We start from the raw sequence: 57,246 nt of genomic DNA, 5'->3' as shown, positions 1-57,246 counted from the left end.
CGTCACCCGGCTCGATCAGACCGAAGAAACAGGCCGCTAGCCCTTCGGTTGCCCCGGTGCTGACCATGACCTCGGTCTGCCAATCCACATCAAGATCGTAGAACTGCTTGTTGTGATCGGCGACTGCTTGCCGCAGTTCCGGAACACCAAGCATCGGCGGATACTGGTTCGGCCGGTCGAACAGAAATTTCGACGCCTGCTGCAAAACCGCGTCCGGGCCATTGTCGTCGGGGAACCCCTGCCCGAGATTGATGGAGTCGTGCTCGATCGCCAGACGCGACATGACCTCGAATACGGTTGTTCCGAATGAGGACAAGAGGCTGTTTGCAGGCTTCATTGGCGCGACTCCGAAGCATTCCGTAATAAAGAGAGGAATGGCGCTTAGCCCAAGGTTGCGGCCAATGCAAGGCCCCCGCGACGGTGCTGCAACGCAACACGCATTGCACGCGACGAAACTGCCAATTGAGCGGCCCTTTCCACACCGCTATAAGGGCATCACCGAAATAAATAAATTCCCGATAAAATCGGAAGGAACAGGGTTATGACCAAGCTCGCGGAACGACTTAACCATCTAGGAACGGAAACCGCATTCTCCGTTCTGGCGCGAGCCAACAAACTGGCCGCCGAAGGCCGCAGCATCATCAATCTAGGCATTGGCCAGCCCGACTTCCGCACCCCGGACAACATCGTCGAAGCAGCGGTCAAGGCCCTGCATGACGGACATCACGGCTATACCCCGGCCAACGGCATTCCCGCCCTGCGCGAAGCGGTCGCCGCCAACCTGGAAAAGCGCCATGGCGTTGCCGTCGATCCGGGTCGGGTTCTGGTCGTCCCGGGCGGCAAGGTGACGATGTTCCTCGCCATGATGATCTTCGGCGAGCCCGGCGCGGAAATCATGTTCCCGGACCCCGGCTTTCCAATCTACCAATCCGCAATCGAGTTTTCCGGCGCGAAGGCTGTCTCCATCCAGTTGCGCGAGGAAAACGGTTTTGCCTTTTCGGCTGAGGAAGTTCTGGCCGGCATTACCGAGCGGACCCGGCTGATCATCGTCAACAGCCCGGCCAACCCGACCGGCGGCGTCGTGCCCCGGGCCGAGTTCGACAAACTGGTGGCCGGTCTGCAGGCCTGGCCGGATGTCGCCATCATGAGCGACGAGATTTACAGCGAGATGCTTTATGATGGCCGCGAGCATGTCAGCCTGCTGCAATATCCCGAAATCGCGGATCGCCTTATCCTGCTCGACGGTTGGTCCAAGACCTATGCCATGACCGGATGGCGCCTAGGTTACAGCGTCTGGCCGAAAGACATCTTCCCGCACGCCGAGAAGCTTTGTGTGAACATTCATTCCTGCGTCAACACGGCGGCTCAGTTCGCCGGCCTTGAAGCTCTGACCAGTCCCCAGGACGCCGTTTCGGAAATGCTCAAAGCCTTCGATGCCCGCCGAAAGGTGATCGTCAAGGAACTGAACGACGTTCCCGGATTCCGCTGCATCGAGCCCGGCGGCGCATTCTATGCCTTCCCGAATATCGAGGGCACAGGCATGAAAGCGCAGGCGCTGCAGGAAAAACTTCTGGAGGAAGCCGGCGTGGCAGTGATCGCCGGCACCAGCTTTGGCGGCTTCGGCGAAGGCTATCTCCGCTTCTCCTACGCCAATTCGACAGAAAACATCGTCGAGGCCATCGCCCGCATCAGAAAAAGCCTCGCATAGGCCGCACCGTGGAGGATCTGCCTCTTTTTTGCTGCCTATTTTTTAGTCAGGTGCGTGAAATTGGAGCATAAGAGCGCCTGAGCAGCCCCTAACAGGATCCCACCTTATTAATGATTTCAAAGGGTTACGATTTTTTCCCTAACTGGCATGCAGCATGCTCTTAGGGGGGCGTGACCCGAGGACCGGGACATCAACAAGAAGAGCAAGGCGCAATGAAAAAAATCGAAGCCATCATCAAGCCCTTCAAGCTGGACGAGGTAAAGGAAGCGCTACATGAGGTCGGGATCCAGGGGATCACCGTGACCGAAGCCAAGGGTTTCGGGCGCCAGAAAGGGCACACCGAACTCTATCGCGGGGCCGAGTACGTCGTCGATTTTCTCCCCAAGGTGAAAATCGAGGTCGTTATGGAGGACTCGCTGGTCGAGCGGGCAGTGGACGCCATACAGTCCGCAGCGCGAACCGGTCGTATCGGTGACGGGAAGATCTTCGTTTCTACTGTCGATGATGTAATCCGTATCCGAACCGGTGAATCCGGTGGCGATGCCCTCTAGGAACCGATAAACCCGCTCCTCCCGATGGGAGGACGTAAACCGTCCAGCCTGAACCGGCTGGACTAATGAATTCGTCGGGGCTGGACAGGAATCCGGAACCCCGTCAAACCCGGGACGCCCGGCCAGAAAGGCTTTCGGACAAACCGCCAACGGTTGCTCCGAACGCCCGGAGAGGCAACGACCCATCAAGTCAGGAAGGAAGACTATGTCTGATGTGAACGCCGTTTTGAGCATGATCAAGGAACACGACTGCAAGTTCGTTGATCTCCGTTTCACGGATCCGCGCGGCAAGATGCAGCACGTGACGCAGGCCATCGAGACAATCGATGCAGAAAGCCTCGTTGAAGGCTTCATGTTCGATGGCTCCTCCATCGCCGGCTGGAAAGCAATCAACGAATCCGACATGAGCCTCAAGCTGGATCTGTCCACGGCGCGCGTCGATCCGTTCTTCGCACAGCCGACCCTGATGATCCTCTGCGACGTTGTGGATCCGATCACCGGCCAGCCCTACGAGCGCGATCCGCGTTCTACGGCGAAAGCCGCACTTAACCACCTGAACAGCCTCGGTATAGGCGACACCGCGTTCTTCGGCCCGGAAGCCGAGTTCTTTGTGTTCGAGGACGTGAAGATCAAAACCGGCTCCAATATCGGCTACTACGAAGTCGATCACCCGGAAGGCCCTTACAACTCCGCCCGCTCCTATGAAGAAGGCAACATGGGTCACCGTCCGGGCGTCAAGGGCGGCTACTTCCCGGTTCCGCCGGTGGACAGCGAACAGGATCTGCGCAGCGAAATGCTCGCGGTCATGGGCGAAATGGGTGTGGATATCGAGAAGCACCACCATGAAGTCGCTCCGGCCCAGCACGAACTCGGCATGAAATTCGGCACGCTGATCGAGACCGCCGATGCCCTGCAGATGTACAAATACGTGGTGCATAACGTCGCCCATGCCTATGGCAAGACCGCGACCTTCATGCCGAAGCCAATCGCTGAAGACAACGGCTCGGGCATGCACGTTCACCAGTCGATCTGGAAAGACGGCAAGCCGCTCTTCGCCGGCAATGGTTATGCCGATCTCTCCGAAATGTGCCTCTACTATATCGGCGGCATCATCAAGCACGCGAAGGCCCTCAACGCCTTCACGAACCCGACGACCAACAGCTACAAGCGTCTGGTCCCGGGCTTTGAAGCACCGGTTCTGCTCGCATATTCCGCGCGCAACCGTTCCGCTTCCTGCCGTATCCCGTTCGTGAACAGCCCGAAGGGCAAGCGCGTCGAAGTTCGGTTCCCGGATCCTGCCGGCAACCCGTACCTGGCCTTCTCCGCCATGCTGATGGCCGGCCTTGACGGTATCCAGAACAAGATCCATCCGGGCGACCCGATGGACAAGGATCTGTACGACCTGCCGCCGGAAGAACTGGCCGACATCCCGACCGTTGCCGGCAGCCTGCGCGAAGCTCTGGAAAGCCTCGATGCGGACCGTTCGTTCCTGACCCAGGGTGATGTCTTCACCAACGATCAGATCGATGCCTACATCGAACTGAAAATGGATGAGGTCATCCGCTTCGAACAGACCCCGCATCCGGTCGAATTCGAGATGTACTACTCCGTCTAAGGCAACGGGCGGCCGGGCATCCCGGCCGCTTCGCCTTGGACGTCTTCAAGCCCTTTCGCCGGTGCGCTTTTATCCGGCGGAAGGCTTCCTCCCAAAACTCGGGCCGCCTCGTGTGGCCCGTTTTTTTGTGCGTCTTGTAAAGTGGAGCCCAGGCTCAGGCCACAGCGCGCGGCCTGACAAATGCGATGACAAGACCACTGACCGCTATCAGGCCGCCACCAGCAAGCAGGTGGAACCCAGGGGTTTCACCGAAAAACAGCAATCCGAAGAGGGCCGCATAAACCAGCGTGCTGTAATAGAACGGCGCGATAAAGCTGGCCTCGCCAATCGCTGCCGCCCTGATAAAAAGCAATTGCCCGCAGACCATCACCGAGCCCACTCCGATAAGATAGGGGAGTTGGGCTAGGTCTGGCATCTGGAAGACGGGAATGACGGCAACGCCCGATATCACTGCACCCGACAGATTATTGATGGCCAGGATGGTCAGGGGATTGTCGGACTGCGCGAGCAGACGGATCGTCACCACCTCCGCGCCAACCAGTACCGCGGACAAGAGTGCTACCAGAGCTCCCGTCTGAAGCACTCCGGCCCCAGGCTGATTCATGATCACCACGCCCGCAAGCCCGAGCGCAGCTCCGGCCCAACGGAGCGGCACCACCCGTTCACGCAAGAAGAGGATCGCGAAGATCATTGCGAAGATCGGGCTTGTCCAGGCAATCGCGATCGCGTCTGCCAATGGCATCATGCCAACAGCCGCGAAGGAGGCCGTAACGCCGGCTGCTCCAAAGACGATGCGCAATCCATGCTTCACCGGAATTTGCGTCCGGAACACGCCAATGCCGCGGTGTAGTATGAAAGGCAGAAGGGTCAGAAATCCGAATGCAAAGCGTGCGAAGGCGATTTGCAGCGGATGAAGATCAGGGCCGACTTCCAGGATCTGCACCCCCTTGGCACAGGCGTTGGCGCCTGCGAAAAAGGCGCAGGACACAATCACAAGAATAGCTGTCTTAAGCGCATTTCCCGCCGGCATTATCTGAGTCCAATCAGAATTTTTACCGGCGGATCATCGGCAGCGCGGGACCCTGCCGCAACCAACATTGTTACAGGTCAGCCGGCACAAAAATGTACAGACACGGAGTCGATCCGAAACTATGCAGACAAACGTGATTCCTCGATGAAATCGATGAGTGGTTGAAGGTCCATCACATGGTCATAGGTGCGCCGGCTCGCTAACTCCATAATGGCGAGACCTTCCTGTGCCGCCTGGGCATAGAGCTGCGTATCCCGCAGCGTGGCGACATTCGGAAAACCAAGATCTTCGAGAAAATGCTCCAGACGCTCGGCCGCCTTTGTCCGCAGCCGAACCCGGTTACCGACAAACGCGACCGCCCGCTTGTTCTTGCGAATTGGCTTCAGGTCCGCGAGCTGATCCATGAAACGCCTTGTCCCGTCCTCATCGAATGCCGACGGCAGGACTGGAATCACGATAACATCCGCGCGCTTCACCACATCCTTCACCACGTCGCGGCTCATCGCGGCAACACAGTCCACGACCAGAATATCTGTCTTTTTCCGTGGCTTGGCACCGTCCTCTTCGAGATCCACACCGCCGATCTTCGGCACTTCCGACGGACGCCGACGCAGCCAGCCCAATGAGCTCTGCTGCAAATCCAGATCTCCCAACGCCGTCTGCAAGCCGCGTCCCGCGTAATGCGCAGCCAGTGTCGTCGCCAATGTCGTCTTGCCGGCGCCGCCCTTGGTATTCGCTACCGCAATGGTAAACATTTCTTCTCCGTCTCGTTGCCGCGGCTCGCGCCCCGTATAGGTCCCTCGCAGGCAGACTCACGGCAATTCGACTTCGAGACTGCGCCCTCCCTCGCCATGCTGGCTGTCGCGCGCCCTCACAATTACCTTGCTGATGCCATCCGGTATGGAAACGCCGGACAGCGACCGGGTGAACGGCTGCTCATTGACATGCGGGTGATACAGCACACGTTCGCCAAGCAGCGTTCCATCCGGCGCCAGTACCGACCAGGCATTCGCATAGTGGTCCCAACCCGTATCGGCGTGACGCACGGTTACATGAAAGCTGTAAGAGCCGTCAGCAGCCCGTTCGACATCTACTTTCTCGATATCGGCCTGCCCGGCCGATGCGCCGCCAGCCTGGAGAAACAGAAGCCACGCGACAGCCATCAAAAAGCCGACACCCAGTCGTGTCCGAAGATCGTTCAGCACGCCAAACATGCGCACACAGTACGCCTCCAATAATCCGTTTGCAACCCACCTCAGAGGTTTTACAACTTCCGCTTCCTGCCGCTCTCGTCAAGCGCAACAAAGGTGAAATGGCCCTCTGTCACGAGAACTTCATCCCCCTGATAGGTTCCGGCGCGAATGACCCAGGCCTCGATCCGAAAGGTCAGAGATGTCGTGCCCTGCTTTTCCAAGCTGGCATAACAAGAAAGGACATCACCGACACGGACCGGTTTGTGAAAGGACATGGCTTCAACACCGACCGTCGCCACACGACTTTTTGCCCGCTGCGCTGCTGCCGTACCTCCGGCAATATCCATCTGGCTGAGCACCCAGCCGCCAAAGATATCGCCGCTGGGGTTCGTATCCGACGGCATCGCGATCGTCCGGACCTGCAAGGTCCCGACCGGCTGACGTGCAACTTCTGTCATAACCACTCCTGATTGCTTGGCGAGTGTTGCCTATATCTTGTAGTATTCGCCCGACAGACTACAGGATAAACCAATTTTCTGGCTTCTGAGGACGCACCCTATCCATGTCGGACCTGTTCCAAAGCAACGCCGCCCGCAGCGATGATGACTATTCCGCGAAGGATATCGAGGTCCTTGAGGGCCTGGAGCCAGTCCGTCGGCGTCCGGGAATGTATATTGGCGGCACCGACGAGCGTGCAATGCACCATCTCGTGGCCGAGGTTCTGGACAATTCCATGGACGAGGCCGTTGCGGGATTCGCGAGCCGGATCGAGATCGACCTGAGCGCGGACATGACGGTCACCATCCGGGATAACGGCCGCGGCATCCCCGTCGATCCGCATCCCAAGTTCAAGGACAAGTCCGCACTGGAAGTCATCCTGTCGACGCTGCATGCCGGCGGTAAATTCTCGGACAAGGTCTACAGCACATCCGGCGGCCTGCACGGCGTCGGTATTTCGGTGGTAAATGCACTGTCCGACGTGATGGAAGTCGAAGTCGCGCGGGACAAGCAGCTTTATGCTCAGCGCTTCAGCCGCGGCATCACCCAAGGGGCGCTTGAGTCCAGAGGACCGGTGCAGAACCGGCGCGGCACAACGGTACGCTTCCATCCGGACGAGGAAATCTTCGGCAAGGCCCGCTTCCGTCCGGCCATGCTTTACAGGCTGGCTCGATCCAAGGCCTACCTCTTCAAAGGCGTGGAGATCCGCTGGTCCTGCGATACAGCATTGATCGGCGAAGGAGACGGGACCCCGGCCGCGGCCACCCTGCACTATCCGGGCGGTCTCGCGGACTTCTTGAACAGCACGCTCGGCGACCGCGTACTGATCGGCGAGCCCTTTGCCGGCGACAAGGAAGAAGGCGCAACGCGCGAGCGCGTCGAATGGGCCGTGACCTGGCCGGACGACCGCGACGACGGTTTCATGAATGCCTATTGCAACACTATTCCGACACCCAGCGGCGGAACCCACGAGGCCGGCCTGCGGACCGCCTTGCTGCGCGGCATTCGGGCCTATGCGGAGATGGTTGGTGGCGCGAAAAAAGCCGCACAGATCACCGCAGAGGACGTCATGGGCGGCGCCTGCATCATGCTGTCGGTCTTTATCAGGGACCCGCAGTTCCAGGGCCAGACTAAGGAGCGACTGGTCAGTGCCCATGCCACGAAGCTCGTAGAGCAAACGGTCAAGGATCATTTCGACCACTGGCTTTCCGCAAGTCCGGAAACATCCAACCAGCTTCTCGAGAGGATTACCGAACGGGCCGATGACCGTCTGCGCCGGCGCCAGCAAAAGGAAGTCTCCCGCAAAACAGCCACCCGGAAACTCCGCCTTCCCGGCAAGCTCGCTGATTGCAGCAAGTCCGAACAGGAAAGCACCGAAATTTTCCTGGTCGAGGGCGACAGCGCCGGCGGCTCCGCCAAACAGGCCCGTAACCGTGCGACCCAGGCCATTCTGCCACTCCGCGGCAAGATCCTGAACGTGGCCAGTGCTTCGATCGAGAAATTGCGCGGCAATCAGGAACTGTCCGACATCTCGCTTGCCCTCGGCTGCGGCACGGGCGACCGCTATGACGAAGACCAGTTACGCTATGGCAAAGTCATCATCATGACGGATGCCGACGTTGACGGCGCCCACATTGCCTCGCTGCTGATGACCTATTTCTTCCGTGAAATGCCCAAGCTGGTCGAACAGGGTCATCTCTATCTCGCCTTGCCCCCGCTCTACCGGCTGACCCAGGGGACCAAATCGGTCTACGCGAGGGACGATGCCCATCGGGAGGAGCTGATCCGGACGGAAATGACTGGGCGGGCCAAAATAGAGGTCTCGCGCTTCAAAGGCCTTGGCGAGATGCCGCCGAAGCAGCTCAAGGAAACGACCATGGACCCTGAAAAGCGTATCCTGCTGCGGGTCTCCGTACCGCCGTCGCTCAAGGGCCTCGATCCTGAAAGTGCGGCTGCGGAGGCGCGCCGGGCTGTGGAACAGACCGTTGAAACTCTGATGGGACGGAAGCCGGAGCTTCGTTTCCAGTTCATTCAGGAAAACGCGAAATTCGTCACGGATATCGACGTCTGATCCCGGCGAAGGGAATCGACTTCAAAAATACCAGCCGCGAGTTTAGTTTCATATTTATTACGAAAGTATGGTACGGATACTACACACACCACCAAAACATGGCTGGTGCGCGCGAATTAGACGATCTCTTTGTTGACAGCGGCCACGCTACACATAATATCCGCTTCATCTTCGCGCCGAGCACCTTACAGACAATCTGTAAAATCTCAGCCAACGCGATAAAATAGGCGGTACCTTGACGTTTTCAGACCTTGGACTTAGCGACGCAGTTGTTTCTGCGGTAACCGATGCTGGTTACACAACACCCACTCCTATCCAGGAGCAGGCAATTCCCCATGTTCTCATGGGAAGAGACATTCTCGGCTGCGCACAAACCGGGACCGGTAAGACCGCGTCCTTTACCCTGCCGATGATTGACATCCTGGCGGCCGGACGAGCCAAAGCGCGGATGCCGCGCTCCCTGATCCTGTGCCCCACGCGCGAGCTTGCGGCTCAGGTCGCGGATAATTTCGTCAAGTACGGCAAATACAACCAACTCAACATGGCTCTTCTGATCGGCGGCGTTGCCTTTGCCGAACAAGAAAAGAAGCTTGATCGCGGCGTCGACGTTCTGATCGCGACCCCGGGCCGCCTGCTCGACCATTTCGAGCGCGGCCGGATCCTGATGACCGACGTCAAAGTGCTGGTGATCGACGAAGCTGACCGAATGCTCGATATGGGCTTTATCCCCGATGTCGAACGGATCGTTGGACTTCTGCCGCGTATCCGGCAAACGCTTTTCTTCTCCGCGACGCTTTCCAAGGTAATCCGCAAGCTGGCGGATGCGTTCCTGATCAATCCGCGCGAGATTACTGTTACAGCCGGCACTTCTGCTGCCGAGACGGTCAGCCAGTGGCGCGTAAATGTGAGTGCGAAAGACAAGCGCGACACGCTCCGCAATCTGATCGATAGCGAAAAACCAACCAACGCAATCATCTTCTGCAACCGCAAGCGCGACGTCGGCGTCGTTCACCGGTTCCTGAAAAAATCTGGTTACAACGCCGTTGAACTGCATGGCGACATGTCCCAGCCGGATCGCATGAAGACGCTACAGCGCTTCAAGGACGGCGATGCGGACCTGCTTTGTGCCAGCGACGTGGCCGCACGCGGACTGGACATTGCTGGCCTGAGCCACGTGTTCAATTTCGACGTGCCAACTCATGCAGAAGACTATGTGCATCGGATCGGGCGAACCGGACGTGCGGGCAAAGAAGGTCGCGCCTTCACGCTGACATCTCCCGAAGACGGCAAATACCTCCAGGCCATCGTTAAATTGATCGGCAAGGAAATCCCGCTTTTCAAGAACGAAGGGCAGCAGGCAGCCAAAGCGCCTGACGCCGACAAAGCGCCTGTCGCCGAGAAGGCCGTTGCCGGGAAGACTGTTGCCGAAAGCCCGGTCACCGGGACGACAGAAACTGTCGAAGCGGCAAGCCCTGACAGCGCCGAGAGCAGTGAAGAGAAACGCGGTGGCCGCAATAATAGCAACGGCCGGAAAAAGCCCCGTTCGCGCGGCGGACGGGACCGGGAGCGCGCCTACCCGGGCGAGCGGACACCAGGTCCGGGCAACGTCACTGAATTCCCGGCGCAGGAAGCTCGCGGTCGCAAGACACGCCGTGACCGGGATGACGACTCCGGCAACAACGAGAAGGTTGTTGGCCTTGGTGATCATGTTCCGGCATTCCTGCTGCGTAAGTAAGAAAGCCAACCACTCCGGCGGCGCCGCTTGATTTCGGCGCCCTTTTCGGAAACCATCGGGAGCTCATCGCTTCCAGATACCGGGTTCCCCGATGCAGACCATTTTTGTTCAGGTTAAATGCGAGCTCAGCGAAGCCTATAATGTCGCTGACGCCGCAATCATGGATTTCGAAGAAGTCTCGGAGGTGCATTCCACCTCCGGGCAATACGACCTCATGATGAAATGCTATCTGCCTGACGATACGGACATCGGCCGGTTCGTGACCGAAAAAATCCACAGCATAAAAGGCGTGAAGGACACCTTCACGATCATCACCTTCAAAGCTTTCGGGTAAAGATGATCAGGCGTTTTCAGACGCCTCATCAGACGATTCGGGTTCGTCAGATTCGGGCGTACCGAATATCGCGCCATCCGTTGCCGCAGTCTCGAACGACACCCCGTCGAGCCGTGCACCGCTGAAATTTGCGTTCGTACAAATTGCCTTGTCTAGATTGGCACCAGTCAGGGTAGACGGGAAACGGACCACGCGACGGTCGCCGCGGGTGCTCAGGATGTTCACAAAGCTCAGGTCCGCGTCGGCCATATTGACAGAGGCCAGGTCTGCATTCATCAGGATGACGCCCCGCATATCAGCGCCCCAGAAACTGGCTCCCGCGAGATTTGCTCCGGTGAAATCGGCCATCGTCAGAAACGATTTCCCGAGATTGCATTTCCCCAGGTTAGCCCCTGTGAATTTGGCAACACTCAGATCGGCATACTGAAAATCAATCCCTGACAAGTCTGCGCCTGAGAAATCAGCCTGCTCGCCCTCCTTGCCATCGGTCGCCAGCCATTTCATATGACGCTGGACCTTGACCTTGAGATCCTCCTTGAGGTCCCGGATGCCGAGGAACACCCGGCAGTTATCGAGACGCGCGCCCTTCATGTCGCAGACGGATACGTCTACGTTGCGCAGCACCGCTCCTTCGAGATCCGCTCCACGCAGGCTTGCTCCCTTCAGGTTTGTTCCTGCCATCACCGCGTTTTTCAGCCGCGCCAGTTCCAGGTTCGCCCCTTCAAGATCAGCGCCGGATAAATTGACAGCAACGAGCTCAGCTTCCGAAAGATTACTGTTGCGGAGGGATGCTCCTTCAAGATTGCTTTCGGTCATGTTGGCGCGTGAGAAGTTTGATTTATCGAGCACGGCATCCGACATGTCCACGCTCTGGGTCCGCTGCATTCCCGCATTGCGAATTTCACCCGGCCGCATGTCGGCTTCGCGGAAATCAGCGCCGCCCAGACGCGCACCGGTAAACTTGGTGCCGCGTAGGTCTGCCCGGAAAAAATTGCATCCCGCGAGGTTTGCCCGGCGCATGACGGCGCCGAACATATCCGCTCCGGAAAAATCACCCCGCACAAAAGCCGCACCGGTCAAGTCAGCGCCGGAGAGAAGCGCATTGTGTAACTTTGCGTTGGGCGCTTGCAAACCCTTCAGGCTTGCGTTTCTTAAATCCGCACGCTTGCATCCAGGCACGCCGTCGAGGAATCCTCGATGGAGCACTATAACTTCTTTAAGTGTCGCTTCATCCATCGAGAAAAATTCCCGCCCCCGGCCCGCAACAACTACATCAAAGGTTATTGAGCGGTTCTTTTCTTACCTTTTCAAGCACTAAAAGTTACAATAGCACTCTAATTTACATTGAATTGTATTGATTTCATGAGGATTTTAGCAGAGAAATGGTTAACGCATTGCTAACCGCCGCTTGAGTGGGATCGATGATCGGAAGGCAAAGCTCCTCTTCAAGCGAGCTCCGGTAGCGCGCCATGCCGGCGCAACCCAGTACGATCGCCTGAGCTCCGTCCATATCCCGCAATTTTTTTCCTGTCTCCAGAAGCCTCCCATAGGTGACGCTTTCATTTGAAAGCTCCACCACGCCCAACCCCAAGGCACGCTCCCCGGCGAGCCGGGATTCGAAGCCAAGCGTTCGAATATAGCGAAGATGCCTTGGGATAGATTTGTCGAGAATTGCAACAACGCCAAAGCGCTCCACCGTACTCAAGGCGCACAGCATTCCTGACTCGGCGATGCCATAAACCGGCTTGTCCGTCGCTTCCCGGCAGGCATGAATGCCGGGGTCGGAGTAACAGGCGATTACGAAAGCCGACGCACTGTTCGCTCGCCGGGCCACGATCTCTCTTGTCTGGACGGCGGCAAGATCGACGTCCGCCTGGCTCTCGATGCCCGGCGGACCGTCCGCGTTGGTCAGGCATTCGATCTCCGGCCCGCCCGGCAAGCGCAACGGGTCGAGCGCCGTACTCATCGCTTCTGTTACGGCTTCGGTGCTGTTCGGATTGATGACGACGATTGGTTTCGTCACATGCTTTCCCCTTATCCCAGTCCCTTGGTTACCAGTTCGGTGACATCCGGCGACAGGCCGGGTTGCCTCACGATTCTCTCAAGACATTCCCGCATCATCCGCTGACGCGTTTGGTCGTACTTCTTCCAGCGCGTCAAGGGAGCCACGAGCCGAGCGGCAATTTGCGGATTAAGACCGTCAAGCTTGATGATCTGATCGGCGAGGAAACTGTAGCCGGCGCCGTCCGGGGCATGGAAGCGCACCGGATTTCCTGATGCGAAAGCGCCGATGAGCGCTCTGACCCGGTTTGGCGTCCCAAGATCGAACTTTGGATGTTCCAGCAGTGCCTCAACCTCGGACAGAGTGTCAGGCAAGCTGCTGGTCGCCCGCAGGGTGAACCATTTGTCGAGCACCAGCGGTGTGTTTTCCCAACGGTCATGGAAATCGGCGAGAGCCGCCGTCCGTTCCGGACAATCCGTCCCATTCAGCGCCAGCAGGGCCGCCATGGAGTCCGTCATGGTCACAGCATTCGATGCCTGACGGGCACCTAGTGCCAGCGCATCCCCCTCTCCGCCAGCAACCAGATAGCCCAGCGCGAGCGCCTTAAGCGCACGCGAGCCCATTGCTTCAGTCGACATGTCATCCGGCGCATAGGCCTCGGCCAGACGCTCATAGAGCGCCTTGAAGACTTCGGCGTGCATCAGGCCGATTTCCTTCCGCGCAGCGCGGCGCACCCGGTGAATGGCGTCGGGGTCGGCCGGACGCATGGATTCAGCGAGCACGGACTCACCGGGCAGTGTCAGAAGTTCGGCGGCAAAGGCCGGCTCTATCGACGGGTCCCGCAGTATACCCGCAACAGCGTCATGGAACGCGGCCTCAAGAACGGTTTCCCGCCCGTCCACAGCCGCATCGAGCAGCATCCGGGTGAGATAACTTTGTCCGGCGTCCCAACGGGCAAAGGGATCACTGTCATGCTGGAAGAGAAAGCGTTCCCCGTCCCCGCCGAGGTTGCTCCGTAATTTCACCGGAGCGGAGAATCCACGCAACAGAGACGGGACTGGAGCTGTTTCGAAATTCTCGAATACGAACTCCTGTTCTTGTTCGGTGACAGGAAGAACCCGGCTTACCAGCACTTCTTCGACATTCTCCCCGCGTAGCTGCAACGGCATCTCCTTGCCCGCGCTATCGAGCAGCGCCATCGAGAGCGGGATCAGCATTGGTTTCTTGACTGGCTGCCCCGGCGTCGGCGGCACTGTTTGTCCGACCTTCAGAGTCGCGGTTTTCGCGGCCGCGTCGTGGCTCAGTGAGACCTCAAGCTCCGGCGTTCCCGACTGGCTGTACCAGAGCCTGAACTGTCCAAGATCAACACTGCTTGCATCTTCCATCGCGACGACGAAATCCTCGCAACGGACCGCCTGGCCGTCATGCCGTTTGAAATAGAGATCCATCCCTTGCCGGAACGCCTTGGCGCCCAGCAGATTGTAGATCATGCGAATGACCTCGGCGCCCTTCTCGTAGATCGTCACGGTGTAGAAATTATTGATCTCGGTATAGCTTTCCGGACGGATCGGATGGGCGGTCGGCCCGGAGTCCTCGGGGAACTGCGCCGCACGCAGCAGACGGGCGTCAGCAACACGCTTCACCCCTCGCGAATGCGTGTCGGAAGTGAATTCCTGGTCCCGGAATACCGTCAGGCCTTCCTTCAGGCTGAGCTGAAACCAATCCCTGCATGTCACGCGGTTACCGGTCCAGTTGTGGAAGTATTCGTGGGCCACGATACCCTCCAGCCGCTCGTAATCGGCATCCGTCGCAGTTTCCGGATCGGCCAGCACGAACTTGCTGTTGAAGATATTGAGCCCCTTGTTCTCCATCGCCCCCATGTTGAAGTGGCTAACGGCAACGATCATGAAGAGGTCGAGGTCGTATTCCAGACCGAACACCTCCTCGTCCCAGCGCATGGAGCGTTTCAGGCTGTCCATGGTGTGGGCACAAAGATGCTCGTTACCGTGCTCGACATAGACACGGAGCGCCACGTCCCGGCCAGAGGCCGTTTGGTAACTGTCGGAGACGCAGGCGAGATCACCGGCAACGGCTGCAAACAGGTAGGACGGCTTCGGGAACGGATCGTTCCAGACCGCGAAATGGCGCCCCTCGCCTGCTTCGCCAGTCTCGATCAGGTTTCCGTTGGACAGCAACACCGGAAACCGCGCTGCATCCGCTTCGAGCCGCGTTGTATAGATCGCCATCACGTCGGGCCGGTCCGGGAAGTAGGTAATGCGCCGGAAGCCTTCCGCCTCGCATTGGGTACAATACATGCCTTCAGACATGTAGAGGCCCTCCAGGGCCGTATTTTTCTCCGGCACAATCGCTGTCACCACCTCAAGCGAGAATGCATCAGGCACTCCGCTCAACGTCAGGCGGTCGCCTGAAATCCCATAACGGTCTTCTCCAACCGCCGCCCCGTTGAGGCTCAGGGAAACCAGCCGGAGATCCTGCCCGTCCAGCTCCAGAATGTCGGACGCCGGGCGCGCATCCGGATTGCGCCTCCCTTTAAGCGCAGCAGTGACAATTGTCTCTCCGTCACGGAGATCGAAATCGAGGTCGACCGTGTCGATGAAAAAAGTCGGCGGTGTATAGTCCGCCAGATTTTTCACTTTCGCTCGGGGGGCGTTTCCAACGCGTTCCATTTCAGCTCCGCAATTCGGTGTGTTCGGGTAAGTCGGGTCAGTTGGCCATCCAGCCGCCATCGACCATCAGGTTTTCGCCTGTAATGTAGGTGGCCTCATCGCTGGCAAGAAACAGAACCGCATTGGCGACATCGCGGGGTAGGCCAAGGCGTGGCCAAGGCGTGCGTGCATGGGAGTAGGCCAGGATCGCCGGATCGGTAGCCGGGCCACTCTTTCCGGTCAGGATCTTGCCCGGTGCCACGGCATTGCAGACAATCCCGTCCGCCGCATAGTCGCCCGCGATCTGCCTGGTCATGTAAACCACGGCGGCCTTGCCGGTCCCGTAAGCGAAATCGTTGGGCGAGCGAACCATGCCGTGCTGTGAGGAAATATTGACGATCCGGCCGCGCACCCCGTCCCGCTCGGGCTGGGTCAACATTTGCTGGATGGCCCGCTTGCAGCCGAAGAAGACGCCACGAGCGTTCACGCCCATGACCCGCTCCCAGTCATCTTCCGTCGTCTCAAGGATCGGCTTGCTGACCCCAATGGCCGCATTGTTCACAATGATGTCGAGCGCGCCGTACTTCTCGACCGCAAGTGAGACGGCCGCATCGACAGAGGACCAGTCCGCAACGTCCATCTTTGTGAACACGGCCTCTCCGCCCATTGCCTCGATCTCATCCAGCGTCTTCGCTCCGCCCTCTCGCGGCTCATCCGTTTGATCGGCGATCACGACCCGTGCGCCCTCTTCGGCAAACCGGAGCGCGATGGCTTTGCCGATGCCCGAGGCGGCACCGGTAATGAGCGCGGTTCTGTCTTTGAGGCGCATGATATCTCCGAGCTGTGGGCGTGCGCGGCAGGCGGGAGGAAGGATTGCGGCGCGCCTGTGTGACGACTAGGTTCGATAAACATAAATGGGGAGGGTGATTTGGCAATAAGCACGGCACTGACGGAGCGGCTCGGCATAGAGCATCCGGTACTCTGCGCCCCGATGGCCCGGGTTTCAGGCGGAAAGCTGGCGGCCGCAGTGTCCCAGGCAGGCGGCCTCGGCCTGATTGGCGGTGGTTATTGCGACCAGGAATGGATCGACACCGAACTCTCTGCTGCGGGCAATGCCAGAATCGGCATCGGCTTTATTACCTGGCGCCTAGAGCAGTTTCCCGATGTCCTCGACCGCGCGCTCGAGCGCGAACCCGCCGCCGTGATGCTTTCCTTCGGAGACGAAGGTCCTTTTGCCGGCAAAATCAAGACCGCTGGAGCGACGCTCATCGCCCAGGTGCAGAGCCTGGAACAGGCGAAGCGGGCTGCAGGTGCAGGCGCCGATATCGTCATTGCTCAAGGAGGCGAAGCAGGCGGCCATGGCGCCAACCGGGGCACCTTTTCCCTCGTCGCGGAAGTGGTCGATGCCCTGCCCAGAATCCCTGTCGTTGCCGCTGGTGGTATCGCCGATGGGCGCGGGCTGGCGGCCGCTCTGATGCTCGGCGCGAGTGGCGTCCTGCTCGGCACCCGCTTTGTCGCGACAGAAGAATCGCTGGCGCCCCTGGCTGCAAAGCAGGCAGTCGCCGCCGAAAGTGGCGATGTCACCGTGAAAGGCAGCACTTTTGACAAGGCCCGCGGCTTCAGTTGGCCCGCACCCTACGCGCTCCGCACGTTCCGGAACAGTTTCGCCGAGCGCTGGGAAGGCAAAGATCTGACGGAAACCGCCATTGTGGAATTTGAGGAGGCCGCGGCGATAGCCAATATGGACATTGCGCCGGTCGTCGCCGGCGAGGCCTCCGGCATTATCCGGGATATCCCGTCCGCCGCCGATCTGGTGCCCAGGATCGTGGCCGAGGCCGAACAAAAATTAAGGGGCGCCACAGCATTCTGCAGCACCCCTTAATTGATCGGTATTTGGAACCTGACGGTCAGGCCGCTTTGGTATCCCGCATGTTGGTGTAAGCCACCGCGCAATGCGTGGAACAATACGGCCGTCCGGGCGACACACCGTCACCGCAGAACTTGAAGTCCGGAGACTTCGGGTCGCCGATGGGCCAGGAGCATTTGTTCCGGTCCCATTCCTGCGCCGCAAGCGGCGATACTTTCCGCTTCTTCGGCTCGACCGGCTTGTTGGAACGGACAATCGGCGACTGCCGCTTCGGCAAACCCATGCGGTGGACCTTGCCCACCACGGCATTCCGCGAAACCCCGAGCTCATTTCCGATCTGCGTGATCGACAATCCGTCCGCCCAAAGCTGGGTAAGCTGGCTCAGACGATCCTCGGTCCATGCGCTGACTGCGCTATCAGCCATTGTGCCCTCCAAGTGTAACTTCCACTGTCGGCTGCCTCCCGGTTAACCGGGCGTGCACTGCATCTGAAAGACGCAATATGTTGTGCCGACGCAGGAGGAGCCTACTCCTTCTAGTGGATGCTGTACAAGGTGATTCGGAACGATCGAAACGATTCGCGCCGATTCAAGGACTTACGGAGGAACGTTCTCACTACACTCAAACAGATACCTGAACCGCGTCCGGTGCCTGCCCCATTTGCACCCGCGCACGGATGCGGTATGCAGATCATGGAGATATGCTTTTTACGTGACAGTTCGGCGGTCGACCCATGAAAACAGTCCCGAAGCGCGTTCTTGTAACCGGAGGTGCCGGCTTTGTCGGCTCCCACCTCTGCGAACGCCTGCTGGAGCGCGGCGACGACGTTCTCTGTGTCGATAATTTCTACACAGGCATGCGGCACAATGTGGCCCATCTGCTCGATCACGCGAATTTCGAACTGATGCGGCACGACATCACCTTCCCGCTCTATGTCGAGGTAGACGAGATCTACAATCTCGCCTGTCCGGCCTCACCTATCCACTATCAGCGCGACCCGGTACAGACCACCAAGACCAGCGTGATCGGCGCCATCAACGTGCTGGGATTGGCTAAACGGGTGAAGGCCAAGGTGCTGCAGGCCTCAACATCAGAAGTCTACGGCGACCCCACAGTGCATCCCCAGACCGAAGAATACTGGGGCAACGTGAACACCATCGGCATCCGGGCCTGCTATGACGAGGGCAAGCGCTGCGCCGAGACCCTGTTCTTCGACTATCTGCGCCAGCACAAGCTCCGCATCAAGGTCGCCCGGATCTTCAATACCTACGGCCCACGCATGCACCCGAATGACGGCCGGGTGGTATCCAACTTCGTGCTTTCAGCCCTGCGCGGCGAAGATTTGACGCTCTATGGCGACGGCAGCCAGACCCGGTCATTCTGCTATGTCGACGATCTGGTAGAGGGCCTGATCCGGCTTATGGACAGCGAGGATTCGTTGACCGGCCCAATCAATCTCGGCAATCCGTCAGAAATGACGGTGAAGGAATTGGCCGAAACGGTGACGGAGCTGGTCGGTGGCAAGAACGGGATTTCCTACCACCCGCTGCCCCAGGATGACCCGTTGCAGCGCCAGCCCGATATTACGAAGGCCAGAACACTGCTCGGCTGGGAGCCGAAAGTAGATCTCCGCTCAGGCCTTGAAAAGACGATCGCCTATTTCCGCGATTTCACCTGAGTCTTGTCGGTCTGGGGCTTTTCCGCGCGGCCGGACTGAAGGAGATCCATCAGCTTTTCCTCGAAAGGGAAAGGTAATGGAGGCTCAACGAGAGAGCCGGTCGCGGGAACCGCACGCTGATCCGACCAACGACGCAGTTCAGTAATCTCCTCGGCTCTTGTCACCGACAGAGGCCTTGTCGCCAGCACCGCCATTTCGAGGTGCTTTTGTTCCAGACGCGGCTCCCTGTCCAGTTCAACGGCTTCGGAAAACGCAGCGATCAGCGCTTCTCGAACAACAGCTTCGATTTCAGCACCGCTGAACCCGCCTTCGCCGGAAGACTCGTCCCGGCCCGTCAGTGCTGTCAGTTTTTCGAGGTCATAGCTGTCCGGATCGTGCCCCATCCTCTTCATGTGAATCTTGAAGATTTCCGTCCGTTCTTCCGCGTTGGGAAGATCAATAAAGAACACCTCGTCAAACCGCCCCTTGCGCAGGATCTCCGGCGGCAACAGGACTGTCTCGTTAGCAGTCGCGATAACGAAAACCGGAGCGGTCTTCTCCTGCAACCAGGTCAGGAAGGTGGCCAGGACCCGCAGGGACACACCGCTGTCCCCCACATGCCCCCGATTGCGCGGCAATCCCTTCTCGATTTCATCGATCCAGAGCACGCAGGGCGCTACAGCCTCGCAGATCGAAATCGCATGCCGGATATGCTGTTCCGAAGCACCGACAAGGGATGCATAGACCCGTCCCATGTCGAGCTTGATAAGTGGAATGCCCCAGGAGGTTGAGGTGCATTTCGCCGCGAGGGACTTGCCGCATCCGGGAACCCCGGTCAGCAAAACCCCTTTCGGTGCCGAAATGCCGAAGTCATGCCCTTTCTCACTTGAGGCAAGAGCACGTTTTCGCAGCCATTCCTTCAGGTTATCGAGACCGCCGACATCGTTCATCGACCAGTTCGTGGTATCGATATATTCGAGGATACCGCTCTTTTTCACGACATCCTGCTTGAGCCGGTAGATCCCCTGGATATCTTCTTTCGACAGTTTTCTGTCATCGACAAGGGCATCGGAAAGCGCGTTGCGAATTTCGTACATCGTCAGGCCGCTGGCGGCATTCACAACCGCTTCTTTCAGAAAGTCGATATCCTCTTCGACCTTGATAGCCGACGACGCTTCCAGGCGTTCCAGAATGTCGTCCACCCAGACCTTGATTTCCTCTTTGGTGGGTAACGGAAATTCGAGGTGCAGGATTTCCTTTTCGAGCTCCTGAGTCAGCTCTCCGTCGGCAGACACGAGCATAATGACGCCGTTTTTCGCAGAAAGCCGGCTTTGCAGCGCGAAGTCGCGGAGCCGTCGTCGGTGCGCCGGGTTATTCTGACGCTCAATCAGGTAGGGTGAAGCATCGAGCAGAACGAGAAACGTCTTGCGGCGTTCGGACCCTTTTTTCTCCCGATCATGATCAAGCTTCCTTTCAAGCACCTCAATCGCCGTCATCACATCCGCGTTTTGACCGGATTTAGGCAGAAATGGAGGCGTTTTCTCGGACCGCTTCAAAATTGTCCCGATCCGTTCCATGTGAATGCCACGGGTACAGGACCAGAAAATGACGTCGCATTTCTCGTTGATCGCGACCCGCTCGATACTGTCGATCACACGGTTTTCTTCGAATGAGCGGATCGCGATTATCGGATGAAGAGACGAAATGGCATGCGTCAGTGTTTGTTCGAAGTCTTTTTGTGTACTGATCTTCACTGCAGCCTTCTCCTCACTTGACGACATGCTCCCCCTGATCAGAAGAGGCATATCGCCAGTACTGAACGAAACGGTAAGATTACGAGGCTAACAGTCAAGAATACAGCCGCAATTGATTTATATCAGGCACTCAAGCCCGCTGGTTAAACCGCCGCCCAACAAGAGCGGCTGCGATATTCACCTTCTGGATATCGATGGCGCCACCGGCAATGCCCCAGCCCCAACCGTCGCGCAAACGCTGTTCCATGCCGTAGGACTTGGAATAGCCGTAAGCTCCCATGACCTGCAGGGCCGAGCCAGCAACATCGCGGACGATCTCGTTGGCGAAACATTTGGCGAGGCTTGAATCCAGCACGGACGGCAAGCCGTCCTCGGCGTTCTTGGCCGCACGGTAAATCAACAAGCGCGATGCTTCGACCCGCATGGCCATCTCGGCGAGCTTCATCTGCACCGCCTGGAACTCCACCAGCTCCTTGCCGAAGGCTTTGCGTTCCTGGGTATAGGAAAGCGCGGTTTCGAAGGCGGCCGATGCGATGCCGAGGCACATGGTGGCGTTGCCGCAGCGCTCCAGATCGAACGCTTCCATAAGCTGGCGGAAGCCTCCCGCCGGAACGATAACGTTCTCTTTCGGGATCTCGACATTGTCGAAGAAGATGTCCGCGCTCGGGATACCGCGGAAGCCCATCAGGCGTTCCCGCTCTCCGAAACTGACACCCTGCATTCCCTTCTCGACATAGACGGCGCCGATCCCCTTGGCGCCGGGCGCATCGGACATCTTGCAATAGGCCACATAAGCCTCCGCATGCCCGCCACCGGAGCACCAGCGTTTCTGACCGTTCAGGATCAGCTTGCCGCCCTCTTCCTTCACCCGTGTCTTCAGATCGGTCAGCGCCGATCCCGCATCCGGCTCCGACATGGCGACGGCGACGGTCAGCTCACCGGCGCAAACCTTGGGCAAGACCTGCTTTGCCAATTCCGAGGAGGCAAAGTGCTCGACCGCACGGCAGGGGCCGACGGAGGATTCGAAGATCGGAAAGGCAACGGCCGGAGAAACCTTGGCGAACTCCTCCAGAACGATCAACGCTTCCAGATTGCCGAGGCCGAGCCCGCCATATTCTTCCGCTACATTGATCCCGAGGAAGCCCATCTCCGCATAGCGCTTGATATGCTCACGGGACGGCGCTTCGTCCTTTTCCTCAAGCTCGCGGGCGACTTCCGTCATTTCCTGCGTCGCAAAGCTGCGCGCTGTCTCCTGCAATTCGCGCTGCTCGTCGGTCAGCTGGAAATCCATGAACGTTCCTCCGGATCATTTTTGTCTTTATCGTTTCAATTGAAATGAGTTTAGCCGCGATGAAAGCGGACGTAATCCTCAAGAGGTACACGTTCCGTAATAAGTGTATTCTCCGGTTGCGACCAATCCGCCTTGCCGAGAGCCATACCGGCAACAACCACGTCCTCTTCGCCAATCGGAACATGGTTCCGGATCACCTTGTGGAAGGTGGCGAAAGCGGCCTGCGGGCAGGTCTCCAACCCATGGCTGCGGGCCAGCACCATGACGTTCTGCATGAACATGCCGAAATCGAGCCAGCTGCCGATTTCCAGCCCCCGATTGATGGTGAAGATCAGGCCGACAGGCGCATCGAAGAAGGTGAAATTCCGGGCGTGCTGCGCTTTGGTCTTCTCGAAATCCCCCTTCTTGATATCCAGCAACCCATAAAGCGCCCAGCCGACCGCGCGGCGGCGCCCCTTGAAGGGCTCGAAGAATTCTTTCGGGTAATACTGATACTCGCCGTTATGCCCGCCTTCATGGTGTGCTTTCACCAGATCGGTGCACAGCGCGTCACGAGCGCCGCCGGTCACGACCTCGACCTTCCAGGGCTGCATGTTGGTTCCGCTCGGTGCCCGGCCGGCGAGGTAGAGGATGCGGGCAATGGTTTCCTGGGATACCGGGTCGGGCAAAAAGGCCCGGACGGAGCGGCGCTGCGAGATGGCCTCCTCGACAGGGTTCAGGTTTTCGTATCCGGTCTCTATGATCGGTGCGTCTGTCACGGTTCTTCTCGGGAAAATTGATCAAAATGGCTGGTGAACTTGCCGCCGGGCCCCTTGCGGGGCTCAGGGTGCTGGATCTGACATCGGTCCTGCTTGGACCATATGCGACGCAGATCATGGGCGACATGGGCGCCGATGTCATCAAGGTCGAGTCTCTCGATGGCGATGTCACCCGCAATGTGACGCCATTCAGGACGCCCGGTATGGGTGCGGTATTCATGAACGTGAACCGCAACAAGCGGTCGCTCAGCATCGATCTGAAGAATGCCGCCGCGCGGGACGCATTCCTCAAACTAGTGCCGGAAGCGGATGTGCTGGTCTGCTCGATCAGACCCGGCGCCATGCGCCGGCTCGGCCTCTCATACGAGGATCTGAAATCACTCAATCCGGGGCTGATCTATTGCGGCGCCTACGGCTTCAGCGAGAACGGCCCCTATGCCGGCCGCCCCGCCTATGACGACATTATCCAGGCCGCCTGCGGCCTTGCCGCGTTGCATGAGCGGGCGGACGGTGCCCCGGCTTACAGCCGCACCGTGCTGGCGGACAAGGTCACCGGCCTGATGTGCCTCTCCGCCATCACCATGGCGCTGGTAGCCCGAGGGCGGACAGGCAAGGGCCAGTTTGTCGAGGTGCCGATGTTCGAGAGCCTCGTCGCCTTCATGCATGTCGAGCATCTGCAAGGCGCGAGCTTCGAGCCGCCACGCGGCACGACCGGCTATGAAAGAGTGCTCGCCCCGCACCGCAAGCCGTATCGCTCCAGCGACGGCCATGTCGCCCTGCTGCCATACACGACCCGGCACTGGACCACCTATCTCGAAGCCATCGGACGCAGCGACATTTCTTCAGAGAGCTGGGTTACCGACCCAGCCGAACGATCCCGCAATATCGGCAGGCTCTATGAGATTGTCGCGGAAACCACGCCAACCCGCAGCTCGGCCGAATGGCTTGCCCTGTTCAGCGAGATCGACGTCCCGGCCATGCCCGTGCTCGGCACCGAAGCCCTGCTGCAGGACCCGCATCTGGACGAGATCGGCTTCTGGCCCCTGTTCGAGCATCCGAGCGAAGGGCCGATCCGCATGGTCGGCCAGCCGATCCGGTTCGAGGATACGCCCGCAAGCTACCGTCTCGGTGCCCCGCGTCTTGGCGAGCACAGTGCCGAAATCCTGAGCGAGGCCGGTATAGAGGCCGAGGGAATCGAAGCTTTGATCGCGGCCGGCGCCGTGAAACAGGAACATTGACCGGGTATCCATTCCCGGAAAGCACAAAATTGGTGCTCTCCCCGAGGCGCCCTGCCCTTTAATCACCCCCTGCCGCGTGTTATCTGAAAGACTTCACCGAGCAATGATCCGGACCTGTTCATGACCGCTTCGCTTCCTGCCTCCGTGGCTGACACACTTTCCCTGCTTGCCAAGGGCCAGTATGTCGCCGACACGCCGCTCGCCACCGCGTTGCATCTGGCGCTGCAACTGAAGCGGCCGCTTTTCCTTGAGGGCGAGGCCGGCGTCGGCAAAACGGAGATCGCGAAAGTCCTGTCGGAGACGCTGGGACGGAAGCTGATCCGGCTGCAATGCTACGAGGGTCTCGATGTGTCCTCGGCTGTCTATGAGTGGAACTATTCCCGGCAGATGCTGGAGATCCGCATGGCCGAGGCCGAGGGCGGCACCGACAGAAAAGCGCTGGCCGCCGATCTGTTCTCCGACGAATTCCTGATCAAGCGCCCGATCCTGCAAGCGCTGGAAAAATCAGAGGGTGGTGCCCCGGTGCTGCTGATCGACGAGCTGGATCGGACCGATGAGCCGTTCGAGGCTTTCCTGCTGGAAGTTCTGTCCGACTATCAGTTGACCATCCCGGAAATCGGACCGTTCAAGGCGGAAGAGCCGCCGATCGTCATCATCACCTCGAACCGGACCCGCGAAATCCATGACGCCCTGAAACGGCGTTGTTTCTATTACTGGGTCGATTACCCGAACGCCGAGCGCGAGCTGGAAATCCTGCGCAAGAAAGCGCCGGGTGCCCCGGAAGCCTTGAGCGCCCAGGTCGTCGCCTTCGTGCAAGAGCTGCGCAAGATGGACCTGTTCAAGCAGCCAGGCGTTGCCGAGACCATCGACTGGACCCATGCGCTGGTGCAGCTCGATTATCTGGCGCTCGATCCGGCCGCCATCGACAACACCCTCGGTGTGCTGCTGAAATACCAGGACGATATCCAGAAGATCCAGGGCAGCGAAGCCAACCGCATCCTGACGCAGGTCCGGAGCGAGCTGGCGATGGCCGGTTAAAACGGCCATGGCGCCGCTCGACGAAATCAGACCGCCGGGCGAGCTTCCGGCCCTCCCGGAACCGCCTGAAGGCGGCGGCGGCAAGCTTGTCGATAATATCCTGTTTTTCGCCCGCGTTCTCCGCGCGGCCGGACTGCCTGTCGGTCCCGGCAAGGTGCTCGACGCCATTGAGGCGGTGCGCACGGTCGGCATCACCGACCGGACAGTCTTCTATTGGGCGCTCCACGCGGTCTTCGTGAATCGGCGAGACCAGCGTGAGATCTTCGATCAGGCATTCCACATATTCTGGCGTAATCCGCGCATCCTCGAGAAGATGATGCAGATGGTGTTGCCGGAGATGAAACTGGCAACTGACGGCAGCGAAGACGAGGCAGAGCAGATCAGCCGCCGGGTCGCCGACGCGCTGAGCCAGCAGCAGGAAACCGGCACCGAGAGCAGTGCGCCGGAAGAGGACAACGAACAGGAAATCCAGCTCGATGCGGTAATGACCTATTCCGAGCAGGAACTGCTGCAGACCATGGACTTCGAGAAGATGAGCGCGGAGGAAATCCGCGCCGCGCATCGCGCCATCGAGAAAATGCACCTGCCATTGGCGGACATTCCGACCCGCCGCTTCTCACCGAGCCGCTACGGCGACAAGGTCGATCTGCGCGCAACCCTGCGCCAGGCGCTGCGCTCAGGCGGGGACAGCATTCCGCTGCAGCTCAAGAAACGCCGGACGCGGCCGCCACCGTTGGTCGTGCTATGCGACATTTCCGGCTCGATGACACGCTATTCGCGCATGCTGCTGCATTTCATGCATGCCGTGACCAACGATCGGGACCGGGTCCACACGTTCCTGTTCGGCACGCGCCTCACCAATGTCACCCGATATCTGCGACACAAGGACGTGGACGAGGCGCTGGACAAGATCAGCGGTGCGGTGGAGGATTGGTCCGGCGGTACCCGGATCGGGCATAGCCTTCAGGACTTCAACCGTGACTGGTCCCGCAGGGTTCTGACCCAGGGAGCGGTCGTCCTGCTCATTACCGACGGGCTCGACCGGGAAGCCGGCAAGGGCCTCGGTGCCGAAATGGAACGACTGCATAAGTCCTGTCGCAGGCTGATCTGGCTGAACCCGCTGTTGCGGTACGATGGCTTCGCCCCCAAATCAATGGGGGTGCGGGCCTTGTTGCCGCATGTTGACGAATTCCGGCCGGTACATTCGCTCGACAGCCTTGAGGATCTCGCTGAGCTGTTGGGAAAACCCGCCGGAATAAGACGGAGCGGCATGTCAGGCTGGCTCGGGAAACTGGCAGAGATCGAAGCGGCGGAGGTGGCATAGGGAGCCCCTCTCCTGCGAATGGACCTGGGACAGGTCCTTGATGGGAAGGAGACCGGCTATGGACAGATACGATCCTGGACAACAGGACGATATTCTTGGACGGATCGCCGAATGGCGGCGCGACGGGCGCCGTATCGCGGTCGCAACGGTTATCAAAACCTGGGGTAGCTCCCCGCGCCCGGTGGGCAGTCAGCTCGCCATCGACGATAGCGGGGCCATGATCGGCTCGGTTTCCGGCGGCTGCATCGAGGGCGCCGTGGTGCGCGAGGCCATGCAGTCCATCCAGGACGGCAAACCCCGAACACTGGATTTCGGCGTCAGCGACGAGCAGGCCTGGGATGTTGGGCTCGCCTGTGGCGGCGAGGTGAAAGTTTACGTGGAACGGATCGAAGGACAATAAGATGCAAGCCGAGCTGTTCGACGTCCTGATGGCGCACCGGGAGCAAAAGACGCCCGTCGCCATGGTCACGCGCCTGGAAGATGGTGCGCAGGCATTGGTTACGCCTTCCGGCACGGAGGGCGCGCTCGATCTCTCGAACGCGCAGATCGACGAAGCACGTACACGCATGCGGGACGACCGCAGCGGCATCAGCGCGGACGGCACGCATTTCACACATGTTCATAACCCGCCGCTCCGCATGATCATCGTCGGCGCTGTTCACATCAGCCAGCTGCTGGCGCCGATGGCCACGCTTTCCGGCTATGCTGTTTCCATCATCGACCCGCGCGCCTCCTTTGCCACCGAGGATCGGTTCCCTGACGTAGAGTTGAGCGACGACTGGCCGGACGAGGCTATGGAAGCCCTCAAGCCGGACAGCCGGACAGCCATCGTCACCCTGACCCACGATCCGAAGCTGGACGATCCGGCATTGCACGTCGCGCTGAAAAGCGACGCCTTCTACATCGCCTGCCTCGGCAGCAAGAGAACCCATGCGCGCCGCCTGGAACGGCTCCGCGAGGAAGGCTTCACCGATGCCGACTTCCAGCGCATCCATGGCCCAGCCGGCCTCCCCATCGGTGCCGTCTCCCCGGCGGAGATCGCGATTTCCGTGATGGCCGAGATGACCGCCGTGAAGCACGGAACCGAGCCTCTTCGAGCCGCGGCCTGAGGCACGCATGTATTTCGGCGAACTGCCGGTCGCAGAGGCCGAAGGTGCAATTCTCGCGCATAGCCGGCGGCTGGAAGGTCGGGCCCTCAAGAAGGGCCGCGTGTTGGATGCGGATGATCTTGCCGCACTGAATGCGGCCGGTATCGAACGGATCGTCTGCGCCCGTCTCGAAGAGAATGACATTCCCGAGGACAAAGCAGCGGATCTGCTGGCGAGCGCCTGTCGTGGCGCTCAGGTCCGTGTCGGTCCAGCCTTTACCGGGCGCGCGAACCTGTTCGCCGAAGCAGATGGCATTGTCCTGTACGATCCGGAACGCCTTGACGGCTTCAATCTGGTTGACGAAACCATCACGCTTGGCCTGGTGCAGCCCTATCAGGCCGTAACGCAGGGCCAGATGATCGGCACGCTGAAGATCATCCCCTTCGCCGTGCCTGAAAGCCCCGTTCAGATTGCCGAGGCTCTGGCGAGCCAGGGCACGCCGCTCCTGCGTGTTGCCCCGTTCCAGCCGCTCGACACGATCATGATTCAATCCCGGCTGCCAGGCACGAAGGAAAGCGTGCTCGACAGTACGCTCCGCGTCACCACGGACCGGCTGGACGCTCTCGGCTCCACATTGATCTCGGAAGCCCGCTGCGACCACGATCACGCATCTCTTACCGATGCACTGCGGCGCGCCGTTGCCGCGGACCCGAAGCTGATTCTGGTCTCCGGCGCTTCCGCCGTTGTCGATCGACGCGATGTCATTCCGAGCGCCATCGAGAGTATCGGTGGCACGATCCTGCATTTCGGCATGCCGGTCGATCCCGGCAACCTGATGCTGATCGGCCGAATTGGAAAGATTCCGGTGATCGGCATGCCCGGCTGCGCCCGTTCGCCGAAGCTGAACGGCTTTGACTGGGCCTTGCAGCGACTCTGCACCGGCCTCGACATTGAGCCTCGCGACATCATGCGTATGGGTGCCGGCGGACTCCTGAAGGATGTTCCACACCGTCCCCTGCCACGGGCCAGCGCCAAGCGAACCGATAAAGTGCCCGCCTCAAGAAAGCCGGCGGCGAGCCGCTCTGAAATCGCCGCCATTTTGCTGGCGGCCGGACAATCCTCCCGCATGGGCCCTACCAACAAGCTGCTCAGCACGCTGGACGGCAAACCTTTGGTCCGTTGGGTGGCGGAAGCCATTCTTGCATCAACGGCAGGCCGCCTCATTGTCGTGACGGGCCACGAGGCGGATAAGGTCAGCGCAGCCCTCTCGGATCTGGATGCGGAGTTCGTCCACAATCCGCAATACGCCCTCGGGATGAGCACCAGCGTCCGGGCCGGTTTTGCCGCGCTGCCAGACGGCACGGATGCCGCACTCGTCTGTCTCGGCGATATGCCGACCATCACGGCGCAGATGCTGGACGCCATCATCGCGGCCTATGATCCGGTCGAAGGGCGCGCCATCGTGGTTCCGGTGCATGGTGGCAAACGCGGTAATCCCATCCTGTGGGATCATCGATTCTTCGAGGAAATGCAGGAGCTGGACGGCGACAAGGGTGCACGCGGGCTACTTGCCGAGTTCGCTCATCTGGTTGCAGAAGTGGATGCGCCGGATAATGCGGTCCATCTCGATATCGACACCCCGGAAACGCTGGCCGATGCCGGCGGTACGCTTGAGAAGGCGGAGTAAGATGAGCGACGCGCTTTATCAGGCGGAAATCCTGCGGCTGGCGAAGGAAGGCCGGGGCAACCAGCGGCTTGACGATGCCGACGGCTCGGCGCGTGCCGATAATCCACTTTGCGGCGACCGGGTTACCGTCGATCTGAAAATGAGCGACGGGAAAGTATCCGAAGTCGGCCACCGGGTTCAGGGGTGCGCATTATGCGAGGCTTCGGCCGCCCTGATCAGGCTGAACGCTCCCGGTCGGAGCCTGAGCGAGCTGGAAACAGTCCGGCAACATTTCCTGGAGTATCTTGCCGGAACCCGGGAAGACGCTCTCGATTGGCCGGAGCTGGAGAGCTTTGCACCCGTCAGGGATTTCAAATCGCGGCACGACTGCGTGCGTCTGCCATTCGATGCGACGCTTAATGCTCTGAAAGACGCTCTGGAGAAAAAACCGGCCTTTTAGGCGATCGAGTGCTCTAAGCGAGAATGTCGAGGGTTTCGTCGAGGAGCTCGTCGCCTGTTCGTAGCACGGCGACATTTGCTTCAAGCTGACGCTGTGCCTGGATCAGGTTTACCGTTTCGTCGGCGATCGACACATTCGCAACCGATGATATGCCTTCGGCATTCGCGTCCGGAGCACTCGGGTCGTAGATCGGAAAAGATGCCGGGTCGACAAGCGAGGTCTGGGTCCGCACGCTGGCAGCACCGGCCGTAGTGGACTGAATCTCTGTCGGACGGAAGATCGTATCGCCTGTGGCATTGGTCTCGGGGATCGGCTGGCCCGGGCGCAGAACCTCATCCGCCGGCGCCGCGACGCTGGAGATATTCGCAAGATTGCTGGCTGCGTTACGGGTCTGGCTGCCCGCCGATAGGATGCCGCTCACCGCTGTGTTCAATGCACCTGAAATACTCATGCACTCACCAATAAACCATGTGTCTTAAAAAATAGTTTTCGGCGACATATATTACAAGCAGAACCCGGTCCAGTCCGCCGCGTGCGCCATCTGCCGTAACGTGTTATGTGAGAAGGATCATTCGGATGAACGAAGGGATCGCGCACCGGTATGGACAAATGCTACTTCCGTACTGGCTGGCACTCCGGCCTTCTGATTGCGTTGCTGGTGTCGTTTCTTGTCGCAGCCACCCCGGCCAGGGCCCAGACCATTCAGTGGTACATCGAGGTCCTGACGGATCCGATCACAAAGGCCCCCATTCTCGAAGCCCGTATCCTGTCGCGCCGCGGTTACCGCTTTCACTTTATGAAACGGGCCGATAATTCGCTCTGGGCCGAATTCATTATGCCGCGGCATGTCGAAAAGACGATCAGCCGAAAGCGGCTTCCGACCTATTGGATAGACGGAAACGACCCGGTAAATCTCGAATCCCTGAAAGAATTGGAGGTCGGCTTCAAGCCGACGCTATACGATATCAGCGAGAAGGGCGTTCAGTTCATTCTGTGGGGCGCCTTGAAACGAGGTCAGGTCCCACCTCCCCTGCGCAATTTCATGCTCGGAGAGACTCTGCATGTCCGCTATTGGACAGCGACCGGCGAGATGGAACAGGCCGAAATTCCACTGAAACGCGCGAACGAGGCCATCGCCCAGATGCTGAACCTCGCACCGCTCAACCGTGGCCCTGAGGTCACCCAGAAACGCCGTAGCGAGACGTTCGAAACTGTCGCCCGCCACTATCTCGATTTCTGCGAGGAACTCCGATTCGTCGGAAAAGACACGGATTACGGAACCTGCCGCAACCGCTTCGTCAGCTGCAGCGAGAGTCCGGATCAGTCTGAACAAAGCTTCAAAGATTGCCTGAACAAAGAAGAATAATTATTTGTTTATATTGAAATATCTAGCCTGGATGTAGTCGGCACTGGTGAGAAGTCAAACGGCGACAGACCTTCACGTTCGAAGAATGAAGAGCCGCTCTCCCGATCACTGTCCTCGTTCACTGCCGTAACTCCGAAGGCACTTCCGGAAGTCACCGAGAATGCCCCGTTGTCGTCAGCTTGATTCGTTCCTGCAAACGGTGACACCGTCTCCGGAGCGAATGGGCTGCCACTCACGCCAGAGGACTGACCAGCATTCTCCGTAGCACCTTGCCCGGTCAAACCGGGAGCAGCCACACCGGATGTGCTCCCAGAATCAGAGTTTGCAGATCCCGAAGCGTTTTCAGCTTCGCCACCCTGTTCTCCACCGCCATTGAGCTCCTCAAGAGCTTCTGTCACTTCCTGGGCCTTTTCCGCCCGGGCCTGCTGAATACCCTGGCTGGCCTGGGCCGCGATCGCCTGATCCGCCGCTGACGGCTCCGCCGGAGCAAGCGCAGCATTGCGGACCTGTTGCAGCTTACGGATCGTGGCGTCCGGGTCCCCGGCAACAGGACTGGTCTCAATTGGCACTTCACCGCCAACTGCATAGCGGCGCCCGTCCGGTCCGGCCTGATACGTATAGGAAATCGATCCGGCATACTGGCCACCGGCGGCTTTGTGCGCCTGCTCATGGCGGCGCACCTCGGCATCACGCTGCTTCAGATCGTCGACGGTCTCCTGCTCTTCTTCGGTCAGACCGTTTGCGCCCTCTTCCTCTTCCGACCCCGCTTCCTGCGCCTGCGCGTCTTCGGCATCGTCGGCAGTCGGGTCGGATGGTTCCGCAATCGCAGTGCGCCGTTCTGCCTCGCTATCGCTTTCTTCCTGAACCGCAGCGATACTCCGAGGCGCCAAAAGGCCATTCAGACCAAAGACTGAAATAGCCCCCTCGTCGTCACCGCCAGCCTGCTCGCCCTGGCCGAATGGCCTCAACACGGACGCGCCCGTCAGCCCTGCCGCCGTCGGCGCAGCTGTCCTGTCGAGCGTGTTCTGCTGATTGTCTTCATCGGTCTGCGGGGTCAAACCAGCAGCGGATATCGTGCTGTTTACCCGTATGATGAGATTGGTTTCGACGCCAGAGACCATTTTTATCCCTAGTTACCGGAAATTCTGTCCGGGCCAATTAGAAACTCCAAATTAAGTCTTTGAACCGATCCAGTCAACCAAGGCGACATCACAGTCTGGTGCTCTTTCGCACAAATCGAGAATTGTAACCCGCCGTATTTGCACTATTTATGCTCGGTTTCCGGGCTACATTGGGATCTTCCTCCCCGGCACCAGAATCAGAGCAGGTACCCAGTGACAGCCCAGCGCAAGGCTCCCCCAATTCTCGTGCTCATTATCGCGACAGCGACCGGGCCCCTTGCCCTGAATCTTTTTGTCCCCTCAATGCCTGGCCTCGTGAAGATTTTCGGGACCGATTATCATACCGTTCAATACACACTGACGCTGTATCTCGCGGGTATCGCCGTCGGCCAACTTCTGTACGGGCCGATTTCTGACCGGATCGGGCGCCGGCCGACCTTGCTGGCCGGGCTGGCGATATACACGCTCGCCAGTCTTCTCTGCGCCTTTGCGGGCTCCATCGAGTGGCTGATAACCGGCCGCGTCTTCCAGGCTCTTGGCGGGTGTGCCGGCATGGTCCTTGGGCGCGCCATCGTGCGGGACGTTTATGAGCGCGAGGAAGCAGCGCCGGTGATCGCCTTCATCACCATGGCCATGGCCGTTGCCCCCATGATCGGCCCGGCCATCGGAGGCTTTCTGGACAGCGCATTTGGCTGGTACGCAGGTTTTTATGTCGTCGCCACCATGGGTGGCGCGGCTCTGGCTTATGCCATACCGACATTGCATGAAACGCACCATGCCCGTGCAGAGCGGATCGATGTGCGCAGTCTTGCCCGCAGCTACGGCGCCCTGCTGACATCGCGCGCCTATCTCGGCTATACGCTGAACACGTCTTTCTCAATCGGCTGCTTCTTCGCCTTCCTGTCGTCCGCTCCCTACGTAACAATCGAGATCCTGAAGATCCCGCCGCATGTCTACGGATTCTTCTTCATTATCGTTTCACTGGCCTATATTTCCGGCAACTTCATCGCCACACGGATATCCCGGCGGCTCGGCATTGATCGCATGATCCTGCTTGGCTGTTGCTTCTCCATGGGTGGCGCAGTGGTTCTGACCGCGTTGTCGACACTCGGGTTTTTGTCGGCTTTGGCGATTTTCCTGCCTTTTGCCCTGGTTGCGTTCGGCAATGGCATGAGCCAACCCAATGCAATTGCCGGTGCTGTCAGCGTCAACCCGCTGATCGCTGGCGCGGCGTCTGGCCTGATGGGTTTCTTGCAGATGGTGTTCGGCGGCATCGCAACCGTTACCGTCGGCTACTTCCAGAACGATACGGACTTCATCGCGCTCGCGGTGACGGTCATGGTCGGAGCGTGCTGCGCCCTGGCAAGCCTCACCCTCGTCCGGAACCAGGCGCCTCTGGAACAGGAAGCGGCCGCCGAATGAGCGAACGGCCGGAACTGGATCCGGGCGCGCACGCCCTGATCAGCCGGGCATCGGAACTCTTCTCCGCCGCTCCGGGTAATCCGCAATCCCCATTCCGCTATCCCGTCTTGGCGACAATCGGGCGAGACGGCAGCCCCAACGGCCGTATCCTGGTGCTCCGGACGGCAGATCCCATGGCCTGGCAAGTGACACTGCACTCGGATAGCCGGGCGGAGAAAGTCTCCGAACTGGCAGGAAACGACGCCGCCATGCTGGTCTTTTATGACCATGAGGCGAGTTTGCAATTACGGCTCAAAGGGGCAATAGACAGAAGCACCGACAGTGCGGTCCGCGAAGCCATCTGGGCGGAACTTCCGGCAAGTAACCGGCCGAACTACCGGGCCAGCCTGCCGACAGGATCCCCGATCAGCGCGGCCGGTGACGGCATCGACCCGGCCGCCGCTCAATCCGGTTACGAGAATTTCGACGTTCTTACCTTTTCGGCCAAAACAGTCGATATCCTGCAACTCTCACGTAACGGCAACCGGCGGTACCGCCTCGACGTCGCGCTCGGGACCGGGAGCTGGCTCGTGCCCTGAGCATCGCGCACCGTTACTTCTCGAACATGCTGACTTTCAGATCTTCGGACGGGCCCAGCCAGATCACATGCTGGGTATGATCCGCCAGCTCGTCCCCGGTCTCTGCGTGCACAAAGACGGTCAGGTCTCCACGATTGAGAGACAGCCAGGGAATGATCTCCCCGAACTGCTCCGGTTTGAACGCGACCTGATAACTGTATCGCGGATGCGGACCGACAGGCTTCTCGTGGAACCGGCCCATCTCTATATCGAACTGCCGCTCAATCGCCTCGCGGAGTGTGCGAGCCGACTCCGCGCTCTCAGCGCCGAAATAAACATGGGCATGGTACCCAAGGATATCGGATGTGTTTTTGGGCATTCGGGGTCCTTTCCCGTATCCAATCACGAGCCAACGGCACGATGATAGAGCATGCGAGCCGCGTATCGCACTTCGTCAAACTTAGCTTATGGTTAACGGACTTTGACGGAACCTGTTCTTTCTGGTGCACTTACCGTGCAGCGCAATAGCGTGAGCATGGGAGACACATCATGGCCCTTAGAAAAACTGAGATCTGCGACTTCGGCTGGACGGCGCCGGACTTCCGGCTGAAGGGCATTGATGGTGCGGAACACAGCCTTGCGGATCTTCGCGGCCCGAACGGCACGCTCATCATGTTTATCTGCAATCACTGCCCCTATGTGAAGGCAATCGCGGGCAAAATTGCGCGGGATGCTGCGGAACTTGCCTCTCTTGGCATTGCCTCGGTTGCCATCATGTCGAACGACACGGAGGCCTATCCGGCGGATTCCTTCGACAACATGATCAGGTTCGCCGCCACGCATGAATTCAGCTTTCCCTATTTGATCGACGAGACCCAGCAGGTCGCGCGCGCCTACGACGCAGTGTGCACGCCGGAATTCTTCGGCTTCGATTCGGGTCTCGGATTGCAATATCACGGGCGTCTTGACGAAAGCAGAGCTTCACCGATTGAAGGTGCACGGCGTGATCTGTTCGAGGCCATGAAGCTGGTGGCGGAGACCGGTCACGGCCCGAAAGAGCAGATCGCCAGCATGGGCTGCTCAATCAAGTGGAAAGCGGACGCCTGAAATGCAGGAGCCTGCTGTGAGCAGCCTGACGCTGCCGCCATCCCTGACATCTGAGGGCATGGATTTTGTCGCGTATTGGCATTCCCTGCGCGAAGGCCGTGACCTCCCCGAACGGGAGGACATTGATCCAGGCGCCATCAAACACCTGCTCCCCTATATCGTCATCCACGATCTTGTTTCGCCGGACCTTATTCGGCTTCGCCTGATCGGTACCGCCGTGGCAGAGGATTATGAAGAAGACATCACCGGCTGGAACTACCTCGACATGGTTGAACCAGCGCGCAGGGAAGCGGCATCCAGGGCATTATTCATCCTGCACGACACACCTGTCGGAATGTCCGTAACACTGCGTTCGACGACCCGGTCAGGCAGCTCTTGGACCCGTCAGACGATCGATCTTCCTATTTCCGATCTCAAGAACAATCGCAAGCTGGTCTTTTCCTGCAGTCTGAGAGCAAAATCAGGCATGTCTGCTGTCCCGGACAACCCCGAACTCCAGGTCCAACAGATCACAAGCCGGGAGTTTTTCGATATCGGCGCGGGCATACCCTGCTACTTGGAATGACGAGGCGGCTATTCACCGAGAAAAGCATTAATCAGAATCAAGAGGATCATGATTGGCACGACGGCTCTGAGCAGCCAGATCCAGACTCCTCCTAATATGCCGTCCAGCCCGGCAAAATTCAGTGCATCACGACGATAGAGTCCCCAGCCGACGAAGAGGCTGACAAGAAGCCCGCTGAGCGGCAGCAGCAGCGAAGATGCAACAAGATCGAAGACTTCGAAAAGATCCCTTCCCGCCAGTTTGACCTCCTTCAGCACGCTGAAGCTAAGGCCGGGAATAAATCCGACAATGAGAACAACGGCAACCATCGCCCGGGTCGCTATCGCCCGTGATATGCCGAAACGGTCCATACAGACCGCGACCGAAACCTCCAGAACAGAGATCATTGACGTCAGTCCTGCCGCCGCCAGAAGGAAGAAGAATGCGGGCGCCAACATCGCCCCGCCATAGAGCTCCTCGAAAACACTCGGCAGCACCACAAAGGCAAGCTCGGGTCCGGACGCCGGATTGAGGCCATGCGCGAAGACTGCCGGGAAAATCGCGACACCAGCGAGCACAGCGAAGAGACTGTCGCCGATCACAATATAAACCGCCGATTTCAGAATCGGTGTATCGGTCCTCATGTAGCTGCCATACGTGATGAAAATGGCCATCCCGACCCCTATGGAAAAGAAGGCTTGTCCCAGAGCCGCGACATAAACGCCGGGGTCGGAGAAAGCCGCCGGATCGAGTGCAAACATGTAGGTCAGCCCGGCAGCACCGTCGGGCCGGAACAAACCGTAAAGCGCTAGGCCAATCATGATCACCGCAAGCACAGGCATCATGAACCGATTCAGCCGCTCTATCCCATGCTCGATACCGCGCGCGACGACAAACCCCGCAAGCAAAACTGCGCCTGTCTGCCAGAGCAATGGCTCCATGACGCGTCCTGAGAAGCCGGAGAAATAACCGGCATAACCGGCACCGCTCGCCTCCCAGAGCCCCCCGCTGACGGCCACGTAGAAGTAGCGGAACGTCCAGCCAGCGATGACGGAATAAAAACTCAGGATGACGGCCCCGGTGACGGCAGCAGCCCAGCCGGCATGCCGAAGGGGGCTGCGCGGCGCCAGAGCGGGAAAGGCTGATACAGTATCGAGACGCGCCGTCCGTCCTATTGCCAGCTCGGCAATCACGAGCGGCAATCCGATCAGGACCACGCACACCAGATAGATCAGCAGAAAGCTGCCACCGCCGTTCTCACCGGCAATATACGGGAAGCGCCAGATATTCCCGATCCCGACTGCTGATCCGATCGTCGCGAGAATGAAACCAAGCTGGGTGCCCCATTGTTCGCGCTCCGCCATCAGGCAGCGTCTCCGGGGTCTCCATCCCGCCGGACCTCGTCCAGAATCCAGTCACGGAAAACGGAGACCTTGTTCGAACGGAGGGATTCCTCCCGGCAGACGAAATAGTAGGCCAGCGGCGCCGGCGTCTCGACCTCGAACGGCCGAATCAGGCGCCCGGCGCGCAGATCCTCCGTCACCAGCTGCGAGCGAGCCAGTGCCACCCCCTGACCTTCGATAGCAGCCTGCAGAACCATGTCCATCTGTGTGAAGAAAGCGCCCCGACGCACATCGACACCCTCGATGCTGAAATGCTCCAGAAAATGCGCCCAGGTTTCGCCGGCAAAGCTATTCACGTCATGCAGCAATGGATAGTGCTTCAGATCTTCCGGACGTTTCAGACCCGGCGGTCTCGCCGCCACCTCGGGGCTGCAGACAGGATAGATACACTCGGTCATGATTTGCTGGACGTGGACGCCCTCTTCTTTCCCCTCACCGAGGCGCAGCGCCACATCAACCCCGTCAGAGACGAAGTCCGCCTTGCGGTCTTCGGCAGCAATCCGGACATCGATTTCAGGGTAGCGCATACGGAATCTGGATAGTCTCGGGATCAGCCATTTCACAGCGAAGGACGGCAGCACACTGACTGTCAGCGGGCGCCCTTCCTCATGCTCTTTCAGGTCGTTAACCGCTGACAGCAGGCGGGAAAAGGCTTCCCGCACGGCCGGGGCAAGTCGTGCGCCTTCAGGCGTCAGCTCAAGCGCCCTCGGACGCCGCAGGAACAGGGAACAGCCGAGTTCCGCCTCCAGAGCCTTGATCTGCTGACTGATGGCAGCCGGCGTCACGAACAGCTCTCCGGCCGCAAGCTTGAAACTCATATGCCGCGCCGCCGCTTCAAAGCAGCGCAGACCATTCAGGGGTAAACGGCTCAACATGATTTAGCTGAACTAATCCATCTGACAGATTAACTCGTTTGATGAACGGCTATTTGTAGCCCAAATTCTCAAACACCGACAGACACGAATGAGCGTGTGTGACGAATTGATTAAGGAGAACTTTCATGTTCAAGAACGAAACCCTGAACGTCGCTCCTGCCGCATGCATGACAGCAGGAACCAATAACTCGGTCTTCACGCACAAGCGTGGCCGTGATGGTGTTGTGCACGCAATCGTCACAACGCTGCTCACCTGGCAGGACCGGCTGCGTCAGCGCCAGTCCCTTCAGGAACTCGGGGACCGTGAGCTTTCAGATATGGGCATCAGCCAGGCCGAAGTCGAGTACGAGATCAGCAAGCCTTTCTGGGCTGCCTGATATCATCCAGTGTGATGTCGCGGCCTGTCGCCGCGGCAACGCGATCTGCCTCGACTAACGAGCCTGCCTCCGACTATCGGGCGTCGAAATCCAGCACCACCTTCTCGCTTGCCGGGTGGGACTGACAGGTCAAGACAAAGCCCCTCTCCACCTCTTCCTTGGCAAGCGTGTAATTCAGATCCATCTCGACGCGGCCTTCTAAGACCTTTGCCCTGCACGTGCAGCACATCCCACCCTTGCAGGCGTAGGGCAAATCCGGTCTTGCCCCCAGGGCTGCGTCGAGAATGGAGACGTCGTCAGCACCGAGCGTAAACTCTGTACGCACCCCATCGAGAATGATGGCGACGTCCGCTCCCGCGCGCACCGTTTCGGATTCATTCACGAGGCGGCTGCGCCGGGCCGCGGCCGCTTTCGCCGCCGCATCGTTCGACGGCGCGAACAATTCGAAGAGAATCTTGCCCTCTTCGACGCCATGCGCCGCCAGCGCAGCCCGCACGTCGCCGATCATGCCTTCCGGCCCACACAGGAAAAACCGGTCCACCGCGTGCACGTTCAGGATCGAGCGGAAGAAGCTCTCGCATTTCTCCCTGTCTATCCGACCGTTCAGCAGCGCGGCTTCCTGCGGTTCCCGGCTGAGCACATGCAAAACACTGAAACGCGACGGATAACGATTCTTCAGATCGAGCAAAGCCTCGCGGAACATGATCTCCCGCACCGACCTGTTGCCATAGAACAGGGTGAACCGGCTCTCCGGCTCCGCTGACAGCACGGACTTTGCGATCGAGAGGACCGGCGTGATGCCGCTTCCGGCAGCAAATGCCACATAGGTGCGCGTCGCGTTCGGATCCGGCTCAACCGTGAAGCGCCCCTCCGGCACCATGACATCGAGCATATCACCGGGTTTCAACGCATCATTCGCGAAGCTGGAAAAGGCACCGCCTTCGACCCGCTTTACCGCCACCCTGATCTCGCCATCATCCAGGCCACTGCAAATCGAGTAGGACCGGCGCACATCATGACCGTCTATCTCATGGCGCAGTGTCAGATACTGCCCCGGTAGATACCGGAATGCGGCGCGTTGCTCTTCCGGCACATCAAGCGCGATGGACACACTGTCGGATGTTTCCGGACGCACGTCGCGCACTCTCAGACTGGTGAAACGCGCCATGGCAGCACTCCCTAGAGACACTTGAAATAATCGAATGGTTCGGCGCAGTCCGTGCACCGGTAGAGCGCCTTGCAGGCGGTTGAGCCGAACTGACTGAGAATCTCGGTATGCTCCGAGCCGCAGCGTGGGCAGGCAACGACCGGATCAATGCCAAGCAATGACTTCTTGGAGGTGGATTGCTCGGCAGGGGGCGCTATACCGATGGCCTTGAGCTTTTCCCGACCAGCCTCACTCAACCAGTCCGTCGTCCAGGCCGGCGCCAGCACCGTCTTTACCTCGGCCTTGTTGAAACCTGCTCCGAGCACGGCGTCACGCACCATCATCTCGATATATGCCATGGCCGGACAGCCGGAATAGGTCGGGGTAATCGTCACGACCGCAGCATCGCCGGAGACTTCGACGTCCCGCACCACACCGAGATCCACCACCGACAGAACCGGAATTTCCGGATCACATACGGCTTCAAGAGCGTGCCAGAGGCGCTTTACCGGATTTTCAGGGGCAATAGTGGGTTCGGCCATAGCCATGACTCACCATTTGGCATCCGGATAGGCTCGCGGCAGGAACTGCATTTCCGCAAGCAGGAATCCGAGATGCTCCGAATGGACGCCCTTCTTGCCACCGCCGATTGACCAGGTTGCTTCCGGGACCGTGAGTGTCGCTTCTCCGAGCACAGCCGTGACCGCGTCACGCCAGTTCTCATGGAAATCACCCGGATCGATCGCAATCCCGGCCTGCATCATCATCTCGTCGATAGCATCGCCGTCAAATAGTTCGCGCGTGTAACCCCAGAGCTGTTCGAGCGCCGCCTGTGCCCGCGTCCGGCTCTCTTCCGTACCGTCTCCGAGGCGAATCACCCACTGGCCGCTGTGCCGGCGGTGATAGACCGCTTCCTTGATCGCTTTTGCCGCGATATTCGCGATTTCCTGATTGGCCGATTTCGTCAGAGCCTGGAGCAGCTCGACATGAAAACAGTCGAACAGGAACTGGCGGACGATGGTCTGGGCGAAATCGCCATTCGGCTGTTCGACCAGCAGGAAATTCCGCCAGTCGAGCACGTCGCGCTTGAAGGCCAGAGCATCGGCATCCCGACCAGCACCTTCCACCGTCGCCGCCAGATCGAGCCAAAGCGTGGACTGGCCGACTAGGTCGAGCGCGATATTGGAGAGAGCGATATCTTCTTCCAGCACAGGACCCTTGCCGCACCATTCGGACAAGCGGTGCCCGAGGATCAGGCAATTGTCCCCTAGGCGGAGCAGATACTCGAAGAGCGCTTCGCGTTGCGCGGCGGCTGTCATGTCATGGTCTCCATTGGACCCGGGTCACAGGCATTCGACCTCATCCGGCACCTCATAGAAGGTCGGATGACGGTAGATCTTGGCATCGGCCGGATCGAAAAGGGATTCCTTGTCTGCGGGAGCAGAAGCAATGATATCGGTCGACTGCACCACCCAGATACTCTCGCCTTCGCGCCGCCTTGTATAGACGTCGCGGGCATGCTGCAGCGCCATCTCGGCGTCGCACGCGTGCAATGATCCTACATGCTTGTGGGACAGGCCCTCGCGTGCACGGATGAAAACTTCCCAAAGCGGCCAGTCATTTCCGGCTGTCATGCTTTCTCTCCTGATCGGTCCGGCACCAGCGCTCCGGCCCATGTTTCTTGTTCGTTTGTTATTCGGCGGCGATACGTGCCGCGCTTTCGCGCTGACGTTTCTTCTCCGCATAGGCCACGGCAGCCTCACGGACCCAAGCACCGTCTTCATGCGCCTTGATCCGGGCCGCCATGCGTTCCTTGTTACAGGGCCCGTCCCCGGAAACGACGCGTTTCAGTTCGGCCCAGTCGATCTCACCGAAATCGTAATGGCCGCGCTCCTCGTTCCACTTCAGATCCGGGTCAGGAATCTTGAGTCCCAAATATTCAGCCTGCGGCACTGCCATATCGACGAATTGCTGCCGCAGGTCGTCATTGGAGACGCGCTTGATCTTCCAGGCCATGGATTGGGAAGACTGCGCGGTGTCCCGATCGCTGGGTCCGAACATCATCAGCGACGGCCCCCACCAACGGTCCAGCGCGCTCTGCGCCATGCGCTTCTGCTCCGATGTCCCAAAGGCCATCGACATCATGATTTCGTAGCCTTGACGCTGATGAAAACTCTCTTCCCGGCAGATCCGCTCCATAGCCCTTGCATAAGGCCCGTAAGAGCACCGGCAGAGAGCGATCTGATTAATGATGGCCGCACCATCGACCAGCCAGCCAATCGTGCCGATGTCCGCCCAGGAGAGGACCGGGTAATTGAAAATATTCGAATATTTCGCCCGGTCGCTATGCAGCGCGTCGATCATCTCCGAGCGTGGCGTGCCGAGAGTTTCTGCCGCGCTGTAGAGATAAAGGCCGTGCCCGGCTTCATCCTGGATCTTGGCCAGCAACTGCACCTTGCGGCGCAGGGACGGCGCCCGCGTGACCCAGCAGCCTTCCGGCAACATCCCGACAATCTCGGAATGCGCATGCTGGGAAATCTGCCGAACCAGAGTTTTCCGATACCCTTCGGGCATCCAGTCACGCGGCTCAATCTTGATTTCCTGATCGACCCGCGCCTGGAAACGTGCCGCCTCTTCAGTTTCCGAGGCTTGACCCGGACTTTGGCTTTCCACCATTGCGTTTCCTCGCTTAACTCGGACGTTGCCGAATAGCATCAACAATGTGATACATAATTTCCTAATCGTCCAGAAAAAACTGTATCATAAAATATAACAAGGACAGGACAGCATGAACGACAGTCAGACCAGTAGTGGCGCACAGGAAAACGCGGAAGAAACGGCCCGGCGCGTAGCCGACTGGATGTACGCGAACGACCCTGCGACAAAAGCCCTTGGCATGCAGGTCGAGGAAATTGCGCCCGGATATGCGCGGCTGCATATGAAAGTGCGCGCGGACATGCTGAATGGTCATCAAACCTGTCATGGCGGCATGATATTCACCCTCGCCGACAGTGCCTTTGCTTTCGCCTGCAATTCGGGAAATGCCCTGACGGTCGCCCAGAGCTGCGACATCAATTTCGTCAATCCGGCACGCGAAGGCGACGATTTGGTCGCAACCTGTGAAGAACAGTTTCACCGTGGCCGCTCGGGGATCTACGACACCGTTGTGACAATATCGGACGGCACACCGGTCGCCTTCTTTCGCGGCAAATCCCGGACTATCGGCGGTGCTCTCGTCGGTGACGCACCGCAGTAATGACCCTGGCCAATAGCCCCGATATGCTTTCGGTTCTTGCCCGCGACACGCTCACGGAGCTGAAACCGCGCGCGAAATCGCTGATCGTGACTGTCTACGGAGACGCCATCCTGCCGCATGGCGGCACTGCCTGGCTGAGCGACCTGATCAGATTGATGGAAGTCTTCGATATCGGCGAGCGGGTGGTTCGGACCGCCGTTTTCAGATTGGCCCAGGACGATATCCTGACAGCACGGCACATAGGGCGCCGCAGCATCTATTCCCTGACTGAGAACGGTCGCCAGGAATTCGATGCCGCGCAAAGGCGAATTTATGCGCCGCCCCGCACCCGCAAGGCCGCCGACGCACCCTGGCAGATTGCCCTGCTGACAAGTGCTGTGGACAGCGCCGAGCGAGACGGTCTCAGAAAGGCCCTGGGATGGGCGGGATACGGCTCTCTCGGCCCGCAGGTCCTGCTCGGTATCGGAGGCGATCTCGACGGAGCGAAGCAGGAACTTGCAAATCTCGGACTTGAAGACCGGGTCGCCTTGTTCGAAGCCGCCCCGGGCTCCCCAATAGAGATCTTGCGCACCTTGTGTCGTGAAACCTGGGACCTGGAAGAGACCGACAATGCATATCGGGCCTTTATCGATAGCTTCGATCCGGTTCTGAACGCCGTTGAAGAAAACCACAGGCTCCTGACGCCGGAGACGGCGTTCGAGCTGCGGATATTAATGGTTCACGTCTATCGGCGGGCATTGCTCCGTGATCCGGGCCTTCCCGCCGACATCATGCCGGAAACATGGAGCGGACGCCGGGCGACCGACCTCGCTGCTCGGGTGTACGACATCCTCAAAGAACCGGCACAGTCGTATCTGGAAAAGACTGTCAACGGCGTGGACGGCTCCCTGCCGCCTCCGTCTGATGCCTATTTCTCGCGTTTCCAGGGAATGGTCGCCTGATCCCGGTGCCGACTGCCCGGCGACTGCATCCCGCCCGATCTGATTTTGCCCGCCGCCTCAATCCGGTATTCCCTTTCTGTCTGAAAATCGGAACCAGACACTCGCCATGCCCCCCGCCGGGATGATTTAATGAGTCCAGCGTCAAAAAGCGGACGCGCAACCGGTCTATACCTGACAACTCATCAAGCCGGCTTTGGGGATCGAGGTCATGATCGAGATCTACATAGAATGCTGGGCCAGTCCGGACGGCATACGGTATCCGTGGTCAATCTGGCAGGACGGCCGACAAGTCGAATCCTCGCACGCATCCGGGCTCTACGAGGATCAGGATCGGGCAGAAGCCGAGGCACGGCGATATTGCGCCGAAGTGCTGAAAACGGAACCGGGCAATGTTGTCCGGCTATGATGAGCGTCATTCATTGACGACCGGTGGTCATACGTCTTTACTAACGTCAGTTCCTTTCCGACTGCTCTCTTTTAAAAACCGATTGTATCGAAATGCCTGAGACCTCTGTGCAAGGCCGCCTCGCGGTCGATGTCGGCGGCACCTTTACGGATGTCGCACTCGAATTTGGCCCCAAGCGCTTCACGGCGAAGGTGCTGACAACCCCGTCAATGCCCGAGCACGGTGTGATGGAGGGGATCGAAAAGGCGCTTGAGGTGGCTAATGCCTCGCCGACCGATATCGGTCTGCTGATCCACGGCACCACACTGGCAACGAACGCCCTGATCGAACGGAAAGGCGCGAAGACGGCGCTGATCACCACCGAGGGCCTGCGGGACTCCGTAGAAATGGCCTTCGAGAACCGGTTCGAGCAATACGACATCAATATCGACCGGCCGGACCCGCTGGTGCCGCGTAATTTGCGCTGGTCCGTGCGCGAGCGTCTGAACTTCCGGGGCGAAGTGCTGATCCCGCTGGACGAGGCAAGCGTCGATGCCCTGGTCCCGCTGATCGAGAGCCACGACATCGGATCGATCGCCATCGGCCTTATTCACTCCTACGCCAACGGCGCTCACGAGGAGCGGGTCAGCGAAATCCTGAGCAAGGCCCTCCCCAATCTCAGCATCACGCTATCGAGCGAGGTTTGCCCGGAAATCCGCGAATATGAGCGGCAATCGACGGCATCGGCGAACGCCTATGTGCAGCCGATCATGTCCCGCTACCTTGGCATTCTGCGTGAGGATCTGAAAAAGCGCGGTTTCGCTTGTCCGGTTCTGCTGATGACATCCGGCGGCGGCCTGACCACGCTGGATACGGCGATGAAATTCCCGATCCGGCTGGTCGAATCAGGCCCCGCAGGCGGCGCCATCCTGGCGAGCGAGATTGCCCGCGAATGCAATCTTGCCAGCGTCGTCTCCTACGATATGGGCGGTACCACCGCGAAAATCTGCCTGCTGGACGATTTCATGCCGCAGACCACGCGCACCTTCGAGGTCGCGCGGGTCTACCGCAATATGAAGGGCAGCGGCTGGCCTGTCCGCATTCCCGCCATCGAGATGGTCGAGATCGGTGCCGGTGGCGGTTCCATCGCGGCTGTCGACAAACTCGGCCGGATTGCTGTCGGCCCCCACAGCGCCGGTGCCGATCCGGGACCGGCCAGCTACGATCAGGGCGGCACCCGGCCGACTGTGACCGACGCTGACGTGGTGCTTGGCAAGATCGACCCGGTGAGCTTCGCCGGAGGATCGGTCGCGCTCAATCCAGAGAAGGCCAAGGCCGCCCTCAAGGCCGAGGTCGGCGACAAGATGGACCTTTCCGAAGCGCTTTCCGCCTTCGGTGTCTGCGAGATCGTCGACGAGAACATGGCCAACGCCGCCCGCGTCCACGCCATCGAGTGGGGCAAGGATATCGCGGCACGGGCGATGATCGCTTTCGGCGGTGCGGCCCCTCTGCACGCCGCAAGACTGGCCGAGAAACTCGACATTCCGACAGTCGTGGTGCCGACCGGCGCCGGTGTCGGCTCGGCAATCGGCTTCCTGCGTGCACCGATCTCCTACGAAGTCGTCCGCTCCAGATACGTCAAGCTTTCGGACTTCGATGCGGGTGAGATCAATACCCTGCTCTCCGGAATGGCGGACGAGGCCCGCGTCATCGTTTCCAGTGGTGCCGGCGGGGCCGCGCTTGAGGAAACCCGGACCGCCTTCATGCGCTATGTCGGACAAGGCCATGAAATTGCCGTTCCCCTGCCCGACGGTGCCCTGACGGCAGACCATGCGAAAACGATCCGGGCGGCGTTCGAGAGCGAGTACAAGCGGCTCTATGGCCGGATCATCCCGGGACCGGAACCTGAGATCCTGAGCTGGACGCTGACCATGACGGCCCCGCGGCCGCAGATCCCGGCGGAACTGACCGCGCCCAGCGGCGGAGCGGCGGAAGCAACCGGCAAGCGCGAGCTGTTCGATCCTGCCACCGGCACCTATGTCGAAGCCAAGATCTATTGGCGTGACAGCCTGCCCGTCGGAGCATCCATTCAGGGCCCCGCGATCATCTCGGAATCCCAGACCACGACCATCGTGACATCCGCGTTCGACGCGACCGTCAACGAACTCGGGTATCTCATCCTGAACCGCAAGCAAGCGGCCTGAGGGAGCACAGACATGAGCCAGAAATCAGCCCTCGACCAGATCCGCATGCAGATCCAGTGGAACCGTCTGCTCTCCGTCGTGGAAGAGCAGGCCCAAACCCTGATCCGGACCGCTTTCAGCACCTCCGCCCGTGAGGCCGGAGATATTTCCGCCGGCGTCTATGACTGCAAGGGCCGCATGCTGGCCCAGGCGGTGACCGGCACGCCGGGCCACGTCAATGCAATGGCCGCCTCGGTCGGGTTCTTCCTGGAGAGGTTCCCTCTAGAGGTCATGAAGCCGGGCGACATCTTCGTCACCAACGATCCCTGGCTCGGCACCGGCCATCTGAACGACTTCACCGTGGTCACGCCGACCTTCCTCGGCAACGAGATCGTCGCGCTCTTCGCCTGCACCACCCACGTGGTCGATGTTGGCGGCAAGGGTTTCGGCCCGGACGGACGGCAGATCTACGAGGAAGGGATCAATATCCCGATCATGCGGCTGGCCGAGAACGGCGAGTTCGTGGAGCCGGTGCTTGCCATCATCCGTAACAATGTCCGTAACCCGATCGAGGTCGAGGGCGATCTCTATTCCCTCGCCGCCTGCAACGATGTCGGCGGCACGCGCCTGATCGACATGATGCGCGAGTTCGGCATGGAGACCCTCGACACGCTCGCCGATTATGTGATCGAGAGCGCCCGGGCAGGCATGGCCGCGGAAATCCGCGAATTGCCAAACGGCACCTACCACAATTCCATGCGGATCGATGGGTATGAGAGCCCGATCGATCTGGTCGCCGCGCTGACAATCCGTGACGAGGAAATCGAAGTCGATTTCACCGGCACCTCCGGTATATCGAGCTTCGGCATCAACGTGCCGCTAACCTACACGCAGGCCTACGCTAGCTTCGGCATCCGCTGCGTCGTCGGCGGGGCAGTGCCTAACAATGCCGGCTCCCTTGCCCCGGTGATCATCGGCGCGCCAAAAGGCTCCATCCTCAATGCCGAGCATCCTTGCGCGGTAACCGCCCGGCATGTGATCGGCCAGATGCTGCCGGACGTCGTGCTCGGCTGCCTCAACCAGGTGATCCCCGACCGGGTACCGGCTGAAGGAACCTCCTGCCTCTGGAACCCGGTGCTGCTCGGCGGGCACGGCCTGACCGATGAGGATTACGGCGACGCAACACCGTTCGCCATCAACACCTTCCATGCAGGCGGCACAGGCGCGCGCCCGGACAAGGACGGGCTCAACGCCACGGCGTTCCCGTCCGGCGTGCGTAACACCCCTATCGAGGTGAACGAGACCATCGCTCCGCTGGTGATCTGGCGTAAGGAATATCGTGCCGACAGTGGCGGCGCCGGGAGGTATCGCGGCGGCGTCGGTCAGGTGATGGAGATTTCCCATTCCCAGCATGCCCCCTTCGCCATCAACTGCATGTTCGACCGGGTGACCTACCCCCCACGCGGCCGCAACGGCGGCGGTGACGGGACGGCCGGTATCATCGAACGGGCGAACGACGGCAGCCGGTTGAACTCGAAAGGCCGGCAAAGCGTCAACGGGGACGACAAGCTGATAATTTCCATGCCGGGAGGCGGCGGTCTCGGAAATCCGCACGAACGCGATCCGTCAGAGGTTGCTCGGGACGTCCTGCTCGGCTTTGTTTCGCCCGAGGCGGCAGAGACGGTATATGGTGTCGCCGTCGATGGAGAAGGCATGGTGGACGAAGCTCGAACGAAGGGTCTTCGCGCCGCCAGCTAGAGAAACGCCGAGGAAGAAAAGCATGGGATCAGGAAGCGCTCCGGACATCCGTCTCGATGGGCTCGCAAAGAGCTTCACCGACAATGAGGTGCTGCGGTCGGTCTCCCTGAATATTCCCGCCGGACAGTCGACGGTCCTAATCGGGCCGTCGGCGAGCGGGAAGTCCGTCTTGCTTAAATGTCTGGTCGGCCTGATGCAGGTTGACGGCGGCAGCATGCGCTATGGCGATCTCGAACTTAGTGGCATGAGCACCGACGAATGGAGCGATTTCCAAGGTCGCATCGGCATGCTGTTCCAGCAAAACGCCCTCTTTGACAGCCTCAGGATCTGGGAAAATATCGCCTTCCGCCTGATCAATCACGAAGGGATTTCGCGATCCGAGGCACGCGACCGTGCGGTTAAACGCATGGCTTCCGTCGGGCTCGGCGAGGAAATGGCCGATCTGTACCCGGTGGAACTGTCAGGCGGCATGCAGAAACGAGTCGGTGTTGCCCGGGCCATGGTCGGCAACCCGGAGCTGCTGATCCTCGACGATCCGACGGCGGGGCTCGACCCGATTCTGACCAACACGATCCTCTCGCTGATCGAGCGGGAAACATCAGGCAAGGGCACAACCGTGCTTGTCGTGACCGGCGACATGAAGGCAGCACGCAGCCGCTTCGACAATGTCGCCATGTTGTTCGACGGCGAGATCAAATGGTCTGGAAAGCGCGATGATGTTCCGGAGGCGGACAACCTCTACCTGGATCAAATGATCAATAGCCGAGCCACCGGACCGATCAAGATGCGCCTCGCCGCCCGGGGCTGATCCCTCCCGCACTCAATTGATCTGGATCAATGCCGGCCAGCGGGCCGCTATGCATGCTTCATCTGTTTTCATGCCACCGGCATATAAAACAGGAAAGCGAACCAGCTATGGATGTGGGTTCTCCAGCATTGATGGAACGAACTGGAACCGGACCCTGCTGCGGGTGCGAGGAGTTGAGTTGCCCTATCCGTCAAGCGGTCGGCAAAGCCGGGCTCTCCACATGCTCCAACGCGGTTACCCGCATTTCTGCACGAGCCGGAGAGAAGCTGGATGTTGCGGGTTTTGCGCCGGATACCATCTTCCGCATCGTTAACGGCATGCTCATGCAGGAACATATTTCCGATGACGGGCGCCGTCATATCGCGGCCTTCAAGACCAATGGCGATTTGTCCTGGCCCCTGCCGCAACAGGAGTCCGGCGATATTCGCGAATTCTACGAAGCCGTCCAACCGACTGAACTCTGCATCATCTCCGTCGATCCGATCACGCAAAGCGCACCCGGTGCGGCGGGATTGGTCAAAGCTCTTTACAGTGCCGCCCGAGACGAAGTCAGCCGCACCCAGGCGCGGATGTTCCTGCTGGCGCGGTCGTCCGCGGCCGAACGCCTCGCCGGTTTCCTGCTGGACCTTGCCGAACGCACCGGCCGGGTAACCAAGCGCGGGGTGGAGCTGAAGCTCAGCATGCGGCGCGAGCGCATCGCCGACCATCTGGGCATGCAGCCGGAAACCATCAGCCGGATCATGTCCAGCTTCAAGAAAGCCGAAATCATCCGGCTTCCTCGCCCGTCTCTGGTTATCATTCCCGACCTGAAAGCTCTTTCGAGCGTCGCTTTAGGAACGACCTGAGCCTCAATCGTCTGAGGATTGTCAGGATGTCTGCGCCAGTTCCGAAAGGACGCTGGCATCCGTTGCTTCGTTTAACGACAGGATGCGCTCCGCGAGTTCATCTGTCCGACTGGCGCCGAGGAACGGTTCACTCATGGTCCCGAACTTGGCCAACAGGCGGCGACGCTGCTCCGGCTGATCGGATGCAGGAACGCCCACATTCTGCGTTTCTTCCACCGACGAGCCATCTTTTAGATCGAGCTTAACCCGGCCAAAGCTCCAGATATCGCTCTCGATACCAACGACCATGGAACGCCGCCCCAGGGCGCGTAGCGCGTCATCCTGAGCCGTCGCGTCCGTGTAGGCGTCGAGATCGCCAGTATCCACACCGCTCAAAGCCATGCCGACCGTATGCTTCAGGCTGAACTTGATCTCAAGGCCGGTTTCAGGACGGTCGATATTGCAGACGGTCAACGCACCCTTGTTCACTTCGATGGTTGCACGCTCCACCGCATCGGGCTCAATGGAATGAAGCTCACGAAGCCGACGGGCCGCCTCGATCGGCGAGTGGGTCAGGTAGCAGGCCGCATGATACTTGAAGAGATTCTCTTCCACCGCGAAAGACCGGTTGCCGCCAGACGTCATTTCGACCGGGAAAAACCCATTGGACTGGGTATCGGCAAGGCCTTGTGCGCATTCAATGGCATCGGTGCGCGACGTCATGCCCTTTTTCGCCAGCCGGGCCGCGAGCAATCCATTCATCGCCGCTTTGCCAACCTGGAAAGGCTTGGACATGGTGCCGAACATCGACTTGAGGCCTGCCGCCTGCGCGATGGCAAGGCCGAGCGCATGCGCCGTCTGTTCGGCATCGAGCCCAAGCAAGCGGGCCGAGGCCGCGGCAGCGCCAACCGTGCCGACCGTGGCCGTCATATGCCAGCCAAGGTCGTAATGCCCCTCACCGACCATTTCAGCCGTCAGAACTTCTGCTTCATAGCCAACGATGAAGGCCTCAAGGAAGGCACGCCCGGATACCGGCTGCATGTCGGAAATCGCCAGCAATGCCGGAACCAGCGGAACGGTCGGATGCCCCAGCATCCGGGAGTTCACATCGTCATAATCGAGCGCATGGGACGCAGCACCATTCACCAGTGCCGCGTTAAGGGGGCTAAGTGTGTTGGCACGACCGATCAGACGCGCCGGCCCGGTGCCCTCTTCCCCCATGGTTTCGGCGAGAATATGACTTAGCGGCTCCCGGCTTCCGGCGATGGTCACGCCAAACCAGTCAAGCACGGCATCGGTCGCCCAGGTGCGCGGCACGGCACCGATATCATCGGCCCCGATTGAAACAATCCAGTCAGCCAGCGCGCGTGTCGCCGCAGCCGGCCCATCCTGATTCGCACTGTTGATTTCAGCTCTGCCCACAATTTCCTCCCTCGTCGGCCGGTCCGGTCGAGGCTTGCCCCCAATTGAGTCATGTCCCGGATTGAGTCATGTCATGGTCGCGTGCAAGGCACTTCGCCATGATCAGTGATCAACCGGAATGCGGGACCGGATCATCATGAGCCATCGAACCATGGAAGAAACCGAGGACCAAAGTGCGGCTTTGGAATTTCTGGCCCTCGCGAAAAACTATGATCCGCCCCCAGATGAAGAGCCCGTCCATATAGCGACCCATGGCTCGCACGTTTTCCTTGCCGGGGATCGGGCTTACAAGATGAAGCGCGCGGTCTCTTTCCCTTACATGGATTTCGGCACGCTCGAACGCCGGAAGACCTTCACGGAAGCAGAGCTCACGCTGAATAGTCGCGCCGCACCCGACCTCTATCTCGGCATTCGCCGCCTGACCCGGGAGAAAGACGGCGCTATCGCATTCGACGGTCCCGGCGAGACCATTGAATATGTTCTGGAAATGCGGCGCTTCGAGCAAGACGCGCTGCTGGACAGGATGGCGGAAGATGGCAAACTCACTCCGGAATTGATCGAGCAAACGGCAGATCGCATTCGCGCCTTTCATAATGCCGCAGAATCACTTCCAGCCGACGATGCATTGGGAGCAGGCGCAGAAGGAATGCGCTGGGTGATCGAGGAAAACCTCGAGGAATTTGCAGCCCAGCCCGAGCATTTCCATTCGGTTGAAACGGCAGCCTATACAGCCCATGCACGCGAAGCGCTCGCGCAGCTAACCCCGCTGCTGGACGCCCGGGTCGAGGCCGGACATGCCAAACATTGCCATGGCGATTTGCATCTCCGGAACATCTGCCTGATTGATGGCGAGCCGACCCTGTTCGACGGCCTTGAATTCAATCCACGATTCGCCTGTATCGACACGCTCTACGATCTTGCCTACTTCCTGAGTGATCTGGACATCCGGGGCCTCCCCTGCTTGGCCAATCTTACCTTCAACCGATACTTTATCGACGGCGGGTACGACGGGCTACCGTGCCTCCCCTTGTTCCTGTCCACGCGTTCCGCCGTGCGCGCGAAAATCATGGTGAGTGGCGCCGAGGCGCAAGAGGATCCCTCGATAAGAAAGGCGATGCTGGAGCAGTCGCGCGTGTCCTTTCAGGCCGCACAGCGCCAGATCGAACCGGCTACGCCTGTCCTGATCGGAGTCGGCGGATTTTCGGGTTCCGGCAAATCCACCCTGGCGCAGGCTCTCGCCCAATCCCTTTCCCCGCCCCCGGGCGCTGTCCACCTGCGCAGTGACGTCATCCGGAAGCGGTTGCATGGATGCGCCCCGACCGAACGCCTTCCGGCCGCGGCCTACAGCTCCGACGCCAGCGCCAAGGTCTACAGCACGATGCTGAGCCGGGCCGCTGAAGCATTGCAGGCCGGCTATTCAGTGATCATGGACGCGGTGAACGACCGCCCGGCAGATAGGAATGCCATCACGGCCCTCGCACAGTCTCTATCCGTGCCGTTCAAAGGCTTCTGGCTCGACGTCACGGAAGAGGTCATGGCACGGAGGATTGCAGGCAGGTCCAATGACGCATCGGACGCCACCGAAACAGTGATGCTGGCACAGGCCCAACATGGGCACGGTGCGCTCGGCGATTGGGAAAAAATCAATGCCGGGGGGACCTCCGCAGCGACACTCGCCATTGTGAAATCTCGGCTCGACCTGCCTTGACATAGGTCAACGCCGACCAGGTTCACATTCCATAGGCTATTGGCACCAAAGACCTAAGCAAGGGAGGTCGCCGTGCCTAAGATACTGAAAATCCTACAAGAAGATCACCGGCATCACGACATTCTCTTGTCGATCCTTGAGAATCAGGTGAAAGACGCGCACCTCACGGGTGAGCCCGACTATGACATTGTGTCGGCGATCGTCGATTATTTCCTCACCTACCCGGCCGAGTTCCATCACGCTCGCGAAGACAAGATTTACGAAAAGATTGTCGCACGCGACGCCTCTGCCGCAGAAGAAATCGGCCATCTCGACGAAGAGCATGAAGCTTGCGAGGCTTTCATAAAAGCTTTCGCGGCCGCCCTGTCTAATGTCCTCGGCGCCGGCATCATTACCCGCAGCCAGTTCGCGAACGCGGCGCTGGAATTCATCGAGTCCCAGCGTCGGCACATCCGGATGGAGGAAAGCATTTTCTTTCCGACGGCCCTGCGCGTTCTGACAACCGAAGACTGGGCCTCTCTGGACGCCGAGCTTTCCGACACTGCAGATCCGATTTTCGGCAGTCAGAAAGAAGGACAGTTCGAAGCCTTGCGGCAGGAAATCATGGACTGGCAGAGCACACGGGAGCCGGCCAACGACCATGTTCCCGGCGATCACAAGCTGCGCCTCTAGAAACAAACCGGCCCATCAGGCAATTCAGATGAACCAAGAAATGAACATGATGCGCACGGCAGGCGCGACAGGGAATACGCTCCTGCAGAAATATGGAACGCGCAATGTGCCGCGCTATACGAGCTACCCGACGGCTCCGCACTTCCACGAAGGCATCGGTCCGACGACTTACCGGCAATGGCTGGGCGCATTGAGTCCGGACGACTCCTTGTCACTCTACCTGCATGTGCCGTTCTGTAAGGCACTCTGCTGGTATTGCGGCTGCGCCATGCAGGTAGCCCGAAAATACGGGCCTGTTTCTGAATATGCCCGTGTTTTGGAACGGGAAATCGAGACCGTCGCCGGGCACATTCGTCAGCCCGGCACGGTTAGGCATGTGCACTGGGGCGGCGGATCGCCGAACCGGTTGAACGCTCGCGATTTCAGTAGCTTGATGGCAGTTCTGCGCCACCGGTTTCCGTTCGCCGCGGATGCTGAGATCGCCATTGAGATAGATCCACGCAGCCTTGATGACAGTCTCGTCGAAGCCTACGCACTCGCCGGGATCACCCGGGCGAGCCTCGGCTTGCAGGATTTCACCCCCGCCGTACAGACGGCAATCCATCGCGAGCAGTCATTCGAGCTGGTCGAGGATCGCGTCGGCGCACTCCGCGCGGCCGGTATCGGTGCGCTTAATTTCGATCTGATGTACGGGCTGCCATATCAGGGCATATCAGATGCGGTCCGTAGCCTCGAAATGGCTCTGAGCCTGGACCCCAGTCGGGTCGCCGTCTTTGGTTACGCGCACGTTCCATGGATGCGCAAACACCAGAACCTGATACCGACCGAGGCACTTCCAGGCCCGGAGGTCAGGCGGGATCAGGCCGAGGCAATGGCCGACACTTTGGCTGCGGCAGGCTATGTGCAAATCGGTCTCGACCATTTCGCCCGACCGGATGACAGCATGGCAGAAGCAATCGAGGCTGGTGTCCTGAAGCGCAACTTCCAAGGCTACACCACCGACGATGCATCCACACTGATCGGGTTCGGTGCGTCCTCCATCGGCGCCCTGCCCGACGGCTACGTTCAGAACATCGCGGACACGCGGCTTTATGAGGAAAGCGTCAGGGAATCAGGACTGGCGGCCGCCAGGGGCATTGCAGTAAGTGCCGACGACCGGCTGCGCCGGCAGGTTATTGAAAGTCTGATGTGCGACGGTAGGGCGGATATAGCCGCGCTTTGTGCCGATGCCGGATTTGCAGCCAGCGCGCTCCTCGGCGATCAGGCATTTCTTAATGAGATGCAAGCAGATGGCCTCCTGAGCTGGGATGGGCAAATGCTCGAGATTACCCCACACGGACGACCGTATATCCGCGTCGTGGCCGCCTGCTTCGACGCATATCTGCAGGCTGGAAAAGCCCGGCATTCAGGGGCTGTTTGATCCCTGGAGAATCCTCCGGGACTAAAAATGCGGCGCATTGCCGCAGCGCGTTCCGGCCACATGGCCGGTTTGCGCTTTGTGAGAGAGTTTCGGCCTCAGGGCCAGAGGCGACGCAAGAAATTGACCTGGATCAATGTACCCATGGTCGAATGCTTCTAGCGTGCCATTAGCGACCATTCCCGGATACGGAGTGGTCAATCGGGTGTGTTCAGTATCGCGAGGGAAGTCATGAACAGCACACTAACCGCAAACCGCGACAGCGGCGGCGCATGGATCATGGGCGTGTTATTCGCGCTTGGCTCCATCGTCAGTCTGCTTTGGATGGCGAAGGCCGCAAGCCCGGAATTGGCTTTCCACGCCTTCCTGTTCTTTGCATTCTTCACACTTGGCTGCTTCGTGCTGGTGAAACGGCATTACGATATGGCCGAAAGCCCTGCAGTTCCTGTTACTGGTGACGATGTCGGCTATATGGACGGCGTCATCCGTGCCGGGGCCATCGCCTCCACCTTCTGGGGCGTTGTCGGCTTCATCGTTGGCTTGGTGATTGCCCTGCAACTCGCCTTTCCGGTTCTGAATTTCGACCTTCCATGGACGAATTTCGGACGCCTTCGGCCGCTGCACACTTCCGCCGTTATTTTTGCCTTTGGCGGCAACGTGCTGATCATGACCTCCTTCCATGTCGTGCAGCGCACCTGCAAGGCACGCCTCGCGGGCGGCCTCGCACCATGGTTCGTGTTCTGGGGTTATCAGCTGTTCATCGTTCTGGCAGCGACCGGCTACGTGCTCGGCATCACACAGAGCAAGGAATACGCGGAGCCGGAATGGTATGTTGACCTCTGGCTGACCATCGTCTGGGTAGCCTATCTTCTGGTCTTCCTCGGCACTCTCTGGAAGCGCCGCGAGCCGCACATCTATGTCGCGAATTGGTTCTACCTCGCATTCATCATCACCATCGCGATGCTGCATATCGTGAACAATCTCTCCCTGCCGGTTTCCCTTACCGGCGCGAAGAGCTATTCGGCTTTCTCCGGGGTACAGGATGCGCTGACGCAGTGGTGGTACGGCCATAACGCAGTCGGCTTCTTCCTGACCGCCGGCTTCCTCGCCATCATGTACTATTACATCCCGAAGCGGGCGGAGCGCCCGGTCTATTCCTACCGGCTCTCCATCATCCATTTCTGGTCCCTGATCTTCCTTTATATCTGGGCCGGCCCGCACCACCTGCACTACACGGCGCTGCCGGACTGGGCGCAGACTCTCGGCATGACCTTCTCGATCATGCTCTGGATGCCGTCCTGGGGTGGCATGATCAACGGCCTGATGACGCTTTCGGGCGCTTGGGACAAGCTCCGCACCGATCCGGTCCTGCGCATGCTGGTGACCTCCGTCGCCTTCTACGGCATGAGCACCTTCGAAGGCCCGGTGATGTCCATCAAGGCGGTAAACGGCCTCAGCCACTACACTGACTGGACAATTGGTCACGTGCATTCCGGTGCACTTGGCTGGGTCGGCATGGTCAGCTTCGGCGCGCTCTATTGCGTGGTTCCGATCATGTGGAACCGGGAACGGCTCTATTCCCTGCGCCTCGTCGGCTGGCACTTCTGGATCTCGACCATTGGCATCGTGCTCTACATCACGTCGATGTGGGTGTCCGGTATCCTGCAGGGTCTGATGTGGCGGGCATATGACAGCCTCGGCTTCCTGGAATATTCCTTCGTCGAGACCGTTGAAGCCATGCATCCCTTCTATGTGATCCGGGCTCTTGGTGGCGCAGTGTTCGTCGCTGGCTCCCTGGTCATGGCCTACAATCTTTATCGCACCATGCGGGGGGATCTTCGTGATGAAGCTCCGTTCGTGGGAGCGCCAGTGCGCGCGCCCCAGGCTGCGGTCGCGGCGGGAGAATGATCAATGTCGCTTCTCAATAAACACTCTGTCTTCGAGAAGAATTCGATCGTGCTTTGTGTCGGCATTCTGATCACAGTCGCCATCGGCGGCCTGGTTGAAATCGCACCACTCTTCTATCTGGAGAGCACCATCGAGAAGGTGAAGGGCATGCGGCCCTACACCCCGCTGGAGCTGGCGGGACGGAACATCTATATCCGCGAGGGCTGCTACAACTGCCACAGCCAGATGGTGCGGCCGTTCCGGGACGAGGCCGAACGTTATGGCCATTACAGCCTCGCCGCGGAAAGCATGTACGACCACCCGTTCCAGTGGGGCTCCAAGCGGACCGGACCGGACCTCGCCCGGGTCGGTGCCCGTTATTCGGACGACTGGCACGTTGCGCACATGAACAATCCGCGCTCCGTGGTGCCTGAATCGATCATGCCCGGCTATCCATTCCTCGCCGAGCATCCGCTCAAGATCGAGGATCTCGCCGGTCACCTCATCGCCAACCGCGGTGTAG

The 57,246-nt window shown here is 59.6% G+C and carries 57 protein-coding genes (2 of these 57 only partly in view); 33 read left to right on the top strand and 24 right to left on the bottom strand.

The features are described 5' to 3' along the window. Nucleotides 1-337: the 5' end (the start) of an aminotransferase gene (locus tag K328_RS0103775; protein WP_028464828.1), read on the bottom strand. Its footprint begins 827 nt before the window's first position; only the first 337 of its 1,164 coding nucleotides appear in the window; it begins with the start codon at nt 335-337; its stop codon lies off the left edge, out of view. Nucleotides 338-541: 204 nt separating this feature from the next. Here K328_RS0103775 and K328_RS0103770 point away from each other — a divergent pair, with 204 nt between their 5' ends. The 3 genes from K328_RS0103770 to glnA all read left to right on the top strand — a co-directional run bounded on the left by K328_RS0103770 (nt 542) and on the right by glnA (nt 3,874). Then, nucleotides 542-1,708, top strand: a complete 1,167-nt coding sequence (locus K328_RS0103770) for a pyridoxal phosphate-dependent aminotransferase (RefSeq protein ID WP_028464827.1) — start codon at nt 542-544, stop codon at nt 1,706-1,708. A 212-nt stretch (nt 1,709-1,920) separates the two neighbouring features. After that, the gene (locus K328_RS0103765; protein WP_028464826.1) at nt 1,921-2,259 is read left to right on the top strand and encodes a P-II family nitrogen regulator; all 339 of its coding nucleotides are present in this window, start codon (nt 1,921-1,923) and stop codon (nt 2,257-2,259) included. A 205-nt stretch (nt 2,260-2,464) separates the two neighbouring features. Then, on the top strand, nt 2,465-3,874 hold the full coding sequence (gene glnA, locus K328_RS0103760) for a type I glutamate--ammonia ligase (protein WP_028464825.1): 1,410 nt from the start codon (nt 2,465-2,467) through the stop codon (nt 3,872-3,874). 154 nt (nt 3,875-4,028) lie between these two features. Here the strand turns inward: glnA and K328_RS22470 are convergent, their stop codons facing one another. The 4 genes from K328_RS22470 to K328_RS0103740 all read right to left on the bottom strand — a co-directional run bounded on the left by K328_RS22470 (nt 4,029) and on the right by K328_RS0103740 (nt 6,555). After that, nucleotides 4,029-4,904: a DMT family transporter gene (locus K328_RS22470; protein ID WP_036553114.1), complete on the bottom strand. Its 876-nt coding sequence runs from the start codon at nt 4,902-4,904 to the stop codon at nt 4,029-4,031. Nucleotides 4,905-5,023: 119 nt separating this feature from the next. Continuing rightward, a complete protein-coding gene (locus tag K328_RS0103750) occupies nt 5,024-5,659 on the bottom strand; it encodes a ParA family protein (protein WP_028464824.1) in 636 nt (211 codons plus the stop codon). A gap of 57 nt (nt 5,660-5,716) precedes the next feature. After that, on the bottom strand, nt 5,717-6,124 hold the full coding sequence (locus tag K328_RS0103745; protein WP_205620576.1) for a hypothetical protein: 408 nt from the start codon (nt 6,122-6,124) through the stop codon (nt 5,717-5,719). 44 nt (nt 6,125-6,168) lie between these two features. Next, nucleotides 6,169-6,555 carry an acyl-CoA thioesterase gene (locus K328_RS0103740; RefSeq protein ID WP_028464822.1) on the bottom strand — a complete coding sequence of 129 codons (387 nt, stop codon included), beginning with the start codon at nt 6,553-6,555 and terminating at the stop codon, nt 6,169-6,171. 104 nt (nt 6,556-6,659) lie between these two features. On the opposite strand from K328_RS0103740, the gene parE reads away from it, so the two are divergent. From parE to K328_RS0103725, 3 genes are all read left to right on the top strand, one after another. Further along, entirely contained in the window at nt 6,660-8,666 is a 2,007-nt protein-coding gene (gene parE / locus K328_RS0103735; protein ID WP_028464821.1) for a DNA topoisomerase IV subunit B, read from the top strand. Between the two features lie 343 nt (nt 8,667-9,009). Then, nucleotides 9,010-10,401, top strand: a complete 1,392-nt coding sequence (locus K328_RS0103730) for a DEAD/DEAH box helicase (protein WP_425411508.1) — start codon at nt 9,010-9,012, stop codon at nt 10,399-10,401. Between the two features lie 91 nt (nt 10,402-10,492). Next, nucleotides 10,493-10,735, top strand: coding sequence for an Lrp/AsnC ligand binding domain-containing protein (locus tag K328_RS0103725; RefSeq protein ID WP_028464819.1), 243 nt, complete (start codon nt 10,493-10,495; stop codon nt 10,733-10,735). A gap of 6 nt (nt 10,736-10,741) precedes the next feature. On the opposite strand, the gene K328_RS25585 is transcribed toward K328_RS0103725, so the two are convergent. The 4 genes from K328_RS25585 to K328_RS0103705 all read right to left on the bottom strand — a co-directional run bounded on the left by K328_RS25585 (nt 10,742) and on the right by K328_RS0103705 (nt 16,232). After that, complete coding sequence (locus K328_RS25585; RefSeq protein ID WP_084608079.1) at nt 10,742-11,971, bottom strand: pentapeptide repeat-containing protein; 1,230 nt, start codon at nt 11,969-11,971, stop codon at nt 10,742-10,744. A gap of 124 nt (nt 11,972-12,095) precedes the next feature. Then, entirely contained in the window at nt 12,096-12,758 is a 663-nt protein-coding gene (locus K328_RS0103715) for an aspartate/glutamate racemase family protein (protein ID WP_028464818.1), read from the bottom strand. Nucleotides 12,759-12,769: 11 nt separating this feature from the next. Continuing rightward, nucleotides 12,770-15,424, bottom strand: coding sequence for an aminopeptidase N (pepN, locus tag K328_RS0103710; RefSeq protein ID WP_051284431.1), 2,655 nt, complete (start codon nt 15,422-15,424; stop codon nt 12,770-12,772). Nucleotides 15,425-15,461: 37 nt separating this feature from the next. Next, complete coding sequence (locus K328_RS0103705; protein ID WP_028464816.1) at nt 15,462-16,232, bottom strand: SDR family NAD(P)-dependent oxidoreductase; 771 nt, start codon at nt 16,230-16,232, stop codon at nt 15,462-15,464. A gap of 99 nt (nt 16,233-16,331) precedes the next feature. Here K328_RS0103705 and K328_RS0103700 point away from each other — a divergent pair, with 99 nt between their 5' ends. Further along, a complete protein-coding gene (locus K328_RS0103700; RefSeq protein ID WP_028464815.1) occupies nt 16,332-17,285 on the top strand; it encodes an NAD(P)H-dependent flavin oxidoreductase in 954 nt (317 codons plus the stop codon). Between the two features lie 25 nt (nt 17,286-17,310). On the opposite strand, the gene K328_RS0103695 is transcribed toward K328_RS0103700, so the two are convergent. Next, nucleotides 17,311-17,694, bottom strand: a complete 384-nt coding sequence (locus tag K328_RS0103695; protein ID WP_028464814.1) for a GcrA family cell cycle regulator — start codon at nt 17,692-17,694, stop codon at nt 17,311-17,313. A 308-nt stretch (nt 17,695-18,002) separates the two neighbouring features. Between K328_RS0103695 and K328_RS0103690 the strand changes: the two genes are divergently transcribed. Continuing rightward, nucleotides 18,003-18,947: a UDP-glucuronic acid decarboxylase family protein gene (locus K328_RS0103690; RefSeq protein ID WP_028464813.1), complete on the top strand. Its 945-nt coding sequence runs from the start codon at nt 18,003-18,005 to the stop codon at nt 18,945-18,947. On the opposite strand, the gene K328_RS22460 is transcribed toward K328_RS0103690, so the two are convergent. The 3 genes from K328_RS22460 to K328_RS0103675 all read right to left on the bottom strand — a co-directional run bounded on the left by K328_RS22460 (nt 18,926) and on the right by K328_RS0103675 (nt 22,729). Continuing rightward, on the bottom strand, nt 18,926-20,680 hold the full coding sequence (locus tag K328_RS22460) for an AAA family ATPase (protein WP_051284429.1): 1,755 nt from the start codon (nt 20,678-20,680) through the stop codon (nt 18,926-18,928). The genes K328_RS0103690 and K328_RS22460 overlap by 22 nt on opposite strands. A gap of 130 nt (nt 20,681-20,810) precedes the next feature. Then, the gene (locus K328_RS0103680; RefSeq protein WP_028464812.1) at nt 20,811-21,971 is read right to left on the bottom strand and encodes an acyl-CoA dehydrogenase family protein; all 1,161 of its coding nucleotides are present in this window, start codon (nt 21,969-21,971) and stop codon (nt 20,811-20,813) included. Between the two features lie 50 nt (nt 21,972-22,021). Beyond that, nucleotides 22,022-22,729 carry a nitroreductase gene (locus K328_RS0103675; RefSeq protein ID WP_028464811.1) on the bottom strand — a complete coding sequence of 236 codons (708 nt, stop codon included), beginning with the start codon at nt 22,727-22,729 and terminating at the stop codon, nt 22,022-22,024. Nucleotides 22,730-22,755: 26 nt separating this feature from the next. Here K328_RS0103675 and K328_RS0103670 point away from each other — a divergent pair, with 26 nt between their 5' ends. From K328_RS0103670 to K328_RS0103640, 7 genes are all read left to right on the top strand, one after another. Further along, complete coding sequence (locus K328_RS0103670) at nt 22,756-23,967, top strand: CaiB/BaiF CoA transferase family protein (protein WP_036553113.1); 1,212 nt, start codon at nt 22,756-22,758, stop codon at nt 23,965-23,967. A gap of 120 nt (nt 23,968-24,087) precedes the next feature. Beyond that, nucleotides 24,088-25,005, top strand: coding sequence for an AAA family ATPase (locus K328_RS0103665; protein ID WP_028464809.1), 918 nt, complete (start codon nt 24,088-24,090; stop codon nt 25,003-25,005). 7 nt (nt 25,006-25,012) lie between these two features. Beyond that, nucleotides 25,013-26,329 (top strand): vWA domain-containing protein, encoded by a 1,317-nt coding sequence (locus K328_RS0103660; RefSeq protein ID WP_084608077.1) that lies wholly within the window; start codon nt 25,013-25,015, stop codon nt 26,327-26,329. A gap of 58 nt (nt 26,330-26,387) precedes the next feature. Beyond that, nucleotides 26,388-26,729: an XdhC family protein gene (locus K328_RS0103655; protein WP_036553111.1), complete on the top strand. Its 342-nt coding sequence runs from the start codon at nt 26,388-26,390 to the stop codon at nt 26,727-26,729. 1 nt (nt 26,730) lies between these two features. Continuing rightward, on the top strand, nt 26,731-27,438 hold the full coding sequence (locus K328_RS0103650; RefSeq protein WP_028464806.1) for an XdhC family protein: 708 nt from the start codon (nt 26,731-26,733) through the stop codon (nt 27,436-27,438). Nucleotides 27,439-27,445: 7 nt separating this feature from the next. Beyond that, the gene (locus tag K328_RS0103645; protein ID WP_028464805.1) at nt 27,446-29,104 is read left to right on the top strand and encodes an NTP transferase domain-containing protein; all 1,659 of its coding nucleotides are present in this window, start codon (nt 27,446-27,448) and stop codon (nt 29,102-29,104) included. Nucleotide 29,105: 1 nt separating this feature from the next. Continuing rightward, nucleotides 29,106-29,543, top strand: a complete 438-nt coding sequence (locus K328_RS0103640) for an iron-sulfur cluster assembly scaffold protein (RefSeq protein ID WP_028464804.1) — start codon at nt 29,106-29,108, stop codon at nt 29,541-29,543. A gap of 13 nt (nt 29,544-29,556) precedes the next feature. On the opposite strand, the gene K328_RS25580 is transcribed toward K328_RS0103640, so the two are convergent. Then, the gene (locus tag K328_RS25580; RefSeq protein ID WP_084608075.1) at nt 29,557-29,994 is read right to left on the bottom strand and encodes a flagellar basal body rod protein FlgC; all 438 of its coding nucleotides are present in this window, start codon (nt 29,992-29,994) and stop codon (nt 29,557-29,559) included. A gap of 150 nt (nt 29,995-30,144) precedes the next feature. Here K328_RS25580 and K328_RS0103630 point away from each other — a divergent pair, with 150 nt between their 5' ends. Then, a complete protein-coding gene (locus K328_RS0103630; protein ID WP_028464803.1) occupies nt 30,145-30,909 on the top strand; it encodes a hypothetical protein in 765 nt (254 codons plus the stop codon). Between the two features lie 8 nt (nt 30,910-30,917). Here K328_RS0103630 and K328_RS25575 read toward each other — a convergent pair whose 3' ends face one another. Further along, on the bottom strand, nt 30,918-32,030 hold the full coding sequence (locus K328_RS25575) for a putative metalloprotease CJM1_0395 family protein (protein WP_051284425.1): 1,113 nt from the start codon (nt 32,028-32,030) through the stop codon (nt 30,918-30,920). A 213-nt stretch (nt 32,031-32,243) separates the two neighbouring features. Between K328_RS25575 and K328_RS22445 the strand changes: the two genes are divergently transcribed. Then, on the top strand, nt 32,244-33,452 hold the full coding sequence (locus tag K328_RS22445) for a Bcr/CflA family efflux MFS transporter (protein WP_084608074.1): 1,209 nt from the start codon (nt 32,244-32,246) through the stop codon (nt 33,450-33,452). Beyond that, the gene (locus K328_RS22440) at nt 33,449-34,030 is read left to right on the top strand and encodes a pyridoxamine 5'-phosphate oxidase family protein (protein WP_051284423.1); all 582 of its coding nucleotides are present in this window, start codon (nt 33,449-33,451) and stop codon (nt 34,028-34,030) included. Before K328_RS22445 ends, K328_RS22440 begins: the two co-directional genes overlap by 4 nt. A gap of 13 nt (nt 34,031-34,043) precedes the next feature. Here the strand turns inward: K328_RS22440 and K328_RS0103610 are convergent, their stop codons facing one another. Then, nucleotides 34,044-34,388, bottom strand: coding sequence for a DOPA 4,5-dioxygenase family protein (locus K328_RS0103610; RefSeq protein ID WP_028464802.1), 345 nt, complete (start codon nt 34,386-34,388; stop codon nt 34,044-34,046). Between the two features lie 170 nt (nt 34,389-34,558). On the opposite strand from K328_RS0103610, the gene K328_RS0103605 reads away from it, so the two are divergent. Then, the gene (locus K328_RS0103605) at nt 34,559-35,116 is read left to right on the top strand and encodes a thioredoxin family protein (protein WP_028464801.1); all 558 of its coding nucleotides are present in this window, start codon (nt 34,559-34,561) and stop codon (nt 35,114-35,116) included. Nucleotides 35,117-35,132: 16 nt separating this feature from the next. Beyond that, nucleotides 35,133-35,681 (top strand): PAS domain-containing protein, encoded by a 549-nt coding sequence (locus K328_RS25570; protein ID WP_169721166.1) that lies wholly within the window; start codon nt 35,133-35,135, stop codon nt 35,679-35,681. Nucleotides 35,682-35,689: 8 nt separating this feature from the next. Here the strand turns inward: K328_RS25570 and K328_RS0103595 are convergent, their stop codons facing one another. Both K328_RS0103595 and gcvA read right to left on the bottom strand, forming a co-directional pair. Further along, nucleotides 35,690-37,024 (bottom strand): sodium-dependent transporter, encoded by a 1,335-nt coding sequence (locus tag K328_RS0103595; RefSeq protein ID WP_036553109.1) that lies wholly within the window; start codon nt 37,022-37,024, stop codon nt 35,690-35,692. Next, nucleotides 37,024-37,938 (bottom strand): transcriptional regulator GcvA, encoded by a 915-nt coding sequence (gene gcvA / locus K328_RS0103590; protein ID WP_028464798.1) that lies wholly within the window; start codon nt 37,936-37,938, stop codon nt 37,024-37,026. The genes K328_RS0103595 and gcvA overlap by 1 nt, the downstream gene beginning before the upstream one ends. A gap of 125 nt (nt 37,939-38,063) precedes the next feature. Here gcvA and K328_RS0103585 point away from each other — a divergent pair, with 125 nt between their 5' ends. Beyond that, on the top strand, nt 38,064-38,315 hold the full coding sequence (locus tag K328_RS0103585; protein WP_051284421.1) for a DUF1127 domain-containing protein: 252 nt from the start codon (nt 38,064-38,066) through the stop codon (nt 38,313-38,315). A 73-nt stretch (nt 38,316-38,388) separates the two neighbouring features. Here K328_RS0103585 and paaE read toward each other — a convergent pair whose 3' ends face one another. The 5 genes from paaE to paaA are packed head-to-tail and all read right to left on the bottom strand — an operon-like array spanning nt 38,389 to nt 42,138. Next, nucleotides 38,389-39,483, bottom strand: a complete 1,095-nt coding sequence (paaE, locus tag K328_RS0103580; RefSeq protein WP_028464796.1) for a 1,2-phenylacetyl-CoA epoxidase subunit PaaE — start codon at nt 39,481-39,483, stop codon at nt 38,389-38,391. An 11-nt stretch (nt 39,484-39,494) separates the two neighbouring features. Next, nucleotides 39,495-40,004, bottom strand: coding sequence for a 1,2-phenylacetyl-CoA epoxidase subunit PaaD (gene paaD, locus K328_RS0103575; RefSeq protein ID WP_156901165.1), 510 nt, complete (start codon nt 40,002-40,004; stop codon nt 39,495-39,497). 9 nt (nt 40,005-40,013) lie between these two features. After that, nucleotides 40,014-40,781 carry a 1,2-phenylacetyl-CoA epoxidase subunit PaaC gene (paaC, locus tag K328_RS0103570; RefSeq protein WP_028464794.1) on the bottom strand — a complete coding sequence of 256 codons (768 nt, stop codon included), beginning with the start codon at nt 40,779-40,781 and terminating at the stop codon, nt 40,014-40,016. A gap of 24 nt (nt 40,782-40,805) precedes the next feature. Next, entirely contained in the window at nt 40,806-41,096 is a 291-nt protein-coding gene (gene paaB / locus K328_RS0103565) for a 1,2-phenylacetyl-CoA epoxidase subunit PaaB (protein WP_028464793.1), read from the bottom strand. Between the two features lie 58 nt (nt 41,097-41,154). Further along, a complete protein-coding gene (paaA, locus tag K328_RS0103560; RefSeq protein ID WP_028464792.1) occupies nt 41,155-42,138 on the bottom strand; it encodes a 1,2-phenylacetyl-CoA epoxidase subunit PaaA in 984 nt (327 codons plus the stop codon). A gap of 112 nt (nt 42,139-42,250) precedes the next feature. Between paaA and paaI the strand changes: the two genes are divergently transcribed. The 7 genes from paaI (at nt 42,251) to K328_RS25565 (ending at nt 49,638) form a co-directional block, all read left to right on the top strand. After that, entirely contained in the window at nt 42,251-42,718 is a 468-nt protein-coding gene (paaI, locus tag K328_RS0103555) for a hydroxyphenylacetyl-CoA thioesterase PaaI (protein ID WP_028464791.1), read from the top strand. Then, nucleotides 42,718-43,659, top strand: coding sequence for a PaaX family transcriptional regulator (locus K328_RS0103550; RefSeq protein WP_051284419.1), 942 nt, complete (start codon nt 42,718-42,720; stop codon nt 43,657-43,659). Before paaI ends, K328_RS0103550 begins: the two co-directional genes overlap by 1 nt. A gap of 208 nt (nt 43,660-43,867) precedes the next feature. Then, entirely contained in the window at nt 43,868-44,065 is a 198-nt protein-coding gene (locus K328_RS0103545; RefSeq protein WP_028464789.1) for a hypothetical protein, read from the top strand. Between the two features lie 92 nt (nt 44,066-44,157). Further along, on the top strand, nt 44,158-46,248 hold the full coding sequence (locus K328_RS0103540) for a hydantoinase/oxoprolinase family protein (RefSeq protein WP_028464788.1): 2,091 nt from the start codon (nt 44,158-44,160) through the stop codon (nt 46,246-46,248). 12 nt (nt 46,249-46,260) lie between these two features. Further along, entirely contained in the window at nt 46,261-47,985 is a 1,725-nt protein-coding gene (locus K328_RS0103535) for a hydantoinase B/oxoprolinase family protein (protein ID WP_028464787.1), read from the top strand. A gap of 22 nt (nt 47,986-48,007) precedes the next feature. After that, nucleotides 48,008-48,793 carry an ABC transporter ATP-binding protein gene (locus K328_RS0103530; protein ID WP_028464786.1) on the top strand — a complete coding sequence of 262 codons (786 nt, stop codon included), beginning with the start codon at nt 48,008-48,010 and terminating at the stop codon, nt 48,791-48,793. A gap of 173 nt (nt 48,794-48,966) precedes the next feature. Further along, entirely contained in the window at nt 48,967-49,638 is a 672-nt protein-coding gene (locus K328_RS25565) for a Crp/Fnr family transcriptional regulator (RefSeq protein ID WP_051284417.1), read from the top strand. Nucleotides 49,639-49,659: 21 nt separating this feature from the next. Here the strand turns inward: K328_RS25565 and K328_RS22425 are convergent, their stop codons facing one another. Next, a complete protein-coding gene (locus K328_RS22425; protein WP_051284415.1) occupies nt 49,660-51,039 on the bottom strand; it encodes an MmgE/PrpD family protein in 1,380 nt (459 codons plus the stop codon). Between the two features lie 136 nt (nt 51,040-51,175). Between K328_RS22425 and K328_RS0103515 the strand changes: the two genes are divergently transcribed. From K328_RS0103515 to ccoO, 5 genes are all read left to right on the top strand, one after another. Next, nucleotides 51,176-52,747, top strand: coding sequence for a bifunctional aminoglycoside phosphotransferase/ATP-binding protein (locus K328_RS0103515; RefSeq protein WP_028464785.1), 1,572 nt, complete (start codon nt 51,176-51,178; stop codon nt 52,745-52,747). Nucleotides 52,748-52,819: 72 nt separating this feature from the next. Continuing rightward, nucleotides 52,820-53,419 (top strand): hemerythrin domain-containing protein, encoded by a 600-nt coding sequence (locus K328_RS22420; RefSeq protein WP_051284411.1) that lies wholly within the window; start codon nt 52,820-52,822, stop codon nt 53,417-53,419. Nucleotides 53,420-53,447: 28 nt separating this feature from the next. Continuing rightward, a complete protein-coding gene (gene hemN / locus K328_RS0103505) occupies nt 53,448-54,839 on the top strand; it encodes an oxygen-independent coproporphyrinogen III oxidase (RefSeq protein ID WP_245577391.1) in 1,392 nt (463 codons plus the stop codon). A gap of 420 nt (nt 54,840-55,259) precedes the next feature. Further along, nucleotides 55,260-56,744, top strand: a complete 1,485-nt coding sequence (gene ccoN / locus K328_RS22415) for a cytochrome-c oxidase, cbb3-type subunit I (protein ID WP_205620622.1) — start codon at nt 55,260-55,262, stop codon at nt 56,742-56,744. Between the two features lie 3 nt (nt 56,745-56,747). Next, nucleotides 56,748-57,246 carry the 5' portion of a cytochrome-c oxidase, cbb3-type subunit II gene (gene ccoO / locus K328_RS0103495; protein ID WP_028464783.1) on the top strand. Its footprint extends 236 nt past the window's final position, so 499 of the gene's 735 nt are visible here — the first part of the coding sequence; its start codon is at nt 56,748-56,750; the stop codon falls past the right edge of the window.

The sequence above is a fragment of the Nisaea denitrificans DSM 18348 genome (assembly GCF_000426505.1).
Classification (GTDB): Bacteria; Pseudomonadota; Alphaproteobacteria; order Thalassobaculales; family Thalassobaculaceae; genus Nisaea; species Nisaea denitrificans.
Note: the sequence above shows the minus strand (reverse complement) of the source record. Positions and strands in the feature narration are given on the sequence as shown.

Coding starts and splice junctions, on each gene's coding strand:
- K328_RS0103770 (WP_028464827.1), top strand. CDS start 542: ATGACCAAGCTCGCGGAACGACTTAACCATCTAGGAACGGAAACCGCA.
- K328_RS0103765 (WP_028464826.1), top strand. CDS start 1,921: ATGAAAAAAATCGAAGCCATCATCAAGCCCTTCAAGCTGGACGAGGTA.
- glnA (WP_028464825.1), top strand. CDS start 2,465: ATGTCTGATGTGAACGCCGTTTTGAGCATGATCAAGGAACACGACTGC.
- K328_RS22470 (WP_036553114.1), bottom strand. CDS start 4,904: ATGCCGGCGGGAAATGCGCTTAAGACAGCTATTCTTGTGATTGTGTCC.
- K328_RS0103750 (WP_028464824.1), bottom strand. CDS start 5,659: ATGTTTACCATTGCGGTAGCGAATACCAAGGGCGGCGCCGGCAAGACG.
- K328_RS0103740 (WP_028464822.1), bottom strand. CDS start 6,555: ATGACAGAAGTTGCACGTCAGCCGGTCGGGACCTTGCAGGTCCGGACG.
- parE (WP_028464821.1), top strand. CDS start 6,660: ATGTCGGACCTGTTCCAAAGCAACGCCGCCCGCAGCGATGATGACTAT.
- K328_RS0103730 (WP_425411508.1), top strand. CDS start 9,010: ATGGGAAGAGACATTCTCGGCTGCGCACAAACCGGGACCGGTAAGACC.
- K328_RS0103725 (WP_028464819.1), top strand. CDS start 10,493: ATGCAGACCATTTTTGTTCAGGTTAAATGCGAGCTCAGCGAAGCCTAT.
- K328_RS25585 (WP_084608079.1), bottom strand. CDS start 11,971: ATGGATGAAGCGACACTTAAAGAAGTTATAGTGCTCCATCGAGGATTC.
- pepN (WP_051284431.1), bottom strand. CDS start 15,424: ATGGAACGCGTTGGAAACGCCCCCCGAGCGAAAGTGAAAAATCTGGCG.
- K328_RS0103705 (WP_028464816.1), bottom strand. CDS start 16,232: ATGCGCCTCAAAGACAGAACCGCGCTCATTACCGGTGCCGCCTCGGGC.
- K328_RS0103695 (WP_028464814.1), bottom strand. CDS start 17,694: ATGGCTGATAGCGCAGTCAGCGCATGGACCGAGGATCGTCTGAGCCAG.
- K328_RS0103690 (WP_028464813.1), top strand. CDS start 18,003: ATGAAAACAGTCCCGAAGCGCGTTCTTGTAACCGGAGGTGCCGGCTTT.
- K328_RS0103680 (WP_028464812.1), bottom strand. CDS start 21,971: ATGGATTTCCAGCTGACCGACGAGCAGCGCGAATTGCAGGAGACAGCG.
- K328_RS0103670 (WP_036553113.1), top strand. CDS start 22,756: ATGGCTGGTGAACTTGCCGCCGGGCCCCTTGCGGGGCTCAGGGTGCTG.
- K328_RS0103665 (WP_028464809.1), top strand. CDS start 24,088: ATGACCGCTTCGCTTCCTGCCTCCGTGGCTGACACACTTTCCCTGCTT.
- K328_RS0103660 (WP_084608077.1), top strand. CDS start 25,013: ATGGCGCCGCTCGACGAAATCAGACCGCCGGGCGAGCTTCCGGCCCTC.
- K328_RS0103655 (WP_036553111.1), top strand. CDS start 26,388: ATGGACAGATACGATCCTGGACAACAGGACGATATTCTTGGACGGATC.
- K328_RS0103650 (WP_028464806.1), top strand. CDS start 26,731: ATGCAAGCCGAGCTGTTCGACGTCCTGATGGCGCACCGGGAGCAAAAG.
- K328_RS0103645 (WP_028464805.1), top strand. CDS start 27,446: ATGTATTTCGGCGAACTGCCGGTCGCAGAGGCCGAAGGTGCAATTCTC.
- K328_RS0103640 (WP_028464804.1), top strand. CDS start 29,106: ATGAGCGACGCGCTTTATCAGGCGGAAATCCTGCGGCTGGCGAAGGAA.
- K328_RS25580 (WP_084608075.1), bottom strand. CDS start 29,994: ATGAGTATTTCAGGTGCATTGAACACAGCGGTGAGCGGCATCCTATCG.
- K328_RS0103630 (WP_028464803.1), top strand. CDS start 30,145: ATGGACAAATGCTACTTCCGTACTGGCTGGCACTCCGGCCTTCTGATT.
- K328_RS25575 (WP_051284425.1), bottom strand. CDS start 32,030: ATGGTCTCTGGCGTCGAAACCAATCTCATCATACGGGTAAACAGCACG.
- K328_RS22440 (WP_051284423.1), top strand. CDS start 33,449: ATGAGCGAACGGCCGGAACTGGATCCGGGCGCGCACGCCCTGATCAGC.
- K328_RS0103610 (WP_028464802.1), bottom strand. CDS start 34,388: ATGCCCAAAAACACATCCGATATCCTTGGGTACCATGCCCATGTTTAT.
- K328_RS0103605 (WP_028464801.1), top strand. CDS start 34,559: ATGGCCCTTAGAAAAACTGAGATCTGCGACTTCGGCTGGACGGCGCCG.
- K328_RS0103595 (WP_036553109.1), bottom strand. CDS start 37,024: ATGGCGGAGCGCGAACAATGGGGCACCCAGCTTGGTTTCATTCTCGCG.
- gcvA (WP_028464798.1), bottom strand. CDS start 37,938: ATGTTGAGCCGTTTACCCCTGAATGGTCTGCGCTGCTTTGAAGCGGCG.
- K328_RS0103585 (WP_051284421.1), top strand. CDS start 38,064: ATGTTCAAGAACGAAACCCTGAACGTCGCTCCTGCCGCATGCATGACA.
- paaE (WP_028464796.1), bottom strand. CDS start 39,483: ATGGCGCGTTTCACCAGTCTGAGAGTGCGCGACGTGCGTCCGGAAACA.
- paaD (WP_156901165.1), bottom strand. CDS start 40,004: ATGGCCGAACCCACTATTGCCCCTGAAAATCCGGTAAAGCGCCTCTGG.
- paaC (WP_028464794.1), bottom strand. CDS start 40,781: ATGACAGCCGCCGCGCAACGCGAAGCGCTCTTCGAGTATCTGCTCCGC.
- paaB (WP_028464793.1), bottom strand. CDS start 41,096: ATGACAGCCGGAAATGACTGGCCGCTTTGGGAAGTTTTCATCCGTGCA.
- paaA (WP_028464792.1), bottom strand. CDS start 42,138: ATGGTGGAAAGCCAAAGTCCGGGTCAAGCCTCGGAAACTGAAGAGGCG.
- paaI (WP_028464791.1), top strand. CDS start 42,251: ATGAACGACAGTCAGACCAGTAGTGGCGCACAGGAAAACGCGGAAGAA.
- K328_RS0103550 (WP_051284419.1), top strand. CDS start 42,718: ATGACCCTGGCCAATAGCCCCGATATGCTTTCGGTTCTTGCCCGCGAC.
- K328_RS0103545 (WP_028464789.1), top strand. CDS start 43,868: ATGATCGAGATCTACATAGAATGCTGGGCCAGTCCGGACGGCATACGG.
- K328_RS0103540 (WP_028464788.1), top strand. CDS start 44,158: ATGCCTGAGACCTCTGTGCAAGGCCGCCTCGCGGTCGATGTCGGCGGC.
- K328_RS0103535 (WP_028464787.1), top strand. CDS start 46,261: ATGAGCCAGAAATCAGCCCTCGACCAGATCCGCATGCAGATCCAGTGG.
- K328_RS0103530 (WP_028464786.1), top strand. CDS start 48,008: ATGGGATCAGGAAGCGCTCCGGACATCCGTCTCGATGGGCTCGCAAAG.
- K328_RS0103515 (WP_028464785.1), top strand. CDS start 51,176: ATGAGCCATCGAACCATGGAAGAAACCGAGGACCAAAGTGCGGCTTTG.
- hemN (WP_245577391.1), top strand. CDS start 53,448: ATGAACCAAGAAATGAACATGATGCGCACGGCAGGCGCGACAGGGAAT.
- ccoN (WP_205620622.1), top strand. CDS start 55,260: ATGGCCGAAAGCCCTGCAGTTCCTGTTACTGGTGACGATGTCGGCTAT.